This window comes from Enterobacter sp. Sphag1F (assembly GCF_014193275.1).
In the GTDB taxonomy this organism is placed as follows: Bacteria; Pseudomonadota; Gammaproteobacteria; order Enterobacterales; family Enterobacteriaceae; genus Pantoea; species Pantoea symbiotica.
Genome location: NZ_JACHZD010000001.1, coordinates 230,687 through 287,902, shown reverse-complemented (window position 1 = coordinate 287,902; position 57,216 = coordinate 230,687). Strand labels below are relative to the sequence as shown.

55 protein-coding genes and 1 pseudogene (2 of these 56 only partly in view) are annotated in these 57,216 nt (G+C 53.2%); 27 read left to right on the top strand and 29 right to left on the bottom strand.

Annotated elements, in window-relative coordinates; all coding sequences use genetic code 11:
- On the bottom strand, positions 1–655 hold the 5' portion of the coding sequence (locus FHW71_RS01315) for a PqiB family protein (RefSeq protein WP_179450626.1). It extends 1,985 nt beyond the left edge of the window; 655 of the gene's 2,640 nt are visible here — the first part of the coding sequence; it begins with the start codon at positions 653–655; its stop codon lies off the left edge, out of view.
- Positions 624–1,868, bottom strand: coding sequence for a membrane integrity lipid transport subunit YebS (gene yebS / locus FHW71_RS01310; RefSeq protein WP_061718717.1), 1,245 nt, complete (start codon positions 1,866–1,868; stop codon positions 624–626). The genes FHW71_RS01315 and yebS overlap by 32 nt, the downstream gene beginning before the upstream one ends.
- A gap of 217 nt (positions 1,869–2,085) precedes the next feature.
- Here yebS and FHW71_RS01305 point away from each other — a divergent pair, with 217 nt between their 5' ends.
- The 4 genes from FHW71_RS01305 to htpX all read left to right on the top strand — a co-directional run bounded on the left by FHW71_RS01305 (position 2,086) and on the right by htpX (position 6,524).
- Positions 2,086–2,586, top strand: coding sequence for a GAF domain-containing protein (locus tag FHW71_RS01305; RefSeq protein ID WP_008110428.1), 501 nt, complete (start codon positions 2,086–2,088; stop codon positions 2,584–2,586).
- Positions 2,587–2,682: 96 nt separating this feature from the next.
- A complete protein-coding gene (gene proQ, locus FHW71_RS01300) occupies positions 2,683–3,363 on the top strand; it encodes an RNA chaperone ProQ (RefSeq protein WP_008110425.1) in 681 nt (226 codons plus the stop codon).
- 19 nt (positions 3,364–3,382) lie between these two features.
- Complete coding sequence (gene prc / locus FHW71_RS01295; protein ID WP_179450628.1) at positions 3,383–5,422, top strand: carboxy terminal-processing peptidase; 2,040 nt, start codon at positions 3,383–3,385, stop codon at positions 5,420–5,422.
- Between the two features lie 220 nt (positions 5,423–5,642).
- Entirely contained in the window at positions 5,643–6,524 is an 882-nt protein-coding gene (gene htpX, locus FHW71_RS01290) for a protease HtpX (RefSeq protein WP_179450630.1), read from the top strand.
- Between the two features lie 50 nt (positions 6,525–6,574).
- Here the strand turns inward: htpX and FHW71_RS01285 are convergent, their stop codons facing one another.
- Positions 6,575–7,957, bottom strand: a complete 1,383-nt coding sequence (locus tag FHW71_RS01285) for an MFS transporter (protein ID WP_179450632.1) — start codon at positions 7,955–7,957, stop codon at positions 6,575–6,577.
- 193 nt (positions 7,958–8,150) lie between these two features.
- Between FHW71_RS01285 and kdgR the strand changes: the two genes are divergently transcribed.
- Positions 8,151–8,942, top strand: a complete 792-nt coding sequence (gene kdgR, locus FHW71_RS01280; RefSeq protein ID WP_008110417.1) for a DNA-binding transcriptional regulator KdgR — start codon at positions 8,151–8,153, stop codon at positions 8,940–8,942.
- A 36-nt stretch (positions 8,943–8,978) separates the two neighbouring features.
- On the opposite strand, the gene FHW71_RS01275 is transcribed toward kdgR, so the two are convergent.
- Positions 8,979–9,215 carry a YobH family protein gene (locus FHW71_RS01275; RefSeq protein ID WP_008110416.1) on the bottom strand — a complete coding sequence of 79 codons (237 nt, stop codon included), beginning with the start codon at positions 9,213–9,215 and terminating at the stop codon, positions 8,979–8,981.
- Between the two features lie 215 nt (positions 9,216–9,430).
- Between FHW71_RS01275 and FHW71_RS01270 the strand changes: the two genes are divergently transcribed.
- The 4 genes and pseudogenes from FHW71_RS01270 to rlmA all read left to right on the top strand — a co-directional run bounded on the left by FHW71_RS01270 (position 9,431) and on the right by rlmA (position 11,708).
- Positions 9,431–9,706 carry a YebO family protein gene (locus FHW71_RS01270; RefSeq protein ID WP_008110415.1) on the top strand — a complete coding sequence of 92 codons (276 nt, stop codon included), beginning with the start codon at positions 9,431–9,433 and terminating at the stop codon, positions 9,704–9,706.
- Between the two features lie 686 nt (positions 9,707–10,392).
- A pseudogene (locus FHW71_RS01265) lies at positions 10,393–10,464 on the top strand (DUF2627 domain-containing protein); the annotation flags it as partial.
- Positions 10,465–10,550: 86 nt separating this feature from the next.
- Positions 10,551–10,760 (top strand): transcription antiterminator/RNA stability regulator CspE, encoded by a 210-nt coding sequence (gene cspE / locus FHW71_RS01260; RefSeq protein ID WP_008110414.1) that lies wholly within the window; start codon positions 10,551–10,553, stop codon positions 10,758–10,760.
- 141 nt (positions 10,761–10,901) lie between these two features.
- A complete protein-coding gene (gene rlmA, locus FHW71_RS01255; RefSeq protein ID WP_179450634.1) occupies positions 10,902–11,708 on the top strand; it encodes a 23S rRNA (guanine(745)-N(1))-methyltransferase in 807 nt (268 codons plus the stop codon).
- Here rlmA and FHW71_RS01250 read toward each other — a convergent pair.
- From FHW71_RS01250 to manX, 4 genes are all read right to left on the bottom strand, one after another.
- A complete protein-coding gene (locus FHW71_RS01250; RefSeq protein WP_179450636.1) occupies positions 11,705–12,163 on the bottom strand; it encodes a DUF986 family protein in 459 nt (152 codons plus the stop codon). The genes rlmA and FHW71_RS01250 overlap by 4 nt on opposite strands.
- 92 nt (positions 12,164–12,255) lie before the next feature.
- Entirely contained in the window at positions 12,256–13,101 is an 846-nt protein-coding gene (locus tag FHW71_RS01245) for a PTS mannose transporter subunit IID (protein ID WP_008110411.1), read from the bottom strand.
- Positions 13,102–13,115: 14 nt separating this feature from the next.
- Positions 13,116–13,916, bottom strand: coding sequence for a PTS mannose/fructose/sorbose transporter subunit IIC (locus tag FHW71_RS01240; protein WP_008110410.1), 801 nt, complete (start codon positions 13,914–13,916; stop codon positions 13,116–13,118).
- A 58-nt stretch (positions 13,917–13,974) separates the two neighbouring features.
- A complete protein-coding gene (gene manX / locus FHW71_RS01235) occupies positions 13,975–14,946 on the bottom strand; it encodes a PTS mannose transporter subunit IIAB (RefSeq protein WP_061718724.1) in 972 nt (323 codons plus the stop codon).
- Between the two features lie 511 nt (positions 14,947–15,457).
- On the opposite strand from manX, the gene FHW71_RS01230 reads away from it, so the two are divergent.
- A complete protein-coding gene (locus FHW71_RS01230; protein WP_179450638.1) occupies positions 15,458–17,023 on the top strand; it encodes a TerC family protein in 1,566 nt (521 codons plus the stop codon).
- Between the two features lie 48 nt (positions 17,024–17,071).
- Here FHW71_RS01230 and FHW71_RS01225 read toward each other — a convergent pair whose 3' ends face one another.
- The 4 genes from FHW71_RS01225 to pabB all read right to left on the bottom strand — a co-directional run bounded on the left by FHW71_RS01225 (position 17,072) and on the right by pabB (position 22,488).
- Complete coding sequence (locus FHW71_RS01225) at positions 17,072–18,634, bottom strand: EAL domain-containing protein (RefSeq protein WP_154156365.1); 1,563 nt, start codon at positions 18,632–18,634, stop codon at positions 17,072–17,074.
- A gap of 219 nt (positions 18,635–18,853) precedes the next feature.
- Positions 18,854–20,218, bottom strand: coding sequence for an L-serine ammonia-lyase (locus FHW71_RS01220; protein WP_179450640.1), 1,365 nt, complete (start codon positions 20,216–20,218; stop codon positions 18,854–18,856).
- A gap of 340 nt (positions 20,219–20,558) precedes the next feature.
- Positions 20,559–21,128, bottom strand: a complete 570-nt coding sequence (locus FHW71_RS01215) for a CoA pyrophosphatase (RefSeq protein WP_179450642.1) — start codon at positions 21,126–21,128, stop codon at positions 20,559–20,561.
- Position 21,129: 1 nt separating this feature from the next.
- Positions 21,130–22,488, bottom strand: a complete 1,359-nt coding sequence (gene pabB, locus FHW71_RS01210) for an aminodeoxychorismate synthase component 1 (RefSeq protein ID WP_179450644.1) — start codon at positions 22,486–22,488, stop codon at positions 21,130–21,132.
- A 110-nt stretch (positions 22,489–22,598) separates the two neighbouring features.
- On the opposite strand from pabB, the gene FHW71_RS01205 reads away from it, so the two are divergent.
- Entirely contained in the window at positions 22,599–22,796 is a 198-nt protein-coding gene (locus FHW71_RS01205; RefSeq protein WP_008110398.1) for a YoaH family protein, read from the top strand.
- A gap of 14 nt (positions 22,797–22,810) precedes the next feature.
- Here the strand turns inward: FHW71_RS01205 and FHW71_RS01200 are convergent, their stop codons facing one another.
- Positions 22,811–23,155 (bottom strand): RidA family protein, encoded by a 345-nt coding sequence (locus FHW71_RS01200; RefSeq protein ID WP_061718729.1) that lies wholly within the window; start codon positions 23,153–23,155, stop codon positions 22,811–22,813.
- A gap of 124 nt (positions 23,156–23,279) precedes the next feature.
- Here FHW71_RS01200 and FHW71_RS01195 point away from each other — a divergent pair, with 124 nt between their 5' ends.
- From FHW71_RS01195 to rnd, 5 genes are all read left to right on the top strand, one after another.
- Positions 23,280–25,190 carry an ATP-dependent DNA helicase gene (locus tag FHW71_RS01195; protein ID WP_179450646.1) on the top strand — a complete coding sequence of 637 codons (1,911 nt, stop codon included), beginning with the start codon at positions 23,280–23,282 and terminating at the stop codon, positions 25,188–25,190.
- 52 nt (positions 25,191–25,242) lie between these two features.
- The gene (gene tsaB / locus FHW71_RS01190) at positions 25,243–25,941 is read left to right on the top strand and encodes a tRNA (adenosine(37)-N6)-threonylcarbamoyltransferase complex dimerization subunit type 1 TsaB (RefSeq protein WP_179450648.1); all 699 of its coding nucleotides are present in this window, start codon (positions 25,243–25,245) and stop codon (positions 25,939–25,941) included.
- A gap of 60 nt (positions 25,942–26,001) precedes the next feature.
- Positions 26,002–26,595 carry a Slp family lipoprotein gene (locus FHW71_RS01185; protein ID WP_008110390.1) on the top strand — a complete coding sequence of 198 codons (594 nt, stop codon included), beginning with the start codon at positions 26,002–26,004 and terminating at the stop codon, positions 26,593–26,595.
- Positions 26,596–26,804: 209 nt separating this feature from the next.
- Complete coding sequence (gene fadD, locus FHW71_RS01180) at positions 26,805–28,481, top strand: long-chain-fatty-acid--CoA ligase FadD (RefSeq protein WP_179450650.1); 1,677 nt, start codon at positions 26,805–26,807, stop codon at positions 28,479–28,481.
- 98 nt (positions 28,482–28,579) lie between these two features.
- Positions 28,580–29,701, top strand: a complete 1,122-nt coding sequence (rnd, locus tag FHW71_RS01175; protein ID WP_179450652.1) for a ribonuclease D — start codon at positions 28,580–28,582, stop codon at positions 29,699–29,701.
- A gap of 55 nt (positions 29,702–29,756) precedes the next feature.
- Here rnd and minE read toward each other — a convergent pair whose 3' ends face one another.
- Genes minE through minC form a run of 3 tightly spaced genes read right to left on the bottom strand, consistent with a single transcriptional unit; the run spans position 29,757 to position 31,586 of the window.
- Positions 29,757–30,026: a cell division topological specificity factor MinE gene (gene minE / locus FHW71_RS01170; protein WP_007889661.1), complete on the bottom strand. Its 270-nt coding sequence runs from the start codon at positions 30,024–30,026 to the stop codon at positions 29,757–29,759.
- Positions 30,027–30,029: 3 nt separating this feature from the next.
- Positions 30,030–30,842: a septum site-determining protein MinD gene (gene minD, locus FHW71_RS01165; protein WP_007889662.1), complete on the bottom strand. Its 813-nt coding sequence runs from the start codon at positions 30,840–30,842 to the stop codon at positions 30,030–30,032.
- A 33-nt stretch (positions 30,843–30,875) separates the two neighbouring features.
- Positions 30,876–31,586, bottom strand: coding sequence for a septum site-determining protein MinC (gene minC, locus FHW71_RS01160; RefSeq protein WP_008110384.1), 711 nt, complete (start codon positions 31,584–31,586; stop codon positions 30,876–30,878).
- Positions 31,587–31,739: 153 nt separating this feature from the next.
- On the opposite strand from minC, the gene FHW71_RS01155 reads away from it, so the two are divergent.
- The 3 genes from FHW71_RS01155 to FHW71_RS01145 all read left to right on the top strand — a co-directional run bounded on the left by FHW71_RS01155 (position 31,740) and on the right by FHW71_RS01145 (position 33,454).
- Positions 31,740–32,015, top strand: a complete 276-nt coding sequence (locus FHW71_RS01155) for a YcgL domain-containing protein (protein WP_007889664.1) — start codon at positions 31,740–31,742, stop codon at positions 32,013–32,015.
- Positions 32,016–32,283: 268 nt separating this feature from the next.
- Positions 32,284–32,943: a fumarylacetoacetate hydrolase family protein gene (locus FHW71_RS01150; protein WP_154181697.1), complete on the top strand. Its 660-nt coding sequence runs from the start codon at positions 32,284–32,286 to the stop codon at positions 32,941–32,943.
- 64 nt (positions 32,944–33,007) lie between these two features.
- A complete protein-coding gene (locus FHW71_RS01145; RefSeq protein WP_008110381.1) occupies positions 33,008–33,454 on the top strand; it encodes a YcgN family cysteine cluster protein in 447 nt (148 codons plus the stop codon).
- Positions 33,455–33,494: 40 nt separating this feature from the next.
- On the opposite strand, the gene dsbB is transcribed toward FHW71_RS01145, so the two are convergent.
- Positions 33,495–34,025, bottom strand: a complete 531-nt coding sequence (dsbB, locus tag FHW71_RS01140) for a disulfide bond formation protein DsbB (RefSeq protein ID WP_154156351.1) — start codon at positions 34,023–34,025, stop codon at positions 33,495–33,497.
- A 320-nt stretch (positions 34,026–34,345) separates the two neighbouring features.
- On the opposite strand from dsbB, the gene fadR reads away from it, so the two are divergent.
- Positions 34,346–35,065, top strand: a complete 720-nt coding sequence (gene fadR, locus FHW71_RS01135; protein ID WP_008110376.1) for a fatty acid metabolism transcriptional regulator FadR — start codon at positions 34,346–34,348, stop codon at positions 35,063–35,065.
- Positions 35,066–35,101: 36 nt separating this feature from the next.
- Here the strand turns inward: fadR and FHW71_RS01130 are convergent, their stop codons facing one another.
- A complete protein-coding gene (locus FHW71_RS01130) occupies positions 35,102–36,637 on the bottom strand; it encodes a SpoVR family protein (protein WP_061718741.1) in 1,536 nt (511 codons plus the stop codon).
- Positions 36,638–37,131: 494 nt separating this feature from the next.
- On the opposite strand from FHW71_RS01130, the gene FHW71_RS01125 reads away from it, so the two are divergent.
- Both FHW71_RS01125 and dadX read left to right on the top strand, forming a co-directional pair.
- The gene (locus tag FHW71_RS01125) at positions 37,132–38,433 is read left to right on the top strand and encodes a D-amino acid dehydrogenase (protein ID WP_179450654.1); all 1,302 of its coding nucleotides are present in this window, start codon (positions 37,132–37,134) and stop codon (positions 38,431–38,433) included.
- 21 nt (positions 38,434–38,454) lie between these two features.
- A complete protein-coding gene (gene dadX, locus FHW71_RS01120) occupies positions 38,455–39,525 on the top strand; it encodes a catabolic alanine racemase DadX (RefSeq protein WP_179450656.1) in 1,071 nt (356 codons plus the stop codon).
- Here dadX and FHW71_RS01115 read toward each other — a convergent pair.
- The 6 genes from FHW71_RS01115 to yeaG form a co-directional block, all read right to left on the bottom strand.
- Positions 39,518–40,711 (bottom strand): multidrug effflux MFS transporter, encoded by a 1,194-nt coding sequence (locus FHW71_RS01115; protein WP_179450659.1) that lies wholly within the window; start codon positions 40,709–40,711, stop codon positions 39,518–39,520. The genes dadX and FHW71_RS01115 overlap by 8 nt on opposite strands.
- A 113-nt stretch (positions 40,712–40,824) precedes the next feature.
- Positions 40,825–42,291: an undecaprenyl-phosphate galactose phosphotransferase WbaP gene (wbaP, locus tag FHW71_RS01110; protein WP_008110368.1), complete on the bottom strand. Its 1,467-nt coding sequence runs from the start codon at positions 42,289–42,291 to the stop codon at positions 40,825–40,827.
- Positions 42,292–42,668: 377 nt separating this feature from the next.
- Positions 42,669–42,902 (bottom strand): DUF1480 family protein, encoded by a 234-nt coding sequence (locus tag FHW71_RS01105; protein WP_008110367.1) that lies wholly within the window; start codon positions 42,900–42,902, stop codon positions 42,669–42,671.
- Between the two features lie 78 nt (positions 42,903–42,980).
- Positions 42,981–44,708 carry a potassium/proton antiporter gene (locus tag FHW71_RS01100; RefSeq protein ID WP_008110366.1) on the bottom strand — a complete coding sequence of 576 codons (1,728 nt, stop codon included), beginning with the start codon at positions 44,706–44,708 and terminating at the stop codon, positions 42,981–42,983.
- A 230-nt stretch (positions 44,709–44,938) separates the two neighbouring features.
- The gene (locus FHW71_RS01095) at positions 44,939–46,216 is read right to left on the bottom strand and encodes a YeaH/YhbH family protein (protein ID WP_179450661.1); all 1,278 of its coding nucleotides are present in this window, start codon (positions 46,214–46,216) and stop codon (positions 44,939–44,941) included.
- A 91-nt stretch (positions 46,217–46,307) separates the two neighbouring features.
- On the bottom strand, positions 46,308–48,242 hold the full coding sequence (gene yeaG, locus FHW71_RS01090; protein ID WP_008110364.1) for a protein kinase YeaG: 1,935 nt from the start codon (positions 48,240–48,242) through the stop codon (positions 46,308–46,310).
- Positions 48,243–48,650: 408 nt separating this feature from the next.
- On the opposite strand from yeaG, the gene FHW71_RS01085 reads away from it, so the two are divergent.
- Together FHW71_RS01085 and FHW71_RS01080 are read left to right on the top strand one after the other, a co-directional pair.
- Complete coding sequence (locus FHW71_RS01085; RefSeq protein WP_179450663.1) at positions 48,651–49,400, top strand: MipA/OmpV family protein; 750 nt, start codon at positions 48,651–48,653, stop codon at positions 49,398–49,400.
- An 83-nt stretch (positions 49,401–49,483) separates the two neighbouring features.
- A complete protein-coding gene (locus tag FHW71_RS01080; protein ID WP_179450664.1) occupies positions 49,484–50,332 on the top strand; it encodes an aldo/keto reductase in 849 nt (282 codons plus the stop codon).
- A gap of 23 nt (positions 50,333–50,355) precedes the next feature.
- Here FHW71_RS01080 and FHW71_RS01075 read toward each other — a convergent pair whose 3' ends face one another.
- Together FHW71_RS01075 and gapA are read right to left on the bottom strand one after the other, a co-directional pair.
- The gene (locus FHW71_RS01075; RefSeq protein ID WP_179450665.1) at positions 50,356–51,228 is read right to left on the bottom strand and encodes a D-hexose-6-phosphate mutarotase; all 873 of its coding nucleotides are present in this window, start codon (positions 51,226–51,228) and stop codon (positions 50,356–50,358) included.
- Positions 51,229–51,302: 74 nt separating this feature from the next.
- Positions 51,303–52,301, bottom strand: coding sequence for a glyceraldehyde-3-phosphate dehydrogenase (gapA, locus tag FHW71_RS01070; protein WP_007889697.1), 999 nt, complete (start codon positions 52,299–52,301; stop codon positions 51,303–51,305).
- Positions 52,302–52,639: 338 nt separating this feature from the next.
- On the opposite strand from gapA, the gene msrB reads away from it, so the two are divergent.
- On the top strand, positions 52,640–53,050 hold the full coding sequence (gene msrB / locus FHW71_RS01065; RefSeq protein ID WP_008110360.1) for a peptide-methionine (R)-S-oxide reductase MsrB: 411 nt from the start codon (positions 52,640–52,642) through the stop codon (positions 53,048–53,050).
- A 2-nt stretch (positions 53,051–53,052) separates the two neighbouring features.
- Complete coding sequence (locus FHW71_RS01060) at positions 53,053–53,334, top strand: DUF1315 family protein (RefSeq protein WP_008110357.1); 282 nt, start codon at positions 53,053–53,055, stop codon at positions 53,332–53,334.
- A gap of 36 nt (positions 53,335–53,370) precedes the next feature.
- On the opposite strand, the gene pncA is transcribed toward FHW71_RS01060, so the two are convergent.
- The 3 genes from pncA to sppA form a co-directional block, all read right to left on the bottom strand.
- Positions 53,371–53,979: a bifunctional nicotinamidase/pyrazinamidase gene (pncA, locus tag FHW71_RS01055; protein ID WP_154156339.1), complete on the bottom strand. Its 609-nt coding sequence runs from the start codon at positions 53,977–53,979 to the stop codon at positions 53,371–53,373.
- A 15-nt stretch (positions 53,980–53,994) separates the two neighbouring features.
- On the bottom strand, positions 53,995–55,008 hold the full coding sequence (ansA, locus tag FHW71_RS01050) for an asparaginase (protein WP_008110353.1): 1,014 nt from the start codon (positions 55,006–55,008) through the stop codon (positions 53,995–53,997).
- Between the two features lie 85 nt (positions 55,009–55,093).
- On the bottom strand, positions 55,094–56,953 hold the full coding sequence (gene sppA, locus FHW71_RS01045; protein WP_179450666.1) for a signal peptide peptidase SppA: 1,860 nt from the start codon (positions 56,951–56,953) through the stop codon (positions 55,094–55,096).
- Positions 56,954–57,122: 169 nt separating this feature from the next.
- Between sppA and FHW71_RS01040 the strand changes: the two genes are divergently transcribed.
- Positions 57,123–57,216, top strand: partial view of an NAD(P)H nitroreductase gene (locus FHW71_RS01040; protein ID WP_179450667.1) — the 5' portion only. It continues 458 nt past the right edge of the window; the window shows 94 of its 552 coding nt (coding positions 1–94); its start codon is at positions 57,123–57,125; the stop codon falls past the right edge of the window.

Genomic DNA, 57,216 nt, shown 5'->3' with positions numbered 1-57,216 from the left:
TCTGCTTTTTCACCAGATTGATAAAGCGGCGCTCAATCAGCACATCAATGGTGACGCCATCGGTGCTGTTGTTCAGGCTGTAGTCATAGACGCGACCCACCGGAATTTTGCGGTAGTAGACCAGCGAACCGGTGTTAAGCGAGCCGAGATCCGGCGCACGCAGGTGGATCAATAGCTCGCCGGTATTGACGCGATATTTAGGTTGGGTATCGAGCGCGGTGAAGTGATCGCTCTCTTTACCTTTGCCCGGCATCATGCCGATGTAGTTACCGCCGACCAGCGCATCAAGCCCGGAGACGCCCGCCAGCGACGCTTTCGGCGTCACCAGCCAGAATTGGGTGTCTTCACGCAGCGCATCGCGCATGTCGCTTTTGATGCTGGCCTTAATCTGGATGCTGCGATAGTCATCACTCAGCACAATGCCTTGCACCGTGCCCACTTCAACGCCCTGATAGCGAATGGGTGTGCGGCCTGGCACAATCCCGTCGGCGGTCTGGAAGTTAATGGTGATCGTCGTACCGCGCTCCTGATAATTGGTCCACAGCAGCCAGCCAGCAATCAGCAGGGCAATGATGGGCAATAACCAGAACGGCGAAATCTTGCGCTTGTTGCGTAGATTGGCGCTAGTCGGTGTAGTCGGCGTTTCCTGTTGCATGTGCATCCCAGATCAGGCGGCTATCAAGCCACTCTACAGCCATAATGGTCAGAACAACGGCGGCACCAAAATAGAAGGCGGCCGGTCCCATGGTAAAAGCCAGAAGCTGGTCACGATTGACCAGCGACATGGTTACAGCAATCACGAACAGATCCAGCATCGACCAGCGGCCCACCCAGGTGACGGCACGCAGCAGGCGAATGCGGGTTTTTAAACCCTGTTCGCATTTGAAATGAATGCTGATCAGCAAGGTCAGCATCACTAACACTTTGGTAAAGGGCACCAGAATACTGGCGATAAACACCACGGCGGCGACCGGTATATTGCCCGATGCCAATCCCAGAATGCCGGAGAATATGGTGTCTTCCCGGCGTGCGCCATTCACGTACACCACCGAAATCGGCAGCAAATTGGCGGGGATCAGCAGCACAATTGAGGCGATGAGCGCTGACCAGGATTTCTGCAAACTGTGGCGGCGGCGATAGTCGAGCGGCGTGTGGCAACGTGTGCAGCGCCCACGCTCATCGGGCACACCGGTTTGATGGCAGTTAAGGCACACTTGCCACTCTTCGGGCGGGGAAGTGGGCATCGCTTGCGGATAGTACTGTTCCCACAGCTGCTCAACGTTTAGATGAATCAGCGTCAGCAAGCTCAGCACCGTCAACGCGATATAAGCCACTAAACCGTAGCCCACCTCCAGCGAGGCGTAATCTTGCACCTTGATTGAGGCCACCGCCACGCCGACCAGATAGATATCCAGCATCACCCACTCTTTGAGCTTATCCATCATCAGCAGGACCGGGCGCAGGTTCATACCCAGCGCGTTGCCCAGCCAAAGATAGAGGATGCCTACGACCAGCGTGACCGGCGCGCCAATGGTGCAAAACGCCACCATCGACGCGGTTAATGTGTCGCCCTGCTGCGCCATCTGAATCACGCCCTCCACCAGGCTGGCGTTAATGCGCATGCCAAGCAGGCGAATATCGACCAGCGGCAAGCTAAAGGCGAACGGCATCAGCACGATCATCACCACCGCCATGGCGGTGAGTCGCGTCATCGACCAGTCACGGCCGCTCTGAATTTGTGCATGACAGCGGGGGCAATAGGCTGTCTGATGCGATTTCACATCCGGTAAGGAAAAAAGGGTATCGCATTGCGGACAACGCTGATAACGTGCGTGGGGCAACGTCTGGCTGATAGCGTGAATTTTCATAGGTGACGCAAGTGCCCATCGTTCGTTACGTTTACCGGCATGCTGAGTAGCGCAAATTTGCCTGCAATATTCGGTGGTACCAGAATACTCTTATCCACCGACTGCTAAGGGTATAGTAACTAACAGAATGATTCACCTTATGCGCCTGGATTATTAGTGCTTATTTTAACAACTGAGTGACAACAAGGTCACCACAGTGACGAGTTATGGTTGAACAATGAACAAAAAAGCTTTTTACGAGGATTTGAATCGCGATATCCGCGCTCTGTTGGCGGGCGAAACCTCGTTCCTGGCCGCGCTCGGTAATTGCAGCGCGCTGCTTTTTGAACGCCTGGAAGGCGTGAACTGGGCTGGATTCTATTTACTGACGGAACCGAACACGCTGGTGCTGGGCCCGTTCCAGGGAAAAATCGCTTGCGTACGTATTCCGGTTGGCAAAGGCGTGTGTGGTACAGCGGTAGCCGAGGACAAAGTGCAGTTGGTGGAAGACGTGCACGCGTTTCCAGGTCACATCGCCTGTGACGCGGCCAGCAACGCCGAAATCGTGATTCCTCTGAAAGTAAACGGCACCCTCGTGGGTGTTTTAGACATTGATAGTACGGTTTATTCTCGCTTCGATAGCGAGGATGAAGCGGGGCTGGTGGCCCTTACCGACGGGCTTTGTGAAGTGCTGGCGGGCAGCGACATCGTAAAATTTATTCAGCTGACGCACAGCTAATCGACTGGATCACATAGCATTTGGCGATGTTGTCATTATAATGTCGCCTGTTCATGCCTGCTCTGGTCGGCAAATCCGTTGTAATCAGGAAATTTCATGGAAAATCAACCTAAGTTGAATAGCAGTAAAGAAGTCATCGCCTTTTTGGCGGAACGTTTTCCGCAATGCTTTAGCGCCGAAGGCGAGGCGCGTCCGCTCAAAATCGGCATTTTTCAAGATCTGGTCGAGCGTGTTCAAGGCGAACTGAGCCTGAGCAAGACGCAACTGCGTTCTGCCTTACGTCTTTATACCTCTAGCTGGCGTTATCTTTATGGCATCAAAGCAGGTGCCATCCGTGTCGATCTCGATGGCAACGCCTGTGGTGTGCTGGATGAGCAACACGTAGAACATGCGCGCAAGCAACTGGAAGAAGCTAAAGCCCGCGTTCAGGCGCAGCGCGATCAGCAGAAAGCGAAGAAGCGTGAAGCCGGTGAAGAGACCGCTGAACGTCGTCCGCGCAAGCCTGCTCCGCGTAAAGCTGCCGAAGGTGATGCACCGCGTAAGCCACGTCCTCAGGCGCCGCGTGCGGCCGCTACTGAACGTGCCGCAGCGCCGCAGCCACCGCGTGCTAAACCTGTCACTGATACCTCAACCTTGCAGCCCGGCCAGAACATCAAAGTGACCGCAGGCAAAGGTGCAATGGACGCTACCATTCTGGAAATTACCAAAGATGGCGTTCGGGTTCAGCTCGCTTCCGGCATGGCTATGATTGTGCGCGCAGAACATTTGCAGTTCTGAAACGGAGGCTGACCCTGGCATGAACAATATTTTAAAGATCGGTATGATCGCGGGCCTGCTTTTAGCAGGCCCCACCTTTGGTGCAGATAATATTACCCGCGCCGACCAGATTCCCCAGCTACACGAAGATCCACAGCATCCCACCGTCAGCGAACGCGTTACATCGCGTTTTACCCGCTCTCACTATCGTCAGTTCGATTTGAATCAGGACTTTTCTGCGAAAATTTTTGATCGCTACCTGAATCTGCTCGACTACAGCCACAACGTGCTGCTGGCATCGGATGTCGCGCAATTCGCCGACAAGAAAACCACCGTCGGTGATGAGTTCCGCAGCGGTAAGCTGGATGTGTTTTACGATCTCTACAATCTGGCGCAGAAACGCCGCTTTGAGCGCTATCAATATGCGCTGAGCGTGCTGAATCGCCCAATGAATTTCACCGGCAATGACACCATTGACATTGACCGGGCAAAATCGCCATGGCCGAAGAGCGTTGATGAGCTCAACGCGCTGTGGGATGCCAAAGTTAAATATGACGAACTGAGCCTGAAACTGGCCGGTAAAGATGAGAAAGAGATCCGCGAAACGCTGACCAAGCGTTACAACTTTGCCATTCGCCGTCTGGCGCAAAGCAACAGTGAAGATGTGTTCCAGCTGGCGATGACTGCGTTCGCGCATGAAATCGATCCCCACACTAACTATCTTTCACCGCGCAACACCGAGCAGTTCAATACCGAAATGAGCCTGTCGCTGGAAGGTATCGGCGCAGTGCTGCAGATGGATGACGATTACACGGTGATCAACTCGATGGTCGCGGGTGGTCCGGCGGCGAAGAGTAAAGCGATCAGCGTCGGCGACCGCATTGTCGGTGTCGCTCAGCCGGGCAAGCCGATGGAAGATGTGATTGGCTGGCGTCTGGATGATGTAGTTTCAAAAATTAAAGGACCGAAAGGCAGCAAAGTACGCCTGGAAATCCTGCCAGCCGGTAAGGGCACGAAAACCCGCACCGTCACGCTGACGCGTGAAAAAATCCGTCTGGAAGATCGCGCCGTGAAAGGCACCGTGCATAACGTTGGCAAAGAGAAAGTCGGCGTGCTCGACATTCCTGGCTTCTACGTTGGCCTGACTGATGATGTGAAGGTGCAACTGCAGAAACTGCAGAAGCAGAACGTCGACAGCGTGGTGATCGACCTGCGTACCAACGGCGGTGGCGCTTTGACCGAAGCCGTTTCACTCTCTGGCCTGTTTATTCCAAGCGGTCCGGTGGTGCAGGTGCGTGATAACAATGGACGCGTGCGCGAAGACAGCGATAACGACGGCATTGTCTATTACAAAGGTCCGCTGGTGGTGCTGGTTGATCGCTTCAGTGCTTCAGCGTCAGAAATCTTCGCTGCGGCGATGCAGGATTACGGTCGTGCGCTGATTGTCGGTGAACCGACCTTCGGTAAAGGCACCGTGCAGCAGTATCGTTCGCTGAACCGCATCTACGATCAGATGCTGCGTCCTGAATGGCCAGCGTTGGGTTCCGTACAGTACACCATTCAGAAGTTCTACCGTATCAACGGCGGCAGTACTCAGCGTAAGGGCGTAACGCCGGATCTGCTGATGCCAACCGGCGTCGAAGCGGCAGAAACCGGTGAGAAGTTCGAGGACAACGCGTTGCCTTGGGACAGCGTGAATGCGGCAAGCTACACCAAAACCGGCGATATCGCGCCGCTGGTACCGCAGCTGACCAAAGAGCACGACGATCGCATCGCTAAAGATCGCGAGTTCCAGTACATCATGAAAGATATTGCGCGTTTCGATGCGATGAAAGACAAGCGTAATATCGTGTCGCTCAATCTTGCTCAGCGTGAGAAAGAGAACCGCGAAGATGATGCACTGCGCCTGGAGCGTATCAACGCACGCTATCAGGCGGAAGGCAAAGCGCCGCTGAAGAGCATCGAAGATCTGCCGAAGGACTATAAAGAGCCAGATCCGTACCTGGATGAAACGGTGAAAATCGCTAATGACATGGCGCAGCTGGAGAAATCTCAGCCCGCAGCCGAAAGCGCGAAATAACCGTTTGGCCTGTGAAACAGCACCGCTTCGGCGGTGCTTTTTTTTAGGCTAAAATCGTTATTAAGCGCTACTGATACACTGAATTGCGCACTTCACTGCCTAATGTAAAGTTATGTCTTTTTAGGCACTTAAAGATTAAGGTTGCTTGAAATGCGCGGCGATGACCATAGGATAGATATCCGCGCATATGCGCGTGCACAACTGAGGAAGATTAACGTTTATGATGCGTATTGCTCTTTTCCTGCTCACCAACCTGGCGGTGATGTTGGTATTCGGACTGATTTTGAGTCTGACAGGAATCCAGTCAAGCAGTGTTCAGGGTCTGATGATTATGGCAGGTCTGTTTGGCTTTGGCGGTGCGTTTGTTTCACTGCTGATGTCCAAATGGATGGCGTTACGATCCGTTGGCGGTGAGGTTATTGAACAACCGCGTAATGAGACGGAACGCTGGCTGATGGAAACCGTCGGCCGCCAGGCACAACAGGCTGGCATTGCGATGCCGCAGGTGGCGATTTATCACGCGCCCGACATTAACGCCTTTGCGACAGGTGCGCGACGTGACGCGTCGCTGGTCGCTGTTTCCACCGGCTTGTTGCAAAACATGAGCCGCGATGAAGCGGAAGCGGTACTGGCACACGAAATCGCCCACATCGCTAACGGCGACATGATCACCATGACGCTGATTCAGGGTGTGGTGAACACCTTTGTTATCTTCATCTCGCGTATTCTGGCGCAGATAGCTGCTGGCTTCCTGTCGGGCAACCGCGACGGTGAAGAGAGCAGTAACGGTAATCCGATGGTTTATTTCGCGGTCTCCATGGTGTTGGAACTGCTGTTCGGTTTCCTTGCCAGCATCATCACTATGTGGTTCTCACGTCATCGTGAATTCCATGCCGATGCGGGTTCCGCCAAACTGGTGGGTCGCGAGAAGATGATTGCCGCACTGCAACGTTTGAAAACCAGTTATGAGCCGCAAGAGCCAGGCAGCATGATGGCGTTCTGTATCAATGGTAAAAACAAATCGTTTAGCGAGCTGTTCATGTCGCATCCGCCGCTCGATAAACGTATCGAAGCGTTGCGCAGCGGTGAATACTTGAAGTAACCAGTGTTTGCATACCAAAACAAGGGCGCCAGATGGCGCCCTTGCTGTTTTCAGGATTCGGCAGTCTGCCGTGTCTGCGTCATACGCGCGAGGCTCACCACGGCGGCGACGCTGGCAAAGCCACCTGCCAGCAGCAGTGAGGCGTGTGTACCGTGGTCGTGGAACAGATTAAACATCAATGCCACCAGCGCCGCGCCGCTACTTTGTCCCACCAGACGCGCGGTGCCCAGCATTCCGCTGGCGCCACCGCTGCGATTACGCGGTGCTGCAGTGATGATGGTGTGATTGTTGGGTGACTGAAACAGCCCGAAACCGGCACCGCACAGCATCATGCGCCAGATGATATCCACATCAGTTGGCTGAGTCGGCAATAGCGCCAGCAGGAACAGGCCGGCAGCGAACATCGCTAATCCCAATCCGCCCAATAATCCGGCATGGAACTTCTCGATCAATCGACCCGCAATGGGTGCCATCACTATAGTTGCCAGCGGCCACGGCGTGAGCAGCAAACCGGTTGCTACTTCATCACGACCGAGCACGTTTTGCAGGAAAAACGGCAGCGCCACCATCGCCAGCATCTGCGCGCAGAACGAGCAAATTGAAGTGCCAATCGACAGCGAAAAGATCGGAATACGCAGCAAATCCACCGGCAACAATGGCACCGGCATCGCCAGTTGGCGACGGACAAATACGATGCCCACCAGCACCAATGCTACCAACTCGGCCACAATCAGCCAGCCGTTTTGCCCCTGCGAAAAGCCGCTCAGTGCTGTAATCAGCAGGCCAAAGAACAGGGCATTCATTACCGCGCTGGGCACGTCGAATTTTTGTTGTTTGGCTTTCTGCGGGTTATCCGGCAGGAAACGCAACGCCAGCCACAGCGCGACAATACCGAGTGGAATGTTGATCAGGAACAGCCATTTCCAGCTGGCGACGGAAAGAATCGCTGCCGCCACGGTTGGCCCGGCTGCACTCGACACCGCGACAATTAGCGAGTTAATCGCCATACCGCGCCCGAGAAAGCGCTGCGGATAGATGATGCGGATCAGCGCAGTGTTGACGCTCATCAGTGCTGCGCCACCAAAGCCTTGCAGCACGCGTGCCACGGTCAGCGTATTCAGCGATGAAGAGAGGGCGCAAAACAGCGAGGTGGCGATAAATAGCGCGAGTCCAACTTGATACACGCGGCGGTAACCAAGCATATCGCCAAGAAACGACAGCGACAGCAGCGAGATAACGATAGCAATTTGGTAGGCGTTAACAATCCAGATCGATTCGGCTGGGCTGGCATTCAGTTCACGCGCAATGGTCGGCAAGGCTACGTTGGCGATAGCCCCATCCAGCACCGCCATCATGATACCGAGTGCAATGGTGATGATCGCGCCATAGCGCTGTGGAACGGGCAATCCATCCTGAGCAACAGTAGAGGACATAAGTTAGGTAAGTAAAGGAAGTGAATATCATCATGCTAATCAATTCGCTGCCGAAAAGCACCGCATTCATTGACATAAAATTACGTGTGGATGTGTCACTTAGCGTCAGTCGTTGCCGCCATCAGGTTGAAACGCATATACTGGCGCTTCTGTTCCGTTTTTTTTGAAACACTGTAAAAAAAGGATACGCGCCATGGCGAGCAGCGATAACGATAAACAGCCGGACTCGGTTTCATCGGTGATGAAAGTGTTTGGCATTCTGCAGGCGTTGGGCGAAGAGCGCGATCACGGTATCACCGAATTGTCCCAACGCGTGATGATGTCGAAAAGCACCGTCTATCGCTTTCTCCAAACCATGAAATCGCTCGGTTATGTGGCGCAGGAAGGGGAAAGTGAGAAATACTCGTTGACGCTCAAGCTGTTTGAGCTCGGTGCCAAAGCGTTGCAGAACGTCGATTTGATTCGCAGTGCCGATATTGAGATGCGTGAGCTGTCGCGTCTAACCAAAGAAACCATTCACCTCGGTGCGCTGGAAGAAGACAGCATCGTCTATATCCATAAAATCGATTCACTGTATAACCTGCGCATGTATTCGCGCATCGGCCGCCGCAATCCACTGCACACCACCGCAATTGGTAAAGTGTTGCTGGCATGGCGCGATCGCACTGAAGTACAGGAGATCCTCAGCGAAGTGGAGTTCCGCCGCAGTACCGCCAAAACCATTGTCACTGCAGAAGCGCTGTTGGCGGTGTTGGATCAGGTGAAAGTGCAGGGATTTGGCGAAGATAATGAAGAGCAGGAAGAGGGCTTACGCTGTATCGCGGTGCCGGTGTTTGACCGCTTTGGCGTGGTGATTGCGGGATTGAGCATTTCGTTCCCCACCATTCGTTTTTCAGAAGAAGCCAAAAATGAGTATGTTGCGATGCTGCACCGTGCGGCGCGCAATCTGTCTGAACAAATGGGCTACCACGACTATCCGTTCTGAAATGAAAAACGGGCTGTTGCCAGCCCGTTTCAACGTTTAATTGTCGACCACTTCGCCACTTTTCTTCAGCAGTGGACAATCCGTTACGCCGACGATACCGCTGTCTGTGTGCAGATACTGTGCTGTAATCATGCCGCGTGCGGTCAGATAGCTGCATTGCAGTCCCAATCCCGCCGCATTCTTATTGCTGCCGGTGAGTACGCCATAGCCGGTTAGCAGCATCGCCAACCAAATTAATGCCACCAGCATAATCGTCCGAATAAGTAGTTTCATCTTTTCTCCTTGTGATACACAACGCAGCGCGTCCAACATGGCTGCGAATCTACTGTAGCAGCATGCCTCGCTTTCGCCATCGAATCGATCAGAGATAACTGAAAGAGGGTTTTGCGGGATAATCTGCTTTCCGTCGCTACCCATTATCTTTTGCCCCGGCAACGAGTAGAATCAGCGGCGGAGTAGATGTTTGATTTTTGACTACAGAGGCAGTTATGAACGAATTAGCCGCAAACACCAGCCCGCTGTTTAACTATGGCGTTCTGGCCATCATCATTCTTGTGGCCTTTATTGTCTGGTTCTTTGTTAACCGGGCTAGCGTGCGCGCCAGTGAGCAGATCCGTTTGCTGGAAGCCGTTATCGAAGAGCAAAAGAAACAGAATGCGCTACTGCGTCGTTTGGTTGACGCACAGCCATCCACAGCAAAACCACCAGCGGATGAAGACGCGGATGAAAAACGCGATTTTATTCGGATGATCCCGGAACGTTAAGGCGTTGGAAGGGGGGGAATAATCGCCGATTGGGCAACCGGCTGCGCACTGAAATGGTGCGTGGCGGGATAATGCTTTTTAGCGAATTCGCTTCCTAAATCAAGTATGAAAAGCGATGATCTCTGCCATAAAGAATATCAACTAAGATTAATCCTAAGGAGTTTTTGTTAAATCAAGCTCATCAATGTTTTTTTTAACATTTAATTGTTGGGTAGATAGTTAAAATTGAGATAAATGCCACCTAATGTTAATGCGTTTATATGGGGCGCATATTATTGGTTTCTCCTGATTTTGGTGCAAAGCAATTAATAACTTATACCTGAGAAAACTATTTGTACAAGATTTGAACGGCGCGCAGTTGTTGTGTGGCTGGCGAACTTTTTAGTGGAATATTTTATTGATGCCATATTAGTGCAATATTTTTGTCGTACTGTTAACCCCTTTAAAATGTACCTGTTTAGACATTACCGCTGCGCTTGACTAAGTGAGGATTAAGCGCTAACTATACTGACTGATAACCCTTTTTTGCGCACCTTACGGGTTGGGTGTCAATATGTTGATTGATGAAGTGCAGCGCCAATTAACTAATTATGTGCGTCACGTCGATCACCGTTTAAAAATGGCTTGCCATTAATTTACGAATATGTGATAACAAATCGTGGGTCAAACGAGGTACAGTTCTGTTTATGTATGGCATCTTCAGTAAAGAAGTTACGAGTAAAGACGTTGACGTTGAATACCGCTTCCTTGCCGAACCTTAAATTAGTGCCTCATTCAGTAATGTCTCTGGTTTATCTGTAAGTCTGCCTGCGGGCAATATAATCATTGAAAGGAAATTTGCGAAATGGCAAAGATTAAAGGTCAGGTTAAGTGGTTCAACGAGTCTAAAGGTTTTGGTTTTATTACTCCTGCTGATGGTAGCAAAGATGTGTTCGTACACTTCTCTGCAATCCAGGGCAATGGTTTTAAAACTCTGGCCGAAGGCCAAAGCGTTGAGTTCGAAATCCAGGACGGCCAGAAAGGTCCTGCTGCGGTCAACGTTACCCCAATCTGATTTCGCCCTCAGGCTCGGTGCCATGCACCACTGAAACGAATCTTAAAGCCCCGTTCACTGAACGGGGCTTTTTCTTTTATCCTTTCTGTAGCCAGATGATCAGGGTAAACTGCGCCGCGAATTGCTAACCCGGAGTTATCTATGTCTTTGATTTGCCCACTTTGTCATCAGCCTTTATTGCAGCAGGCGAATAGCTTCCGCTGTGATGCTGGGCATCAATTTGATCAGGCCAAAGAAGGGTACGTCAATTTGCTGCCGGTGCAGCACAAAGGTTCGCGCGAACCGGGCGATAGCGCCGAGATGCTGCAGGCACGGCGCGCCTTCCTCGATGCTGGCCATTATCAGCCGTTGCGCGCGGGTGTTGCCGAAATCCTCGCGCAGCGCCTGAGTGAGCAAAATTCGCAGCTGTTAGATATCGGATGCGGAGAAGGCTATTACACCGCAGCGATGGCCGACGCGTTACCGCAGGCGCAACTCTTTGGTCTGGATGTCGCAAAAGCAGCGATTCGCATGGCCGCTAAACGCTATCGCACGGTGAGATTCTGTGTGGCCTCCAGCCAGCGTTTGCCTTTTGCCGATGCTTCTCTGGATGGCGTGGTGCGCATTTATGCGCCCTGTAATGAAGAGGAGCTCAGCCGCGTGATTAAAGCGGGTGGCTACCTGCTAACGGTGACGCCGGGACCACATCATTTGCAGCAGTTCAAGGCGCTGATTTACCGCGAAGTGCAGCTGCATGCGGCAGAAGAGAAGATGTATGCTAGTTTTAAGCAGATCGATCAGCAAAACCTGAATTACAGCATGACGTTGAGCGGAAGTGAGGCGGTGAGCTTATTGCAAATGACGCCATTTGCCTGGCGTGCGCGCGAAGAGGTGTGGCAGAAGCTTGCGGCATCCAGCGAGTTTACCTGTGATGCCGACTTCATGCTGACGTTGTGGCAGCGCGACTAACGCGCTTCCACCAGCGTATTGTAGATGCGTTCCAAATCATCCAGCTGTTTGACGGCAATTAGCAGGCGACGCTGCTCCAGTTGCATCACCAGAATGCCGTCTTCCGACAGGTTCATACTCTGAATGCGGGCGTAATCGATCCACACGCTGCCAAAAAACAGTCCATTCTCCTTCATCAGCAGCTTCGGGCTACGCACCCAGAACAGCCAAATCGCCATAAAGCACAGCATCATCAGCAAATTGGTGGTGAGTTGCGTGCCATGCTTATCAATGTTGTTCCACAGTAGAATCAGCAGCAGCACCACGAAAATGGCGCTATCAATCTTGTGACGACGGCGCAGAGCAACGCGCAGTTTGGTCGGGCCGTTGCGGCGCGGCAGGATCGCTTCATCATAGATAGCGAACAGAATGAAGCCTGTAATCAGCAGGGCGATCAGCGCGTCAGTCAGTGACATAAAATACTCTTCCTCAATCGAAATTACCTCAACGTGGGCGCTCAGGTAATGCCGCTCAAAAATAGCCGGGAGCAGGGCTCCCGGCTGGCTGATTACAGACCGAGCAGGCCGATCCAGTAACCAAAGATACCGAGGGCGAAGAAGCCGACGATAATCCACAACGCATTCACTTTACGGCGCAGCAGCCACATACAGCCAAAGGTCAGCAGCAGTGGAATCAGGCCAGGCATCAGCTGATCGAGGATCGATTGTACCGTAGTAACCGTGGTTTTACCGGTCTGGTCGGTGATGCGCGACACCACCAGCGGCACATTCACATGCGTCCACTTGTTGACCAAGGCCCCCATAACAAAGAGGCCGAGAATCGACGCGCCCTCCGTCAGTTTCTGCAGGAAACCGCCGCCCATATCACTGACGATATCCACACCTTTACGATAACCGTACGCCACACCGTAGTAACGCGTTAGCAGACGAACCGCGTTAAACAGGATGAAGAACAGCAATGGCCCCAGCAAGCTACCGCTCATGGCGATACCAGCACCGAGCGCAGCAAACACCGGACGCACGGTACCCCAGAAGATCGGGTCACCTACGCCTGCCAGCGGCCCCATCAGACCCACTTTGATACCGTTAATCGCCGCATCATCAATCGGCGCACCGTTGGCACGCTGTTCTTCCATCGCCATGGTTACGCCAAGTACCGGTGCCGCCACGTAAGGATGGGTGTTGAAGAACTCAAGGTGACGTTTAATCGCCTGTTTACGTTCATCGTTGTTTTCTGGATAGAGGCGACGAATCACCGGCACCATTGAGTAGCAAAAACCCAGCGCCTGCATACGTTCAAAGTTCCACGAACCCTGAAACAGGTTAGAGCGCAGGAACACACCACGGACATCGCCGGGGGTGAGTTTCTTTGGAGTGTTAGTTGTATCAACCATGATTTCACCTGTTCCTAGTCGAGTTCGTTATCGAGGTCATTGTTTGCAGGACCGGCATTTGCAGCACCTGCAACGCGGTTATATTTCGGTGCCAGCTGGATATACAGCACCGCCATCACCACGCCAATCACGCCAAGCGCAACCAGGTTGAAGTTGGTGAAGGCTGCAGTAACGAAGCCAAGGTAGAAGAACGGCATCAGGTAGCCCGCACGCATCATGTTGATGACCATCGCGTAACCGACTACCACGATCATGCCGCCGGCGATGTTCAGGCCGTTGGTGACCACTTCTGGAATCGAGTTCAGCAGTTCCTGAACCACGTGAGTACCCACAGAAATCGCCACGATCAAGGCTGGGATCGCGATACGCATCGCCTGCAATACCAGCGCGGACACGTGGATCCAACTGATGGCATTAAGATTACCTTTCTCGGCTGCCTTATCGGCGGCGTGCTGGAAGGCGACAGTGATGGTACGCACGATGATGGTCAGAACCTGACCGGCTGCGGCCAGTGGAATTGCCAGCGCGATACCGGCACCGACGCTTTGGCCACCGGCGATAACCAAAATGGTTGAGATAATAGAAGCCAGCGCCGCATCTGGTGCAACGGCCGCACCGATGTTCATCCAGCCCAGTGCAATCATCTCCAGCGTACCGCCGATGATGATACCGGTTTTCATATCACCGAGGACCGCACCAATTAAGGTACAAGCCACCAGCGGACGGTGGAACTGGAACTCATCAAGAATCGATCCCATCCCGGCAATACAGGCCACAATAAATATCAAAATGATTTGTAGCGTGGTTATCTCCATTGCATTTCTCCTCTGCAAGGTCTCTAAAATTCGCCCACATATGCAGGCAAAGGGCGAACTACGGATTGACCTTGGCGATCAGGTCCATCATTTTCAGTCGCTGATCGCTGGACACTTTACGTACTTCCAGTTCGATACCGCGTTCATTAAGTTTGCGGAACGCCGTGATATCTTTTTCATCCACCGATACCGCATTATTCACCTGCGTTTTGCCCTGACGGAACGCCATGCCACCAATATTGACCGACTTAATGTCCACGCCTTGCTCAACAATCCTCACTACATCCGTGGGATTGGTGAACAGCAGCATCACTTTATCCTGGCCATATTTCGGGTTGTTCCACACACGAACCATCTTGTCGACATCCACCACATGCGCGGTGACGCCCGGCGGGGCAACCTGCGTCAGCAGGGTTTTGCGCACATGATCGTTAGCCACTTCATCAGACACTACGATGATGCGACTAACGTTGGTCTCTTTGGTCCAGCGCGTGGCCACTTGCCCGTGAATCAAGCGGTCATCAATACGCGCCAGGCCGATTTTCATGTGATCGCCCGGTGCCATCGGTTTCTGCGGCTGAGCAGGCGCTTTCGCTGCAACCGGAGCCGGTGCAGCTGCGGCTTGCGCAGGCGTTTCAGTCTTGAGGGCTTTGACGCCTTCACGACCGGCTTCTACCGCGATGTGAATCAGTTCTTCCAGCGAGGGATCGTCATCACGTCCCATCAGGGTTTCCACCAGCATCGGAATGTTGACGCCGGCGATGACATCATAGCCATCCTTATCTACCACAATGCGGCTGGCCGCATTAAATGGACTGCCACCCCAGGTATCGACCAGGAACAACACGCCCTTTGACGTGTCGAGATCTGCCAGCCGTGCCTGATACTTTTCGATTAGCGTTTCTGCATTTTCGCCGGGAACGAAATCAATCCATCCGACATTTTCCTGCTCACCCAACAGCATTTCTGCTGTTTTAAGCAACTGTTCTGCCGCCCAGCCATGTGTACCAATTACAATAGCAATGGTCACTTGCTACCTCCGTTCGCGTGAGAGATTCTCTGGCATTGCCGGGAATCATTGAAAATTACCGTTAGTGTTTCAGGTGGATCGTTAGTGATGTGATAGAGAAAGAGCATCAATAAATAAAACGAAACAATCCGCTGCACAGCGATAAGGTCGCGATTTATTTTAGTGATCGAAAAAATAAATTATGTGATGTTTGTCAGCTATTTCGAGCGTAACGGCGCTAATGTGCACTTTTGTTCGTTATTCATGCGTTCACGTAGATATTTGTAAATGTAATAAATTTTTTTGACGTCGTTGATGTAACTGATACATTAGCGTTCTGTTTTTTATTCAGGAGTACCGGGCTTCAGCTCACCTTTATGGACCGTCACCGACGTCGCTCAACATGTTCTCAGCGTTTTTCCGCGCCTGCTTCCACGCTCTTCAGCGTTATCACCACCTGTAACGATCTCTCGTCTCGCCCTCTGGTGCAGATGCAATTTCGTGCGCCTTCACGTTCGGTAAGGAGTCATTGATGGAATTTCTCTTCGACCCCTCAATCTGGGCGGGTTTGCTTACGCTGATCGTGCTGGAAATCGTTCTTGGTATTGATAACCTGGTGTTTATCGCCATCCTCGCGGATAAATTGCCGCCGAAGCAGCGCGATAAAGCCCGACTGATTGGTTTGTCGCTCGCCCTGATTATGCGTCTTGGTTTGCTGTCGCTGATCTCCTGGATCGTGACGCTGACGCGACCCCTATTCAGCGTAGGCGATTTCAGCTTTTCCGGACGAGATTTAATTCTGTTGTTCGGTGGTTTGTTCCTGTTATTCAAGGGAACCATGGAACTGCATGAGCGGCTCGAGAACCGCGGACTCGAACATCAGGGCAATAAGAGCTACGCCAGTTTCTGGGCGGTGGTGATTCAGATCGTCGTGCTGGATGCGGTGTTCTCACTTGATGCGGTGATTACTGCGGTCGGTATGGTGAACCATCTGCCGGTGATGATGACTGCGGTGGTAATCGCCATGGGCGTGATGCTGCTGGCCTCGAAACCGCTGACGAATTTTGTTAACGCACACCCAACGGTGGTGGTGCTGTGTCTGAGCTTCCTGCTGATGATTGGTCTGTCGCTGGTGGCTGAGGGCTTTGGTTTCCACATTCCTAAAGGTTACCTGTACGCGGCGATTGGCTTCTCGATCATCATCGAGCTGTTCAACCAGATTGCGCGCCGTAACTTTATTAAGCATCAGGAACATCGCCCGATGCGTGAACGCACCGCCGAAGCGATTCTCCGTCTGATGGGCGGACGCCAGCGTAAGCAAGCGACGACCACCGAAGAAACCTCGTTGACCGAAGCGATGCCACAGGAAGCGTTTAAAGACGAAGAGCGCTACATGATTAACGGCGTATTGACGTTATCGCAGCGCTCAATTCGCAGCATCATGACGCCGCGCGGCAACATTTCGTGGGTAGATGTTTCGCGTCCACTGGATGAAATCCGTATTCAGCTGCTGGATACGCCACACAGTTTATTCCCGGTGTGTCGCGGTGAGCTGGATGAAATCATCGGCGTAGTGCGTGCCAAAGAGCTGCTGGTGGCGCTGGAACACGGTATGGATGTGGCGATCTTTGCCGCTAATACCCCGGCGATTGTGGTACCGGAAACGCTGGACCCAATCAATCTGCTGGGCGTGTTGCGCCGTGCTAAAGGTAGCTTCGTAATTGTTACCAACGAATTTGGTGTGGTACAGGGCTTAATCACGCCGCTGGACGTGCTGGAAGCGATTGCCGGTGAGTTCCCGGATGAAGATGAAACGCCAGACATCATTGCCGATGGCGACGGTTGGTTAGTGAAGGGCGGTACCGATCTACACTCGCTGCAACAGCTGCTGGATCATCACGAGTTAGTGAAGGCTGATGAAGATCACGCCTCGTTAGCTGGTTTGTTGATTGCGCAGAAAGGTCAGTTGCCGCTGCCGGGCGAAGTGATTGATTTACCGCCGCTGCACTTCCAGGTGATTGAGGCGACCGATTACCGTATTGACCTGGTGCGCGTGACCAAAGATAAGCCATTCGATCACGAAGAACACGCCGAGTAAGTAATCTGATTGATGCGAATAAAAACGGCCACATAAGTGGCCGTTTTTTTATGCGCTTAACTGCGCCTGATGCTGCTCCAGCCACTGCGGGAAATCTTCAATCGGCATGGGACGCGCGTAGAAATAGCCTTGCAGATGGTCGACGCCGCGCTCACGCAGATAGTGCGCCTGCTCGGCGGTTTCCACACCTTCCGCCACCAGCGAAATATTCAGGCGCTGCGCCAGCGAGATCACCATATCAGTCACGGTCGCGTTAATCGCGTCGGTGCCAATGGCGGCAGTGAAAATCTTGTCGATTTTAAGCACGTCCGGCTTGAGGTCTTTCAGATAAGCCAGCGAACTGTGGCCGGTACCGAAATCATCAATTGCCAGACGCACACCAATCTCATGCAGCTGCGACACCACCGATTGATCGATGATCGGCAAGGCATCACGCTCCGTCAGCTCGACCACCAGTTTTGGAATCGGATTGGCGGGCCACCAGATATTCTGCAGGTCTTCCACAATGGCGCGATCGCGGAAATGGCTGGCGGCAACGTTGATGGCAATATGGAACGACGGACATTGCGGCAGGTTGGGCAGCTCATCCACCACTTTCGCCAGCACGAAGCGGGTTAACGGCGCGATCAGGTTCTGGCGCTCGGCGAGCGGAATGAACACGTCCGGCGCAATCCAGCCCTGACGTTGGTTATGCCAACGCAGCAGCAGCTCCATGCCGTCACACTCGCCGCTTTTGGCGTTAATCAGCGGCTGGCAATACACCATAAATTCGTTAGCGGTGATGCCATAACTGATCTGCCAACTGAGGCTCATGCGGTTAGCGGTCGCCAGCCAGACGATATAACCCATCAGCAGGCTCAGCATCAGCGCCAGTGGCAGCTGTGAAGGTAGAGTGTTGAGCGCCAGCCGGGCGGGAGAAGGGCCATACAAGGTGATGCTGAACGGATAACGCAGCGACGCCTGATCGTAAGCCACTTCATCTTCAGAAGGCTCGGTTTGCTCAATCAGCGGATTGCCGTATTCAAGACTTTGACCACCGACGTTGAAGATCGCACGCTCCACCCACGGCAACTGCGGTTCCAGCAGATAATTTGTCATCAACTCAATATTAATGACTTGCAGCAGCCCTTCGCGGTTATCCAGCGATTTTGGTGTCCACAGCAGCAGCACCGGCGATCCTTTCAACAGATCATTATCCGTGGCTAACATCATGCGCTGATTATTGATAGCTAATTCAGGATAGGTTTGGCTGAAAGAGAGGTTTTGCGGGCCGAAAATGCTGGAGCAGTAGAGCGTGTCGTCCTGCACCAGCAAAACTGTGCGCACGGTTTGCAGTGCGGCAATTTTCTCAATCAGCGGATAACGCACCTGCGAGCAAGGTACGCCAACCAGGCCGAGCGTGTTGTTGGCGGAAACATCCAGCGGCGAGAACATACGATCAAAGCGTTCAATCGCGCGGGTGGCGAAATTCAGCGACTGCTGCTCAATGCGCGATTTCTCTTCGATATAGCGAAAAGTCAGCGTCAGGACCAGAACCAGCGAGGCGATCACTAACGCGATAAGCAGTCGCTTACGGCGAAATTGACCCACAAATTGCTGGGGAATGAGCATCAGTAACCACCTTGCAAAACAAAGATTGAAGCCAAATTAACGTGTAGGTTATCGGCATTGAGGCGGCCAGGTTTAGCGCGGCTGAATAAAAAAAACGGCACCAAAAAAAGCGCGGCCATAAAGGGCCGCGCTCAAAATCAATGTATCTGGTTTACTCAGGTTGAGGTAGCAACAGATGCAGAAAAATAGTTAACTGTTGCTTTAATCATCAGCGAAGCGTTAGTCGCACTGGACCTTTATTGCTAATCCGCCGCGCGAGGTTTCCCGGTATTTGGAATTCATGTCCTTACCGGTTTCGTACATGGTCTCAATCACTTTATCCAGCGACACGCGCGGTTCACTGGTGCGACGCAGTGCCATGCGCGCGGAGTTGATGGCTTTCACGGAAGCGATAGCATTGCGCTCAATGCACGGCACCTGAACCTGGCCGGCGACTGGATCGCAGGTTAATCCCAGATTGTGCTCCATACCGATTTCCGCCGCGACGCACACCTGTTCCGGGCTACCGCCGAGCAGTTCCGCCAGACCGGCGGCCGCCATGGAACAGGCCACGCCAACTTCGCCCTGACAACCCACTTCAGCACCCGAAATCGAGGCGTTCATTTTATACAGCACGCCAATGGCGCCAGAGGCGAGGAAGTAGCGGATAAAGATATCGGGCGTAACGGGTTCGATAAAATGATCGTAATAGGCCAGCACCGCCGGCACGATGCCGCAGGCGCCGTTGGTGGGTGCTGTCACCACACGACCACCGGCCGCATTCTCTTCATTGACCGCCAGCGCGAACATATTCACCCAGTCGATGACATCCATCGGATCTTTCGAATGCTTAGAAGATGAAACCAGCAGGCGGCGTAAGGAAGCTGCGCGACGTGGTACGCGCAGTGGGCCCGGCAGCACGCCTTCGGTATTGAGACCGCGATCGATACAGGCCTGCATGGTTTGCCACACATGACCAAAATAGGCGTGAATCTCGTCGCGAGTATGCAGCGCCAGTTCGTTTTTCATCACCAAACCGGACAGCGACAGGCCGCTTTCGCGACAATGGCTGAGCAGCTCTTTAGCAGAGTGGAATGGCCACGGCACAGAAACTTCGTCCAGCACCGGCTGGCCGAAATGCTCTTCATCAATGATGAAACCGCCGCCGATGGAATAGTAGGTTTTACTCAAGATCATCACATCGCCAGCGAAAGCGAACACCGTCATGCCATTCTCATGCAGCGACAGGTTTTCGCTGCGGAACACCATGCCGCCTTCACGGGGGAAATCCACTTCGCGTGCGCCCTTGGCTAACAGCAGACGTTCGCGTTGCTCCACGTCTTTGATGAACGCGGGAATGCCATCGATATCCACGGTGGCCGGTTCGAAACCCGCCAGGCCCATGATAATCGCGATATCGGTGTGGTGACCTTTACCAGTGAGCGACAGTGAACCGTAGACGTCGACCGCTACGCGCGTCACGTCCTGCAATTTGCCTTGTTCGGCCAGCAGATCAACAAACTGCTTGCCCGCTTTCATCGGACCGACGGTATGTGAACTGGATGGGCCGATGCCCACTTTAAACATGTCAAAAACACTAATCACCGGTGACACTCCTCACAAATCTTATTCTGTACGGCAGAAGCCGTTTATGCGGCTAATAGTAATCGCCCATGTCGGATAACGAGCAGCTTTTCGCATGAAATAAACTAATTATAAACCACAGAAATAGTTATCCGTTTCTACAGTTGTGAAGCGGATCGGTTTTCCCGGCGAAAGGCTAACGAAGTGGCGGATTTAGGGCAAATTGCTGGTTAGTTAAGCATTAATATGCATCTGTATGCAGGTGCGCATGAATGCGCACCCTACGAAAAACGCGTCAATCCATTGTAGGGTCGCCATTTATGGTGACCGAAAGGTGCTTAACTGAGGAGCATTAGAGGATTTAAGGTAGGGCGATTTGTTGACCAAGCGCACGAATAATTCCGGCGGTCATGCCCCAGATAAAGTAATCCTCATACCATGACAACCAAACCTGATGTTGGCGATGACCGCGGCGTAAGGTGAGATCGCTGTAACGGCTCAAACGTAGTGCTTCCGCCAGCGGCATGGCAAAGGCGCTTTCCACTTCGTCCGGATTGAGCTGCAAAGCCAAATCAGCTGGAATAATGCCCACTACCGGCGTCACGGCGAAACCAGTGCTGCTGGTTACCGGCGGCAGAACGCCGATGATCTGCACCTGTTCCGGCTGAATTCCCACTTCCTCCTGCGCTTCACGCAGCGCGGTGTGGATCAGCGACGTATCAGTGGCATCCTGCATGCCGCCGGGAAAAGCAACTTGTCCCGCGTGTTTACGCAGGTGCGATGAGCGGCGCGTGAGCAGTAAGCCTGGTTCCGCGCCGTCAATAACCGGCACCAGCACCGCCGCACGGCGTCCGCTGATAGCGCTTTTTGGCACATGCAGCGGCGGTTGCAGAACAAAGCGGCTGAGGAACTGCTCAAGGGTTAAACTCATTTCAGATCTCATCGCGCAGGCTGGGCAAAATACGGTTCACCTTGTGGAAGGTTTCCTGATATTCGGCGTTCAGGTCGCTATCCGCCACTAATCCGCCACCGGCAGAGCAATAAAGCTGGTGGTTCTCCGCAATCAGCGTGCGAATGGTAATGCTGGTATCCATGCGGCCACACAGGCTGATGTAGCCGATGCTGCCACACCACGCGTTGCGGCGATGCGGCTCTAACTCTTCGATAATCTCCATTGCGCGGATCTTCGGTGCGCCGGTAATCGAACCGCCGGGGAAACAGGCGCGCAGCAGATCGGTAGCACTTAGCGTTTCAGGCAAACGTGCACGCACGGTGCTAACCAGATGATGTACCGCCGGGAAAGGCTCGACCACGAACAGTTCCGGCACGCTAACGCTGCCGGGCACGGCCACGCGGCCAATATCATTGCGCAGCAGATCGACAATCATCAGATTCTCAGCGCGATCTTTCTCTGAGTTAGCGAGTTTCTCTGCCTGCAAACGATCGGCTTCGGCAACAGAAAGACGCGGCAAGGTGCCTTTAATCGGACGCGTTTCGATCTCCTGCTGCTGTAAAGAGAGAAAACGCTCAGGCGATAAACTCAGCAGCGCGCTTTTTGGCAAACGCAGGAAGGCGCTGAATGGCGCGCGATTCGCCTGCGTGAGACGCAAAAATGCCTGCCACTCATCGCCGCGATAGCCTGCCTGAAAACGCTGCGCCAGATTCACCTGATAGCAATCACCTGCCTGAATATAGGCCTGCACCGCGTGGAACCGCTGCGCATAGGCGTCAAAACTGAGATTGGATTGCCATTCGCTGGTCAAGGAGAAGGGCTCAGCTTCCGGCGCGGTTTGTGCTTGCAGCCATTGCCAGCGCTGTTCGGCATCGGTGAGTGAAATCAGCGTCAGTTTTTGCAGATGGTGATCGGCGATCAGCGCCCAGTCATAAATGCCCACCGCCATATCCGGCGTGGTGAGATCCTGCTGCGCACGCTGCGGCAGAGTTTCAAAGCGCCGTCCCAAATCGTAACCGAACAGACCCAATGCGCCGCCCTGAAAGGGTAAATCGGCATCAAAAGCGGGCTTAACACCCAGCGCGTCACATTGCTGTTGCACCAGCAGCAGTGGATCGGCGGCGGAGTGAATCACCTCATCACCGCAGGCAATTTCGGTGCTGGCACCGCGTGTGGTTAGCGTGGCGCGCGGATCGGCGGTGAGGATATCAAAGCGGTTATCCGCGTGATCGGCCTGGCCGGAGGTCAGCAACATCGCCCAGCATTGGTGGGCCAGCGGAGCAAAAAGGTGTAACAGCGTTTCGGGCGTATACTTCAGAACGAGGCTTTTTACCATCATGGGACAAATCACTTCAGCAAGCAGGTGGCTAGCCTGACATATTTTTTTGTTGCTGGCACCCGTTTGTTCCACGTGGTAATAATGCGTCCCCCATGCACCAGGAGTGAATTATGTTTACAGGTCTTCCAGCGTTATCCCACGAACAGCAGCAGCAAGCGGTTGAACGCATCCAGGAATTAATGGCGGGCGGTATGTCGAGCGGACAGGCGATTGCTCAAGTGGCGCAGGAAATTCGTCAAACCTATAAAGGTGAAGCAATTCGGGCGATGTTCGAAGACGACGAGGATGAAGAAGACGACAACGAATAACGCCCAAACGGATTTTACAGCGCGGCGATGATTTTAATTTCGACTTTATACTTCGGGTTCATCAATCCGGCCTGCACGGTGCAACGCACCGGCGCATTGCCCGGTGAAACCCACGCATCCCAGGCGCGATTCATCGCCGGGAAATCGCTTTTCTCCACCAGAAAAATGGTGGCGTCGAGGATCTTGCTCTTATCCGATCCCACACGTGTCAGAATGGCGTCAATCACTGCCAACGCATTGGCAGTTTGCGCTTCCGCATCTTCATCCAGATTTTCCGGTACGCTGGTGTAATAGACGGTTTGGTTATGCACCACGGCTTCCGACATGCGGTGCTCCGGATCAATACGCGTAATGGTCATGCTGTTCTCCTTTAATTTTGCTGCGCTAGCCTGCCATATCCCAGGGGCGTATGTCATCTGTTGTGGTTGCCTGCCGGGAATCCTGACATAATTACAGTGGTTTTTATTTTTGATGTGAGGAAGTGTGGCAGACGATTTTGCAGCTGACGGCGCCCTGGCGCAGGCAATTCCGGGCTTTAAACCGCGTGAAGCACAGCGCCAAATGGCCAAAGCGGTCACCGAGGCGGTCAAAAAAGGCGGCGAGCTGGTGGTTGAAGCGGGCACCGGAACCGGTAAAACCTATGCCTATCTGGCGCCGGCATTGCGGGCGAAGAAAAAAGTCATCGTCTCCACCGGCTCCAAAGCATTGCAGGATCAGCTCTATAACCGCGATCTGCCTACCATCGCGCGCGCCCTGAAGTTCAGCGGCAAAACCGCGCTGCTGAAAGGGCGCTCCAACTATTTATGCCTCGAACGTCTTGAGCAGCAGAATCAAACCGGCGGTGATCTCAGCGTACAGGCGCTGGGCGATTTGATCAGCGTGCGCGGTTGGTCGTCAGAAACCACCGATGGCGACGTCAGCAACTGCAACGGCGTGGCCGAAGACAGTCCGATCTGGCCGTTTGTCACCAGCACCAACGATAACTGCCTCGGCAGCGATTGCCCGCTGTATAAAGATTGCTTCGTGGTCAAAGCGCGTAAAAAAGCCATGGATGCCGATGTGGTGGTGGTGAACCATCATCTGTTTCTCGCCGACTTGGTGGTGAAAGAGGGCGGCTTTGGCGAACTGATCCCGGAGGCCGATGTGATGATCTTCGATGAAGCGCATCAGCTCCCCGATATCGCCAGCCAGTATTTCGGTCAGCAGCTGTCGAGCCGCCAACTGCAAGACCTCGCCAAAGACATCATCATCGCCTATCGCACCGAAGTGCGGGATGTGCAGCAGCTTCAGAAATCTGCTGATCGCCTGGCGCAATGCGCACAGGATTTCCGACTGACGCTTGGCGAACCGGGCTTTCGCGGCAATCTGCGCGATTTGCTGAGCGACAACAACATCATGCGTATGTTCACCTTGCTGGATGATGCGCTCGAACTCTGTTACGACGTGATCAAACTTTCGCTGGGCCGTTCCGCGCTGCTGGACGCCGCCTTTGAGCGCGCGGCGCTGTATCGCACGCGTCTGAAACGTCTGCGCGCCATTGATGAGCCGGGCTTCAGCTATTGGTATGAATGTAACAGCCGCCATTTCACGCTGGCGCTGACGCCGTTGTCGGTGGCGGAACGCTTCCGGGAAGTGATGGATAACCGCAAAGCAGCGTGGATTTTCACGTCTGCCACGCTGGCGGTGAATGAGCAGATGAGCCATTTCTCCAGTCGCCTTGGCGTGGATAACGCCACCACCATGATTCTCGACAGCCCGTTCGATTACACCCAGCAAGCGCTGCTGTGCGTGCCGCGTAATATGCCGGAACCCAATCATCCCGGCGGCGCTCGCCAGCTGGCGCGCATGATGAAGCCGCTGATTGATGCCAACAAAGGGCGCTGCTTCTTCCTCTGTACCTCGCACAAGATGATGCGCGAGTTAGCCATCGAGTTTCGTGCGTCGATGACGTTGCCGGTGCTGCTGCAGGGCGAAACCAGTAAAGGACAGTTGCTGAAGCAGTTCCTCGAAGCCGGTAACGCGCTGTTGGTCGCTACCAGCAGCTTCTGGGAAGGTGTCGACGTGCGCGGCGATGCGCTGTCGCTGGTGATCATCGACAAGCTGCCGTTTACCTCGCCGGAAGATCCGCTGCTCAAAGCACGCATGGAAGATTGTCGCCTGCGCGGCGGCGATCCCTTTAATGATGTGCAACTGCCCGATGCGGTGATCACCCTGAAACAGGGCGTGGGGCGTTTGATTCGTGATACGGAAGATCGCGGTGTGCTGGTGATTTGCGATCAGCGCCTGGTTTCACGCCCTTATGGCGGCCTGTTCCTTAACAGTTTGCCGCCCACGCCGCGCACCCGCGATATTGCGCGCGCCATCGAATTTGTCCGTCAGCCAGTGGATCACTAATTTGTGCCAGGCTGTGATAAGATGCGCGCCATTTTGACTCTCTGAGGTTGTTATGTCCGCCCGAATTTTAGCCCTGGACACGGCGACAGAAGCCTGTTCTGCCGCGCTGCAAAATTTGCAGCAGATTGATGCCCGCTTTGAAATAGCCCCGCGCGATCACACCCAACGTATTTTGCCGCTGGTGCAGGAGCTGTTGCAGGCGCAGCAGCTGGATCTGACAGCGCTTGACGTGCTGGCGTTTGGCCGGGGTCCGGGCAGTTTTACCGGTGTGCGTATCGGCATTGGTATTGCTCAGGGGCTGGCACTTGGCGCGAATCTGCCGATGATCGGTGTCTCCTCATTAGCGACCATGGCGCAGGGCGCGTGGCGTTTAACCGGCGCAACCCGCGTGCTGGCGGCGATTGACGCGCGTATGGGCGAACTCTATTGGGCTGAATATCAGCGCGACGAAAACGGCGAATGGCTGGGTGCGGAAACCGAAGCGGTGATCAAACCCGAAGTAGCACAGGAACGTATTGCGGCATTAAGCGGCGAATGGACTGCGGTTGGCACCGGCTGGCAAGCCTATCCGCATCTGTTGACCTCGCCAGGCGCACAGCTTATTGCCTCAGAGGTGTTGTTACCCGCAGCCGAAGATATGCTGCCGCTGGCGCTTAGCGCCTGGCAACGTGATGAAGCCGTTGCGGTGGAGAATGCCGAGCCGGTTTATCTGCGCAATGAAGTGGCATGGAAAAAGTTACCGGGGCGCTAAGTCGCGCGCAACTTATCTTCGCAAGCTCAGTCTAATCAGAGAAATAACAGGAGAAGTGCTATGCCAATAAGTCGTAAAGGGATGTCTGGCGCTCTGTTAGCCTGCGCAATGCTGCTCAGCGGCTGTGTTTCGGTGCCAGATTCAATTAAAGGAAGTTCTGAGCTTCCACAGCAAGATTTACTGCGCGTGATGAACGCGCCGCAACTGTTTGTCGGCCAGGAAGCCCGTTTCGGCGGTAAAGTGGTGAAGGTCACCAATCTTAACGGCTTAACCCGCGTGGAGATTGCGACCCAACCGCTGGATGAGAGCGCGCGTCCGCGTTTGGGTGCAGCCTCGGTTGGCCGCATCTTTGCCGACATCCGTGGCTTTGTCGATCCGGTCGATTTGAATAACCAATACATCACGGTGCTGGGCAACATAAAAGGCATTGAGAAAGGCGATATTGGTAAGGCCAGCTACAACTTTGTAGTAATCGATGTGCGCGGGTACCAGCGCTGGCATCTGACGCAACAGGTGATGACGCCGCCGCAGCCGATTGATCCGTATATCTGGTATGGCCCAACGCGCCATCGTGCGGGTTATTGGGGACCGAATCCCTATTGGGGCATGAACCTCGGCCAACCGGCGCAGGTGCAAACAATCCTTACCGAGTAAGTTTTTTATTATGTTATTTACGGCCCGGTCGCGGTGCTTGCGAACGGGCCTTTTTATTGGGCGCGCAACCGATGCGCGAAATTTAGTGATGCGCTTCGCAACCTGAAAATGCCGAAACAGGCAAACTGGTACAATCAGTTAAAATATTGTTAACAACATTGATTGTCGAGGCGGCGATGGCTACGCAACAAGATTATCGGGGTGATTCTTTGAATAAGGTTTGGCTCAAACGCTATCCGGCAGATGTCCCTGCGGAAATTAATGCGGATCGTTACGCTTCATTGGTCGATCTTTTCGAGCACGCAGCAGAGCAATACGCCGATCAGGTGGCTTTCATTAATATGGGCCAGCCGATGACCTATCGGCAGCTGGAAAAGCAGAGCCGCGCCTTTGCCGCCTGGCTGCAGCAAGGTTTAGGTTTGAAGCAGGGCGATCGCGTGGCGCTGATGATGCCAAACCTGCTGCAATATCCCGTCGCGCTGTTTGGCGTATTGCGCGCTGGCATGGTGGTGGTGAACGTCAATCCGCTCTACACGCCGCGTGAACTCAAGCATCAGCTAGTTGATAGCGGTGCCAGTGCCATTGTCATCGTCTCGAACTTTGCCCACACGCTGGAAAAAGTGGTGGCCGAAACGCCGATCAAGCATGTGATGTTAACGCGTATGGGCGATCAGCTGGCGCCGGTGAAAGCCACGCTGGTAAACTTCGTCGTGAAATACGTGAAAAAGCTGGTGCCGAAATACCACCTGCCGGGCGCGGTGCCGTTCCGCAGCGCCTTGTCGCAGGGCGAACAGATGACCTATCAACGCCCGACCGTGACCAATGACGATCTCGCCTTCCTGCAATACACCGGCGGTACCACCGGCGTGGCCAAAGGCGCGATGCTGACGCACCGCAATATGCAGGCTAATCTGGAACAGACCAAAGCCACTTACGGCAAGCTGCTGCGTCCGGGCAAAGAGCAAGTGGTGACCGCGCTGCCGCTCTACCATATTTTTGCGCTGACGGTGAACGGGCTGCTGTTCCTCGATCTTGGCGGCACCAACCTGCTGATTACCAATCCGCGCGATATACCCGGCTTTGTCAAAGAGCTCAGCAAGTTCCCGTTTACCGCCATCACCGGCGTGAACACCTTGTTCAATGCACTGCTGAATGATGCCAATTTCAATAAGCTCGATTTCTCCACGCTGCGCCTGTCAGCGGGCGGCGGCATGGCGGTGCAAAAAGCGGTCGCCGAGCGCTGGGAAAAACTCACCGGACACTATCTACTGGAAGGTTACGGCCTGACCGAATGTTCGCCGCTGGTGTCAGTGAATCCGTATGACATTACCTGTCACACCGGCAGCATTGGTTTGCCGGTGCCGTCCACCGATGTGCGCATCGTGGATGATGAAGACAAGGATGTAGCGCCAGGCGAGCCGGGCGAGCTGTGTATTCGCGGTCCGCAGGTGATGACTGGCTACTGGCAGCGCGCTGATGCGACCGATGAAGTGCTGAAAAATGGCTGGCTGCATACCGGTGATATTGTTACCGTTGATAGTGAAGGCTTTATTCGCATCGTCGATCGTAAGAAAGACATGATTCTGGTGTCAGGCTTTAACGTGTATCCTAACGAGATCGAAGATGTGCTAATGCAGCACGAGAAAGTGCGTGAAGCTGCAGCGATTGGTGTTCCCAGCGATCTGTCGGGCGAAGCGGTTAAAGTGTGCATCGTGAAGAAAGATCCCTCACTGACCAAAGAAGAGGTGCTGGATCACTGCCGTCGCCAGCTCACCGGCTACAAAGTGCCGAAGATTATCGAGTTTCGTGACGAGTTGCCAAAGACCAATGTAGGCAAAATTCTGCGTCGCGAATTGCGTGATGAGGCGAAGCGAGAAGGGCAGTAATGCGCCATTCTCCTCAGGTTAACGCCGGCACAGTCCGGCGTTTTTATTGCTTTTAACATGGAGCGCTGCGCGTAGTTTGCCGCAGCGAGAAAGACAACGTGAATTACACCCTGATCGACCAAAATGACCAACTGGCCGCCGTGTGCGAGAAGGCACGCCAGCACGCCGCCGTGGCGCTGGATACCGAATTCGTGCGCACCCGCACTTACTATCCGCAGCTCGGCCTGATTCAGCTGTTTGATGGCGACCAATTGATCCTGATCGATCCGCTTAATATCAGTGACTGGACGCCGTTTGTGGCGTTGCTGCAGGATAAGCAGGTCACCAAATTCCTGCACGCCGGTGGCGAAGATCTGGAAGTATTTCTGCATCGTTTTAAATGCCTGCCCGATCCGATGATTGATACGCAAATTCTGGCGGCATTTAGCGGCCAGGCGCTGTCGTGGGGCTTTGCCTCGATGGTGATGCATTTCAACCAGATCGAGCTGGATAAAAGTGAATCGCGTACCGATTGGCTGGCGCGTCCGCTGACCGAGCGTCAGTGCGAATATGCCGCCGCCGATGTCGCCTATCTGCTGCCGATTGCCCATCAGCTGGTGGCGCAAACCGAGGAAGCCGGCAATATGGCGGCGGCGTTAAGCGAATGCAATTTGCTGTGCCAGCGTCGCCTCGATGTGCTGCAGCCGGAAGAAGCCTGGCGCGATATCACCAATGCGTGGCAACTGCGTCCGCGTCAGCTGGCGGCGTTGCAGCGTCTGGCCGCGTGGCGTTTGAACATCGCGCGTCAGAAAGATATGGCGGTGAACTTCGTGGTGCGCGAAGAGAATCTGTGGAAAGTAGCGCGCTTTATGCCAGGCAGCCTTGGTGAGCTGGATCATTTAGGGCTGAACGGCCATGAAATTCGCTTCCACGGTAAAGCGATGGTGGCGCTGGTGGCTGAAGCACAGGCGCAGGATGAATCAACCTTGCCGCCGCCGCTGCCTAATCTGATCGATCATCCGCATTACAAGCAGGCGTTTAAAGCCATTAAAGCGCTGGTGCAACAGGTAAGTGAAGAGAGTGGTTTCAGTCAGGAACTGCTGGCATCACGTCGCCAGATCAATCAGGTGCTGAGTGTGCATTGGGGATTGAAAACCGCGTCGCGCACACCTGAATTACAGACAGGCTGGCGGGGCGATTTGCTGAAAGCGGGTATCGACGAGATTCTGCAGGCACTGTAACGGTAGCATTTTCCCCTGCGCAACACCGCAGGGGAAAATCAGGAAACCGCTTTAATCATTTAGGAACGTCTTCCGGCTCCGGCAGCGTTACGTTGAGCTCGAGGATGGAGATATCATCCCCTTTCTGATCCAGCTGAACGGTCACCATATCCGGGTCAATTTTTACGTATTTACAGATCACTTCCAAAATATCGCGCTTCAGCTGCGGCAGATAGTGGGGCTCACTGTCGCCCCTTCTGCGCTCGGCTACGATAATCTGCAGCCTTTCCTTGGCTATATTGGCTGTGTTCTTCTTACGGGATAAAAAGAAATCAAGTAATGCCATTGGTTATCCCCCGAACAGGCGTTTAAGGAAACCCTTCTTCTCTTCTTCAATAAAGCGGAAGGGGCGTTCTTCGCCAAGCAGGCGATCTACGGTATCAGCATAGGCTTTACCGGCGTCAGCGTTTGCGTCGAGGATCACCGGCTCACCCTGGTTAGAGGCGCGCAGGACAGATTGATCTTCCGGGATGACGCCAACCAGTGGAATGCGCAGAATTTCCAGCACGTCTTCCATACTCAGCATATCGCCACGGGTAACGCGGCCAGGATTGTAACGGGTCAGCAGCAGATGCTCTTTCACCGGATCCTGGCTGTTCTCTGCACGACGTGATTTCGAAGAGATGATGCCCAGAATACGGTCGGAGTCACGTACTGAAGAGACTTCCGGGTTGGTGGTGATGATAGCTTCATCAGCGAAGTACAACGCCATCAGCGCGCCGGTTTCGATACCTGCTGGTGAGTCGCAGACGATAAAGTCGAACTCCATCGCCGCCAGATCGTTCAGCACTTTCTCAACGCCTTCACGCGTCAGCGCATCTTTATCGCGCGTCTGTGAAGCCGGCAAAATATAAAGCTGCTCTGTACGCTTGTCGCGAATCAGTGCCTGGTTCAGCGTCGCGTCACCCTGAATGACGTTAACAAAGTCATACACTACGCGGCGTTCACAGCCCATGATCAAATCGAGGTTACGCAGGCCGATATCGAAATCGATTACGACGGTTTTTTTGCCTTTCTGCGCTAAGCCGGTGGCGATGGCCGCGCTTGACGTGGTCTTGCCAACGCCCCCTTTACCCGATGTAACTACAATAATGCGTGCCATAAATGTTGATTTCCTTAACGAAAGAAAAGGGGCTTAATTAAGTGTCTGAATGGTCAGCGCGCCATCTTGGAGACTCAGACGCGCCGCTTTACCAAAGAATTCCGCCGGAATGTGATCCATCATCCAATATTCCCCGGCAATAGAGACCAACTCTGCGGCGAGGTTGGTGCAAAAAATCTGGCTGTCGCGTTGTCCACCGACGCCGGCCAACGCGCGACCGCGCATCATGCCGTAAATATGGATGTTGCCGTCGGCGACCAGTTCGGCACCGGCGCTGACGCTGCTGGTGACGATGAGGTCGGCATTGCGCGCATAAATCTGTTGGCCCGAACGCACCGGCGTATTAATGATGCGGGTTTTACTGGCGGCTTCAGCGATAACCGCTGGGACAACCGGCGCGGCTTCAACCACGGGAGCCGCAGCCTGTTTGCGGCTCTCTTTACCTTCCGAAAGCACCGGTAAACCCGCGCGGGCAATCATTTTTTTCAGGGCTTCATCTTTGCAACCGCTGACACCGACGATACGCAGACCTGTCGCCATCACCGCTTGTTGCATCTGTTTCCAGTTAATGTCGCCGGTTAGCGCTGACACATTCAGCACCACCGGCGCATTCAGCAAAAAGGCAGGTGCCTGATCGATTTTGTCCTGTAGCGCCTGACGAATCACCTCGGGTTGCGAATGATGCAGATGAACGACTGACAGGGTAAAACTGCTTCCCTTGAATTCGATTGGCGTTTGCGACATCTGTGCTGACTCAGTCCTGTTTTACGACCCTTAAATGTACGCCGATAAAATCGGCAATAACATCAAACGGTCAATATTCGAAGTTCTGCAAGCATGTTATAGTTACTGCTATATTCAGGCAAGTGACGCCATCGGTTAATTCGAGTAAAAAATATGTTTTGTGTGATCTACAGAAGCCCGCAACGTGAACAGACTTATCTGTATGTTGAAAAAAAAGACGATTTTTCACGGGTACCAGAAGAACTGCTGCGTGGCTTCGGCAAACCCCAGCTGGCAATGGTGTTATCGCTGGATAAGCGTGACAAGCTGGCTAACGCGGATATCAATAAAGTTAAGCAAGGTTTAAGCGAACACGGCTATTATTTGCAAATTCCACCACCGGTTGAAAGTCTGCTCAACATTCATCTCGATCAGGGTAAAAAAGATTAATTCAGATTCATCTGTAAATATATCCTGTAGAAATAATCAGTGCTATTTGCGTTAATTAACTGCCCGCTTTAACCCTTTATTGCGGGCAATTATCCAAGCGTTTAGCTGATTTTTTTGTATACGATTAACGACTTTTGACAATTTCCGCCACGCCTGCCGCCATAAACCCGCTAATATATTCCACCTCAGCCTGCCGCGTTCCGGCACTGAGCCAGACTTCATCGCCAGATGCACTGGCGGCAAACACAACCAAAGCAGGGGGAATAGCATGTATCAGCATCGTAACTGGCAGGGCGCTCTGTTGGATTATCCGGTCAGCAAAGTGGTTTGCGTCGGCAGCAACTATGCGAAGCACATAAAGGAGATGGGAAGTGCCACGCCAACCGAACCGGTGGTGTTTATCAAACCGGAAACTGCGGTGTGCGATCTGCGCCAGCCGCTGTCGATTCCGGCAAATTTTGGTGAAGTGCATCATGAAGTGGAGCTGGCGGTGCTGATTGGTTCAACGCTGAAACAGGCGAGCGAAGAGCACGTGGCGAAGGCGATTGCTGGCTATGGCGTTGCGCTGGATTTGACCTTGCGTGACGTGCAAGCGGGTTTGAAGAAAGCGGGCCAACCGTGGGAAAAATCCAAAGGTTTCGATAACTCGTGCCCGCTGTCGGGTTTTATTCCCGTTTCTGAGTTTAGCGGCGATCCACAGAACACCGAACTGAAGCTGATTGTTAACGGCGAAGTGCGCCAGCACGGCACGACCGCCGATATGATCCACAAAATTTTGCCGCTGATTGCCTATATGAGCCAGTATTTCACCCTGCGCGCGGGCGATGTGGTGCTGACCGGTACGCCTGAAGGCGTTGGCCCGATGCGTTCTGGCGATAAGCTGGAAATCACGCTGGCCGGTCACGGTATTTCGACACGCGTTCTGTAAAACTTGCATCACCGCACCTGAACCTTTATAAGGTGCGGTCTCTTTGCTAACCCGGACCGCCATCATGACTGAACAACCTTTCTGGCAGACTAAACGCCTTGACCAAATGAACGACGCAGAGTGGGAATCCCTGTGCGACGGCTGCGGACAATGTTGCCTGAATAAGTTGCAGGATGCGGACACCGACGAAATCTACTTCACCAACGTGGCCTGCAATCAGCTGAATATCAAAACCTGCCAGTGTCGTAACTACGAGCACCGTTTTGAGTTGGAAGAGAATTGCATCAAGCTGACGCGTGAAAATCTCACCAGTTTTGAATGGCTGCCGCGTACCTGCGCCTATCGCGTGTTAGGGGAAGGCAAAACCTTGCCGGCATGGCATCCGCTGATCGCCGGTTCTAAAAAGGCGATGCATGCCCAGCGCATTTCCGTGCGTTTTATTGCGGTGCGGGAGAGTGAAGTGCGGGATTGGGAAGAGCATATAATCGATAGACCGGATCGCAACGGTTAAACATAAAACAGGCAGCCAAGGCTGCCTGTTTTGTTTGTGCTTAGCGTCCGAACAGATCGCGGCGTTTCGGTTTGAAGGGTTGTGCAATCAATACCAGCAGAGCCACCAGCAGATAAGCGGCAAAAATCACGATCATCCACTGCGGCATGCTCCAGGTCAGGAAGGTCCAGCCGCGCTCAGCGCAATCACCGCTCGCTACGAATACAGAAGGCAACCATTTATCCAGCGGCAACCAGGTTGGGAAACGCGCGGCAAAGTCGCAGGTGACAAACGGGTTGGGATGCAGTTGAATCATGGTGTGATCGTAAGAGAGGCGCGTGCCTTCAATCGCGCTGTAAATCCAGATGAGAATGGCCGCCCAGCGTAGCGGTGTTTTCGGCGCAATAGCGCCCACAATGCCCGCGCCCATCACGCCAAACAGCGCGCAACGCTCATAAATACACATTACGCAGGGTTGCAGCCCCATCACGTGTTGAAAATACAACGCCGTCAATTCAAACGCCAACGCCGTCAGGGCCAGCAGAAGCCAGGCACCGCGTCCACGCGAGCATTGATTCAAATATCGCAACATATTGCTTTTCCTGTAACCGTTAATGTTTCGCAGTGTAAACCAAAAGCGCAACCGTGCCAGCCAGGTAACGGGAAAAAATCATGTACAAAAATGACTTAAGTCGCGTTGAGGCCAAAAAAGTGTCTGTTGAGCGCATGACCCGAAGAGCGCAAGCTGCAGACGCAGCGCAAACGTGTGCCTGGCCGGGGAATTTACTCTGAATTCACGGCTGAATTTTGCGCCAGCGCGCGCTTTTAATCGGTTGGCAGGCTATTTACGCTATAGCCGCTCTGGTATGATGAGTCGCATTACGATAAAGAAAGCAACGAGAAATAAATGCTATGGTGATTAAGGCGCAGAGCCCCGCGGGATTTGCTGAAGAGTATATTATTGAAAGCATCTGGAACAGTCGTTTTCCGCCGGGATCCATTCTACCTGCCGAACGTGAGCTTTCTGAACTGATTGGCGTAACACGCACCACGTTGCGTGAAGTGTTGCAGCGTCTGGCGCGTGACGGCTGGTTGACCATTCAACATGGCAAACCAACGCGCGTTAACGATTTCTGGGAAACCTCCGGTTTAAACATCCTCGAAACCCTGGCCCGACTCGATCACGATAGCGTTCCACAGTTGATTGATAATTTGCTGTCGGTGCGCACCAACATCTCGTCGATTTTTATCAGCCGTGCGCTGCGTCATCATCCAGAAAAAGCGCGTGAAGTGCTGGAGAATGCGCTGATCGAGGAAGATAAAGCCGAAGCCTATACCGAGCTGGATTATCGCGTGTTCCGCGGCCTGGCGTTTGCCTCGGGCAACCCGATTTATGGTCTGATTTTGAACGGCCTGAAAGGATTGTATACCCGCGTTGGTCGTCACTATTTCTCCAGCCTGGAAGCGCGTGAACTGGCGCGAAACTTCTATCGTCAATTGGCTGACCTGTGCGTGGCCAACCCATCGCAGGAGCAGATTGTCGATAGCGTGCGTGAATACGGACGCCGCAGCGGTGAGATTTGGCATAAGATGCAGAAAAGCATGCCGGACGATTTAGCCAGCAAGCGTTAAAAGAAAAACCGGACCTCAACAGTCCGGTTTTTTGCTTTATAGCGTTGGGCCGCGCGCGGGTGAACGATCCAGCAACTCGACGCTGCCGTCTTCATTCTGTTGCTCCAGAATCACATCAAAGCCCCACAAACGATGCACATGCTTCAACACTTCTTTGCGGCTCTTATCGAGCGGCGCACGCTGTTGCGGTACATAACGCAGCGTCAGTGAGCGATCGCCACGTAAATCCACGTTGTAGACCTGAATGTTCGGTTCCAGATTGCTCAGATTGTACTGCGCCGACAGCTGCTGACGAATGGCGCGATAACCCGCTTCATCATGGATCGCCGCAATTTCGAGGAAGTTGTTGCGGTCATCATCCATTACCGTGAACAGACGGAAATCACGCATCACTTTTGGTGACAGGAACTGACTGATAAAGCTCTCGTCCTTAAACTCGCGCATGGCGAAATGCATGGTTTTCAGCCAGTCGGAACCGGCAATGTCCGGGAACCAGTAGCGATCTTCTTCGGTTGGCGTCTGACAGATACGCTTGATGTCCTGGAACATCGCAAAGCCCAGCGCATACGGGTTAATGCCGTTATACCACTGACTGTTATACGGCGGCTGATACACCACATTGGTGTGGCTGTGCAGGAACTCCATCATAAATCGTTCCGACACTTTGCCTTCGTCATACAGATGATTAAGGATGGTGTAGTGCCAGAAAGTGGCCCAGCCTTCATTCATCACCTGCGTCTGTTTCTGCGGGTAAAAATACTGGCTAACTTTACGCACAATGCGCAGCACTTCACGTTGCCAGGATTCCAGCAGGGGGGCATTTTTTTCCATGAAATAGAGCAGGTTTTCCTGCGGTTCAGAAGGGTAGCGCGATGCCTCAACGTGCACCGACTCCTTCTCTTTACGCGGCAGCGTACGCCACAGCGTGTTTACCTGACTCTGCAAATACTCTTCACGGCTCTGCTGGCGAGCTTTCTCTTCCTGTAGCGAAATTTTCTGCGGGCGTTTGTAGCGATCTACGCCGTAGTTCATCAGCGCATGGCAGGAATCGAGCAGCCGCTCAACTTCCTCCACGCCATAGCGCTCTTCGCAGTCGGTAATGTAGTTTCGCGCAAACAGCAGGTAATCCACGATAGAACTGGCATCGGTCCAGCTGCGGAACAGATAGTTATTTTTGAAGAAAGAGTTATGACCGTAACAGGCGTGTGCCATCACCAGCGCCTGCATGGTCATGGTGTTCTCTTCCATCAAATAGGCGATACACGGATTGGAGTTGATGACGATTTCATACGCTAAGCCTTGCTGACCGTGCTTGTAGCGCTGTTCCGTTTCAATGAATTTCTTGCCGAACGACCAGTGTGCATAGTTGATCGGCATACCCACGCTGGAGTAGGCATCCATCATCTGTTCGGAGGTGATCACTTCTATTTGGTGCGGATAGGTTTCCAGTCCGTAACTTTTGGCTACGCGGTCAATTTCCGCCAGATAATCATCCAGCAGTTCGAAAGTCCAGTCGGGACCATCACTGAGTCGTTTACTGTTGCGGGTTGGCTCGTCAAAGATTGTCGTCATAGCGCACCTCTGTTTTGCAAGCGGCAGGAATTACCTGTCACGATCGTTTAAGGCCTCATCCTGAGTAAAGATGGCCCAATAAAACTGAGCGAACACTTCAATGATAGTCCACTGTCGCCTATCCGAAACTGAATCTCAATCGAATTCTTTTGGCAGAAAATCATTCAAAAAGCGTTAGTTAAGTCGATACTGATGACAAGTGTTGGTTTTGTTTTATTTGGCAGAATAATGCTCTGTTTATAAGTGGATTGTATGACTGCGGCGCTTTCTCCTGAAAAAAGTCAAAACCGCTGCCATCCGCATAATAAATTGCTGATTAAGGGATTTAAGGCATAAAAAATCCTGATTTTGCCGCTGTTGCATGATTTCAGTGTGCAGTGAGGTAAAAAACATGTGAAATAAGTCGTTCGAATGTAAGATTTAAGTGGCGGTCGGGTTATGCTGTATTGGGCTTGGTTAATAGTTAATTATTCTTTTGCTGCGACGAGGGGCTTATGCGCGTAGTGATTCTGGGTAGTGGTGTCGTTGGGGTAGCGAGCGCATGGTATCTGGCGCAGGCCGGACATGAGGTCACGGTCATCGATCGTCAACCTGCCGCCGCGCTGGAAACCAGCGCCGGTAATGCAGGGCAGATCTCTCCGGGCTATGCCGCGCCTTGGGCGGCACCGGGCGTTCCGCTGAAAGCGGTCAAATGGATGTTCCAGCGTCACGCGCCGCTGGCGGTTCGTCTCGATGGCAGTAAGTTCCAGCTGGAATGGATGTGGAATATGCTGCGTAACTGCGACATGCAGCACTATCAAGAGAATAAAAGCCGCATGGTGCGTATCGCGGAGTACAGCCGCGACTGCCTGAAAACACTGCGCGCCAGCACCGGCATCGCCTATGAAGGTCGTCAGGGCGGCACGCTGCAGCTGTTCCGTACGCAGCAACAGTTCGAAAGCGCCAGCAAAGATATCGCCGTGCTGCGTGATGCGGGCGTTCCCTATGAATTACTGGAAACGCATCAGCTCAAAAATGTCGAACCCGCGCTGGCGGCGACGGCGCATAAACTCACCGGCGGTTTGCGTCTCCCTAACGATGAAACCGGCGACTGCCAGCTGTTTACCCAACGCCTGGCCGAAATGGCTGCGGCGGCGGGCGTGACCTTCCGCTACAACACGTCGGTTGATCAGTTGCTGCGTGAGGGCAATCGCATATATGGCGTGAAGTGTGGCGATGAGGTGATTAAAGCCGATGCTTACGTGGTGGCATTCGGTTCCTATTCCACCGCGCTGCTGAAAGACATTCTCGCCATCCCGGTTTATCCGCTGAAGGGTTATTCGCTGACCATCCCGATCAAGAACGCTGACGCTGCACCGGTTTCCACCATCCTCGACGAAACCTACAAAGTGGCGGTCACGCGCTTTGACGATCGCATTCGCGTGGGCGGCATGGCAGAAATTGTTGGTTTTAACACCAAACTGTTGCCGGCACGACGCGAAACGCTGGAGATGGTGGTCCGCGATCTCTATCCTGAAGGCGGATTTATCGAACAGGCCACGTTCTGGACCGGATTGCGTCCAATGACGCCAGACGGTACGCCGATTGTCGGGCGCACGCCGCTCTCCAATCTCTATCTCAATACCGGGCACGGTACGCTGGGATGGACGATGGCTTGTGGTTCCGGTCAGCTTTTGGCTGATTTAATTTCCGGTCAGAAACCGGCGATTGCCGCAGATGATTTGTCAGTGCTGCGCTACCTGCCTGGTTTTGAGCCACATTCTTCGCCGCTGCGTAACGCCAGCGCGGCGCGCTGAGACCTCAGGGAGAGTAGAAGCATGTCACGTCCAACCGGTGCCACCATCAATCAACAGGCACTGCGTCATAATCTGGCTGTCGTACGCCAGGCGGCACCGCAATCACGCGTCTGGTCGGTGGTGAAAGCCAATGCGTATGGTCACGGTGTGGCCCGCGTGTGGCAAAGTCTGGCCGAAACCGACGGCTTTGCGCTGCTGAATATGGAAGAGGCGATCTTGCTGCGGGAGCAGGGCTGGAAAAAGCCGATCCTGCTGCTGGAAGGCTTCTTCCATGCCGATGATTTAGCGCTGATCGACCGCTATCGCCTCACCACCAGCGTACACAGCAACTGGCAAATTCAGGCGCTAGCCAAAGCGCAGCTGTCTGCACCGGTCGATGTTTACCTCAAAATCAACAGCGGCATGAATCGACTTGGTTTCCGTCCTGAGCAGGCTCATGCGGCGTGGCAGAAACTGCGTGCTTTGCCGAACGTCGGTGAACTGACGTTAATGGCGCACTTTGCCGATGCAGAGAATCCGCAAGGATTAGTTGAGCCGATGAAGTGCGTTGAACGGGCGGCGGAAGGGCTCGGATGCCCGCGTTCCTTGTCTAACTCAGCGGCTACGCTATGGCATCCTGAAGCGCATTTTGACTGGGTGCGTCCCGGCATTATTCTCTATGGCGCATCACCGAGCGGTGACTGGCAGGATATCGCCAGCACCGGATTGCAGCCGGTGATGACGCTCAACAGCGAAATCATTGGCGTGCAGCAGCTGAATGCCGGTGAAGGCGTGGGTTACGGTTATCGCTATCACGCCAGCGGCGCGCAGCGCATTGGTATTGTCGCCTGCGGTTACGCTGACGGTTATCCGCGTCATGCGCCAACCGGCACGCCAGTCAGCGTAGATGGCATCCGCACGCAAACGCTGGGCGCCATTTCCATGGACATGATGATGATCGATTTGGAACCTTGCCCGCAGGCTGGCATCGGTTCGAAGGTTGAGCTGTGGGGTAATCAGGTGAAGATCGATGAGGTGGCAAAAGCCGCCGGAACGGTGGGCTACGAGCTGATGTGCGCGCTCGCGCCACGCGTTCCGGTTGAGGTTATTTAAGCGCGGTCACGCGACCGTGCATTTTCTTGCTGCAGCGCCAGGCGGTCATGGCCAGCGCTGCACCCAGCAGCATCATCAATGCCAGTGACGATTTTTCCGCAACGGGCAATGCCACGATTGCCATGCTGCCGCCCGCACCACACGCCATCTGAATAAATCCCTGCAGTGCTGAGGCCACGCCCGCTTGCTGCTGATACGGCTCCAGCGCGTAGCTGGTGGCAGGACCAACCGTGAACGCCAGACCAGCCACGGAAACCGCCACCGGAATCATGTACAGCGACCAATGGTTTTGCCATGCTGCCGGTAACAGCGTGGTGCCCATCATTAACAGAATCGCGCCGATCAACATGGTGGCGAAACCCATCGCCAGACAGAATGGACGTCCCGCTTTACGAATGGTTTTGTTCACAAAGGCGCTAACCAGCATGATCCAAAAACCGTTGGCGCCAAAGGTAAAGGAGAATTGTAGCGGCGTCAGGCCGCCTTCGGTCATCAGCACGTGTGGTGCCAGCGACACATAGGTCAGCACCATGCCTAGCGCGCCGGCATTGGCAAAAGCAAAGGCAAGGAAGCGCGGTTCACGAGCGATGGCAGCGTACTGCGCCAGCGGTAAACCTTTTACGCGCAACGTGTCTGCGGGACGCGTTTCCGGCAGCCACAGCATCACGATCAAGCCGATCACCACCGCATAGCCGCACAGGAACCAGAACGGCATACGCCAGCCGTAGGCTTCAGCCAGAATCCCGCCAAGCAGCGGTGCCAGCGCAGGTACGATATTCAGCGCACCATTGAGAAAGCCGTAAGCGCGTGCGGCATCTTCGCCGCTAAGACGATCGCGCACGCCACTGAATGCCACCACCGCAGTGCAGCACACGGCGCAGCCCTGGATGATGCGCGCAAGGAAGAACACCGGCCACAACGTGCTGGTGGCGGCAATTGCGCTGCCAAGGATGTAAAGCGCCAGACCAATCAAGGCGATCGGCTTGCGACCAAAATTATCCACCAGCGGACCGGTAATCAGTTGGCCGATGCCCATCACCAGTAAAAACAGGGGAATAGTGATTTGGATAAGACTCACCGGGCTGTCTAGACCTTCGGCGATTTGCGGCAAGGTAGGGAGGTAAAGATCAATGCCCAGCGGCGCTAGCAGCACCAGGCTAAGAAGTATTAAGGTGAATTTTTGCATTACGAACCGGACGACCTGTTAAACAATCCGGAAGGGTAATGACTCTTTGGGGAAAAAGAAAGGGATAAAAAAAGCGATGCCTGCCGAAGTGCACAGGCATCGCCTCGAGGGTATTAGTAAGCGCCGTCGCGACGGACCACTACGCCAGCGGTTTTGAACAGAATCGCAATGTCAGTCCACAATGCCCAGTTTTTCACGTACCAGGAATCGAAGTAGACGCGCGTGTCGTAGTCGATGTCGTTACGGCCGCTGACCTGCCACAAGCCGGTCATGCCCGGTTTCGCCATCAGGTAGTAATCCACATCACCGGCATAACGCTCCAGTTCAGCTTCAATCACCGGACGCGGACCGACCAGACTCATTTCGCCGCGAATCACGTTCCACAACTGTGGCAGCTCATCAAGGCTGGTTTTGCGCAGGAAGTTACCAATTTTAGTCACGCGCGGATCGTTTTTCAGTTTGAAATCACGATCCCATTCAGCACGTGCTTCCTCGCTGGTCGCCAGCAGATTTTGCAGCACTTCCTGCGAGTTGGTCACCATCGAGCGGAACTTGAGGCACTTAAACTTCACACCATCCTGCCCAACGCGTTCATGACCATAAATCGCATTGCCGCCGTCACGTTTCACCATCGCACACAGCAGACCGAATACCGGCCCCAGGAACAGCAGCAGCATGGATGCCACCACAATATCGAAGGTGCGTTTCAGGAAGCGTGAAGAGCGTTTTGCCAGGTTGTTGCTGACGCGCAGGATCATCACTTCATGGCTGAAGATGAATGACATGTCGGTGCCATACAGCGGTACGCCGCGCAGCGTTGGTATCACGGAAATCGAACGGCACTTCATTTTAGACAGGAACTTCAGCCATTTATCGCGCACCACTTGCTGCTCAAATTCGGTGGCTACGATAAATTGGGTGTTGTCACGGTCCATGGTTTGCCAGTTGATATCTTTCCAGGTGATAACCGGAACGCCATTCACTTTTTCGTGCTGTTGGTCATCATCCAGTGAGATGAATGCCTGCACGTTGTAACCCAGGATCTCTTCGCTCTGCAACGCCGCATAGGCTTCCATGGCGTTTTTACCCGAACCAATAATGATGGTCTCCTTCTGCCACTGACCTGCACGATTGATCGCGCGTTTTACCACGGCACGCATCAGCGGCAGCAGCAACAGGGCATAAGTCCAGCTGAACACCCAAACCATGCGCGAGAAGTCCCATTTTGAAAAGGCAATCAATGCCAGATCAAGCAGCGAAAAGACGAACAGGGTTTTAATCACTTCTTTCAATTCAAACCAAAACGGTTTGCGATAGGTGTAGTGACGCATACGCACCCAGAACCAGGCGGTGCAAAGAATAGAAAGGCTAAATTGGGCAATAAATCGGTATTCAATCTGCTGAGGCGGAATAAACGTATCCAGTTCGCCCCAAATACCTTGAACGGTGGCGGCAGATAAAAACAATGCCAGATTTAACGCAATTAAATCCGAGAAACTAAGTGCGACTTTTGCGATGAGGTTTTTGCGCAATCCGCTCCACGAGCGGGTTGCATCATTCATTATCAAAGTACTTGCCATAAAACCTGCTCTCTTTTCTTAAGTAAAAGATGGCCTGACCAGAATCAAGTACGCGCTCAGGAGTGATCCGCTGAAAAGCAGAAAGAATAATTCTTTCAGCGATTTATAAGTCTGTGCTGCCATAAGCGCTGCAAGGAAAGGACCGTTTGAGACGTGATGCACGTCACGAAAAGCTGCAGCAACGTTTAAGAGTATGCAGGAGTTATTTGACAGAGTTAATATGGAAATAGTCTGAAAAGGAAAAAAATGACTAAAGAAATAATTGGCTATCTACTTGAAAACTATCGTTAAAAGTTAATATATCGCGGATATAACGCTTCATTTTAAGACAACTTTTCGGAATGACCGCCATTTCCATCAATGGCGGCGCCAGCCAGTCAGGCAGGTTTTTTCAGTACCCAAAGATCCTGCTGCTTGTCATAGTGTCCGATTTGCAGATCGACAGCCTCTTCATCAATCCATGCCGGTACACTGGTATCCACATCCCAGCCGTCGAGTTGGTCACTCAGGCCGGGATTGGTATGGCAGGGAATACTCACAGTATCGCCATTGTCAGTATTGAACTCTGCATCAACAATTTCATAACGACCAATCTTCACCACGTGTCCCATTATATTCTCCCGTATTAACTGGGTTGATTAGTGAGCATAGTCGTTCACACGCAGTTTACGAATGATAATGGCCTCGGATTATTCCTTGTCTTCCATTACACGTACGCCGATTTTCACGATTTGATTGTCTTCTTTTTCTGCCACCGTCCAGGTTAACTGGTTCCATTCCACCTGATCGCCAACCACCGGCGTACTGCCCAGCAAACTCATCACCAGCTGTCCTAGCGACTGCTGATCGTTGGTTTGTTCATCCAACTCCAGCCCGTAAATTTGCGCCACATCTTTCAAACGTGCCTCGGCATCGAGGATAAAGTCGCCGAAGAAGCGTTGATCCAGCGAGACGGGCGGCGATTGGCTGAACATTTTACCCAATGCGGGGAGATCGCGTTCCCGGCCAATCACACACAGCACATCGCCTTCCTTCAGACGCGTGTTGCCGTTGGGATGCATCAACACGTTGTCACGGAATAGAGCGGCGATGCGGGTTTCACGTGGCATCTGCAAATCACGCAGTGCCGCGCCGACGCACCACTTGTCTGCGCCCAGTTGGTAGATGAATTGCTCCCACGGATTTTCTGGATGGATATCCAGTCCAACCCGGCTAATCGGCGAGGCGGTTGGCGGCACCACTACTTTGGCGCGTTTGGCGGCATAGCCCAGCGACGTACCTTGCAGCATCAGCGATACCAGCACTACAAAGAAGGCGATGTTGAAGTAGAGCTTGGCGTTTTCCAGTCCGGCCATCATCGGGAAGACGGCGAGGATGATTGGCACCGCGCCTCGCAAGCCCACCCAACTGATGAAGATACGTTCGCGTCCGGTGAAGCCCTTGAAAGGCAACAGGCCAACCAGAATCGATAGTGGGCGTGCGACCAGAATCAACCACAGTGACAGAATCATTGCCGGCACCGCGATGTGCCATAAATCGGACGGCGTCACCAGCAAACCCAGCACAATAAACATGCCGATTTGGCTCAGCCATGCCATGCCATCAAAGGTTTGCAAAATACCGTGGCGGTTGCGAATCGGGCTGTTGCCCAGCAGGAAGCCGCACAGATACACCGCCAGAATGCCGCTGCCTTCCATAACCGTGGTCAGCGCAAACACGATGATGCCGCCGCTCACCGCCAGCAGCGGATATAAACCCTGCGCGAGATTGATGCGGTTTATCAACTGCTGCAGCGCCCAGCCGCCGCCAAGGCCTAATACGATGCCGAGACCAAACTGCTGCACCAGATGCACTACGAACATCCAGCTCAGGCCGGACTGGCCTTGCTGGATCATGTCGATCAGCGTGATGGTGAGAAACACCGCCATCGGGTCGTTGCTGCCAGATTCAATCTCCAGCGTGGAGCTGACACGTTCGTTGAGGCCTTTATCACCCAACAGCGAGAATACTGCGGCGGCATCGGTGGAACCGATAATCGCGCCAATCAGGAAGCCCTGCATCAGGTCGAGTTTAAACAACCAGGCAGCGGCTACGCCGGTTAAACCTGCGGTGATCATCACGCCGACGGTCGCCAGCGATAGCGCCGGGCCGAGCGCCACTTTTAGCGAGGTCGCTTTGGTGCGCATACCGCCATCGAGCAAGATGATGGCTAAAGCCAGGTTTGAGACCAGATAGGCAACCGGATAGTTATCAAACGCGATGCCACCAATGCCATCAATGCCGGCCAACATGCCGAGCGCGAGGAAGATCACCAGAATCGGAATGCCAAGGCGCGAGGAAAAGGAACTGAGTAAAATACTTGCTGCTACCAGCACGGACCCAATAATAAACACACTGTAAATCATGCTGGTATTCAACGGCGTTCTCCTGCGGCGGGGCAAAAAAGACAAACTGCGGGGGATTCACACAGACAAGGTGAAAAGATAATGCCTTATCAATAGCTTGTCAGCGCTTAATTGCACATTTTTTCATTCTGTGGGGGCATATCCCATATACAGCTAAATTTGTATGAAAAAACAACAAGAAATGGCGGGAAGTGAGCGGGGCTGCTGCAAAGAAAAAGCCGGTCAGTGACCGGCTTATAGACTTAGGCTTCTGCAGCCTGCTTGTGGAAAAGTTCTCTAAATACTGGATAGATGTCTTCTGGCTCGCGAATATGTTGGATTGCGAAGTTATCAAACATCGCCTGCAGATGCTCATACTCGCGCCACAAGGTCTGATGCGCGCGGCGCGTGATTTCGATGTAGCTGTAATAACGCACAACCGGCAGAATATGCTTGGCTAAAATCTCGTGGCAGAGCGGTGAATCATCGGCCCAGTTATCACCATCCGACGCTTGCGCCGCATAGATGTTCCACTGCGACGGGTCATAACGCTCTTTAACCACTTCATCCATCAACTTCAATGCACTGGAGACAATGGTGCCGCCGGTTTCCTGCGAGTAGAAGAACTCCTGTTCGTCGACCTCTTTCGCCTGAGTGTGATGACGAATGTAAACCACGTCGACGTTCTTATAAGTACGGCTCAGAAACAGATACAGCAGAATATAGAAACGCTTCGCCATATCTTTGGTGGCCTGATCCATCGAACCTGATACGTCCATCAGGCAGAACATTACGGCCTGGCTGGAGGGTTCTGGCCGCTTCTCGAAGTTTTTATAGCGCAGATCAAAGGTATCGATAAACGGCACGCGATCGATGCGCGCGCGCAGCTCGGCGATCTCTTTCCGTAAACGCTCCTCTTCCAGTAACTGCGCCGGTTCGCTGTTTTCCACTTCGGTTAGCGTGGCTTCCAGCTCGTTTAACATGCGGCGTTTACCCGCCGTCATCGCTGTGCGACGCGCCAATGAGTTTTGTAGCGAACGCACCACGCTGATGTTTGCTGGCGTACCGTTTGCGGTGTAGCCTGCGCGGTGGGTTTTGTACTCGTTTAACTGACGATGCTGATTCTTACGCAGGTTCGGCAACGCCAAATCTTCGAACAGCAAATCAAGATATTCATCTTTAGAGATTTGGAAGACGAACTCATCCTGGCCTTCACCGTCCTGACTGGCATTGCCCTGGCCGCTACCACCGCCGCCGCCACCACCTTGCGGGCGTTCAATGCGATCGTTTTGCACGAAATGGTCGTTCCCAGGATGAACGCGATGGCGACTGCCGCCACGGCCCTGATGGAAACTCGGCTCATTGATATCGTCAATTGGAATCGAGACCGATTCGCCGCTCTCGACATCGGTCACCGAACGCTTATTGATGGCCTCGGAGATCGATTGCTTGATTTGCGCCTTATAACGGCGCAGAAAGCGCTGCCGATTGACGGCGCTTTTATTCTTACCGTTGAGACGCCGATCGATAAAATAGGCCATAAAAATCCCCCAAACTGCATTGCAAGCTTAGGCCGGGAAAACCCGGCCTCCTGTTACAGCACCGAAGCACTGCGACGCTTACAGATAACGATTATGAAGATTTACGCACGCGCAGATACCACTCGCACAGCAGGCGAACTTGCTTGCGGGTATAGCCTTTTTCCATCATGCGATCGACAAAATCATCGTGTTTTTTCTGCTCGTCCGTTGAGGTTTTGGTATTGAACGAAATCACCGGCAGCAACTCTTCGGTGTTCGAGAACATTTTCTTCTCGATAACCGTGCGCAGTTTTTCGTAGCTGGTCCAGTTCGGATTGCGTCCACTATTCTGCGCGCGGGCACGCAGCACAAAGTTGACAATCTCGTTACGGAAATCTTTCGGGTTACTGATCCCGGCAGGTTTCTCGATCTTTTCCAGCTCGGCGTTCAGCGATTCGCGGTCAAACAGCTGTCCGGTGTCAGGATCGCGGTACTCTTGATCCTGGATCCAGAAATCAGCGTAGGTGACGTAGCGATCAAAGATGTTCTGACCGTATTCAGAGTAGGACTCCAGATACGCGGTCTGAATCTCTTTACCAATGAACTCGGCGTATTTCGGAATCAGGTAGCCTTTCAGGTGCTCCAGATACTTCTCAGCTTGATCCTGTGGGAATTGCTCGCGCTCAATTTGCTGCTCCAGTACGTAGAACAGGTGCACCGGGTTGGCCGCCACTTCGGCATGGTCGAAGTTGAACACGCGCGACAGGATTTTAAACGCGAAGCGGGTTGAAAGGCCATTCATGCCCTCATCTACGCCCGCGTAATCGTGATACTCCTGCCAGGATTTGGCTTTTGGATCGGTATCTTTCAGGCTCTCGCCATCATAAACGCGCATTTTTGAGTAGATGCTGGAGTTTTCCGGCTCTTTCAAACGCGACAAAATGGAGAAGCGGGCCAGCGTTTCCAGCGTACCCGGCGCACATGGCGCAGTGGTCAACTCACTGTGATCTAACAGTTTGTTGTAGATCTTGATCTCTTCGGAAACGCGTAAGCAGTAAGGCACTTTGACGATGTAAACACGGTCAAGGAACGCCTCATTGTTTTTGTTATTACGGAAGGTGACCCATTCTGATTCGTTGGAGTGCGCCAGAATGATGCCGTTGAACGGCAGGGCAGAAATCCCTTCAGTACCGTTGTAGTTACCTTCCTGGGTAGCGGTCAACAGCGGATGCAGCACTTTAATCGGTGCTTTGAACATCTCGACGAATTCCATCACGCCCTGGTTCGCACGGCACAAAGCACCTGAATAGCCGTAAGCATCAGGATCGTTTTGTGCGTGATTTTCCAGTTTGCGGATATCGACTTTACCAACCAACGCAGAGATGTCCTGGTTGTTCTCATCACCCGGTTCTGTTTTGGCAATCGCCACCTGTTCCAGAATCGACGGCCACACTTTCACCACTTTGAAACGGGTAATATCGCCGCCAAACTCGTGCAGACGTTTTGCCGCCCAAGGCGACATGATGGTGCCAAGGTAGCGCCGCGGCACGCCATACTCTTTTTCCAGAATATTGGCGTCTTCCTGCGGGTTAAACAGGCAGAGTGGATGATCGTTTACCGGGCTGCGTTCGCCGTCGGCACTCAGCACATAAATCGGCACACGCTGCATTAGCGCTTTCAGGCGCTCCGCCAGCGAGGATTTACCGCCGCCCACCGGGCCCAGTAAGTAAAGGATCTGTTTCTTCTCTTCCAAACCCTGCGCGGCGTGTTTCAGATAGGAGACGATTTGCTCAATCGCTTCCTCCATACCGTAAAACTCTTCGAAGGCAGGGTAGCGTCCCATGACGCGGTTGGAGAAGATGCGGGAAAGGCGTGGCTCTTGCGCAGTGTCAACCATCACCGGCTCACCGATGGCCATTAATAGTCGCTCTGCAGCGTTGGCGTATGCACTGCGATCCTGTTTACAGATGGCGAGGAATTCCTGCAATGAGAACTCTTCATCCTTGGCAGCTTCATAACGCTGACGATAGTGATCGAATATATTCATAGCGATGCCCGTCCTTTCGTTTTTAGCACAGGTAAAGGAGCGTAATAAAAGTTTGTAGCAGCTCCCGGAAGATATTCTTTATTGAGTACAGCAACCCTTATGCCAACCTGACGTTTTTTAATCGGGGTACACAATTCTTATGGTTACTCTGCTCGTACAAAAAAGTCTCGTCTTACATTTAACTGTAGAAGGCATTCAGAAAACCTGCAGCCACTTTTCTCCTTATTCAGCGATATATCAATAACAAAGTCTCATAAGCACCGAGGCAATCAACCTAAGCAGCGAGAGCGTTGCAGCCACTGAGATTATTTCCCTGTGCTGGTTAGAGAGCATCATTAAACGTTAACCGATAGCAAAAATTTGGTTAGACTCTGCGTGTGATTGTTATATTAATGGACTGATTAAATTGTGAACCAATTCAAACTTAAAGCGCTTGCTCTGGCTGTTCCTTGTTATTTTGCGGCGTTCGGCACTCATGCAGAACCCTTATCTCTCGGCGCTTCGGTCATTTACGCGCAGTCACCTTATCGGGGCGGGCAAGACCGCTATCTGCCGATTCCGGTGATTAATTATGAAGGTGAAAACTTCTGGTTCCGCAGCCTGCAAGGCGGCTATTACCTGTGGAAAGACCCACAGAATCAGCTGTCGCTGACCGTGCTGGGATCGCCGCAGGAGTACGACCCGAAAGACAACGATTTGGGTGATATGAAAGCGCTGGATAAGCGCCGTATGACGCTGATGGCCGGCGCCAACTATCGTCATGTGGCGGATTGGGGCATCGTGCGCACCACATTGCTGGGTGATGTGCTCAATAACAGCAACGGCATGATGTGGGACCTCACCTATTTATATCGCTTTAATTTCGGTGCTTTCAGCCTGACGCCGGGCATTGGTGCGCTATGGAACAGCGCCAATCAGAACCGTTATTACTACGGTGTTTCCTCGCATGAAAGTGCGCGTACTGGCATCGCTGAGTACCATCCTGACGACAGCTGGTCACCGTATGTTGAGATGAACGCCAGTTACCAAATCACAGAAAACTGGAACGCCAGCTTGTCAGGTCGCTATACGCGCTTCGACAGCGAAATCAAAGATAGCCCGATGGTCAATAAGAGTGGGCAGTACACACTCTGGACCGGCATCAGTTACAGCTTCTGATGATGAAATAAGCGCCTCGTAATGAGGCGTTTTTCTTACATTGCACCAATCTCGAGCCCCAATTTAGAGCAACAGGAGGAGTAATGAAGACCATTCAATTTCACGGTGAATTAGCTTTACCCGCCATCGGCCAGGGAACCTGGTATATGGGCGAGAATTCAGCGCTACGCAGCCAGGAAGTGGCGGCACTGCAGGCGGGCTTAGATCTCGGCCTCAAGGTTATCGACACCGCTGAGATGTATGCAGAAGGCGGCGCTGAAGAGGTGGTTGGGGAAGCGTTACGCGGACGTCGCGATCAAGCCTGGCTGGTATCGAAGGTCTATCCATGGAATGCCGGAGAAGTTGACGCTATTGAAGCTTGCGAACGCAGTCTGCGCCGTCTACAAACCGATTACCTCGATCTTTATCTGTTGCACTGGCGGGGCAATGTGCCCTTAGAAGAAACCATCCGCGCGATGGAATCTTTGCAGCAGCAGGGCAAAATTCGCCATTGGGGCGTCTCTAACTTTGACCACGACGATATGCTGGAACTGTGGCATGAGTCTGGCGGCAAGGCGTGTTTAACTAATCAGGTGCTGTACCACTTAGCGTCGCGTGGGATCGAGTTCGATTTACTGCCGCAATGTCAGCAGCGCGAGATGCCCATTATGGCCTATTGTCCTTTGGCTCAGGCTGGGCGACTGCGACAGGCGCTGTTTGACGATTCGCATCTTCAACAGATTGCACAACAGAAGGGCATTAGCGTGGCGCAAGTGATGCTGGCCTGGGTGATACGTCAGCAGGGCATTTTAGCCATTCCAAAAGCCAGCAGCGTTGCACATGTGCAGCAAAACGCTGCGGCGCTTAGCATCAATCTAACGGATGAAGAGCTGAGCATCATCGATCGGGCATTTCCTGCGCCACTGAATAAAACTGCATTGGATGTGGTTTAGCGGCGCAACAGCGCCGCATCTTATTACTTTTTAACAATACGAATCGTGGTGCCCAAACGCGCAGGGGATTCGCCCGCGCTTTTTAACGGCTTGCTAATGCGTGCCGTTTCGACGCACACCATGGTTTTATAGCCTTCATTTGGCATATCACCCATGCTGCATGACAATTCAGGACCTGGGTTCCACGTGACAACGTCACTTTGGTAGTGGTGATAGACTTCGATCTGTCGTTTGCCGGCTTTATCGTGAATCACGCTGCAGTCATCTGCTGCGGTGTGAATGCGATCCACGCGATTAAGATAGGTCTGTTTGCCGTCTGATGCGCCAACCGTATTATCGTTAACCTTATCGATAAAGCTATTACCCAATCCGCTCACTTCGATCTGCGCGATATCTGCAATCTGGAAGTAGCTGTGCAACGCCGCCGTGGCTTCATAATCGCCGTAGGCTTCCAGCTCAATTTCACAATGTTCAGCAATACGGAAACGAGCGAGCAGGGTGAAGTCGTGTGGCCACAGCTTTTTAGTTTGTGCATTGCTTTCCAGCGTAAAAGTCAGCAATACCGCATCTTCATTTTCGTCATGGGCGGTCAATGTCCACGGCATGTTACGTGCAAAACCGTGTGCAGGTTCACCTGCCGGACCAAACCACGGCCAGCAGATAGGCACGCCGCCGCGAATTGCTTTGCCCGTGGTAAACGGCGTCTTTTCACTGAGCCAAATCACCGGCTGCTGGCCGCTAGGCTGCCATGAGAGCAGATGTGCGCCTTGCAGGGCAATCGCCGCACGTACTTTGGGATGGCTGATCACCACAATCGGCAAATCACCCAGCTGACGCTGTGACAGATAAGGGGTGATTTGATTCACTACCGGAAGGGTATAAAGCGTATCTTGCATGGTCAGACCTTCTCTTTATCCAGTCGAAAAAAAGGGGCGACCGAAGTCACCCCTTGTCTATTTAGCCGGTTAGCTTATTTAGAAGCAACCAGAGCAATCAGATCCAGAACTTTGTGTGAGTAACCAGTTTCGTTATCGTACCAGGAAACAAGTTTCACGAAGTTGTCGTTCAGAGCGATACCTGCTTTAGCATCGAACACTGAAGTCAGGGTTTCGCCGTTGAAGTCGGTAGAAACCACGTCGTCTTCGATGTAGCCCAGAACGCCTTTCATTTTGCCTTCTGACTCAGCTTTAATCACTGCACAAATTTCTTTGTAGGTCGCTGGTTTTTCCAGACGAACAGTCAGGTCAACAACAGACACGTTTGGAGTAGGAACACGGAACGCCATACCGGTCAGTTTACCGTTCAGCTCTGGCAGAACAACGCCAACTGCTTTAGCTGCACCGGTGGAAGATGGGATGATGTTCTGCGCTGCGCCACGACCGCCGCGCCAGTCTTTGTGAGACGGGCCATCAACGGTTTTCTGGGTTGCGGTAGTTGCGTGCACGGTGGTCATCAGACCTTCAACGATACCGAAGTTGTCGTTGATAACTTTAGCCAGTGGAGCCAGGCAGTTAGTGGTGCAAGACGCGTTAGAAACGATGTCCTGGCCAGCATATTTGTCAAAGTTAGCGCCACGTACGAACATTGGGGTGCTGTCTTTAGAAGGACCAGTCAGAACCACTTTCTTCGCGCCAGCGGTGATGTGTTTACGTGCAGTTTCGTCGGTCAGGAAGATACCGGTCGCTTCAGCAACAACGTCAACACCCACTTCGTCCCACTTCAGGTTAGCCGGGTCTTTCTCAGCGGTAACACGGATTTTCTTACCGTTAACAATCAGTGCACCATCTTTCACTTCTACAGTGCCGTCAAAACGACCGTGAGTAGAGTCATACTTCAGCATGTATGCCATGTAATCGGCGTCGAGCAGATCGTTGATCGCGACGATTTCGATGTCAGAACGCTGCTGCGCAGCACGGAAAACGATGCGACCGATACGGCCAAAACCGTTAATACCTACTTTGATAGTCATATATTCCACCAGCTATTTGTTAGTGAATAAAAGGTTGGCTGTAAAATTACAAAAACCTTACCAGGCGTCAAGCGGAATCGTGTCAATTGTTGCGACAGGTCAATTCCAACACCAGGAATAATTCGTTGCGCAATCGCTTACGCAGTACCCTTATTGCGCGCCTATGTTACGCCGAATGCGGGCTGAAAAGGGATGACTTTTGCAAAGGGTGACCGCCATCACAAAATCGTGCTGTGGAAGAGATGTCGGATGCGTTAGCACGAAAAAAGACCCGATAGATGTTGTACGTTTGTTAGAATACTAGTCGATTTTTTCAGAATGACACTCCGGAACTCAAAATGGCTAAAGACACCGCACCCGACGCAAAAATTGCGCAGCTTTCCGAAATGCAGCGCTATGTCACTCAGCATCGTGGAACGGAGCCCCCTTTCTCGGGCGCCTTGCTGCACAATAAGCAGGAAGGGATTTACCACTGCTTAGTTTGTAACTCGCCGCTGTTTCTCTCCGAAACCAAATATGATTCAGGCTGTGGCTGGCCAAGTTTCTATCAGCCTTTCAGTGACGAAGCTATCCGCTATCTGGAAGATGATTCACACGGCATGCATCGGGTTGAGATTCGTTGTGGCAACTGTGACGCGCATTTGGGGCATGTGTTCCCGGATGGCCCACAGCCAAGCGGCGAGCGCTATTGCGTGAACTCCGCTTCGCTAAACTTCACTGATGAGCAGGGCAATCAGCAAGAGGGCTAAGCATGAAACAGGAACTGGAAGCGATGCTGGAGGCGATGACGCCGGAAGTCTACGAGCGACTCTCCACGGCGGTTGAAATCGGTAAATGGCCGGATGGCGTTGCGCTGACGCCAGAGCAGAAAGAGAATTGCCTGCAGCTGGTGATGTTGTGGCAGGCTCGCCACAATGACGAACCGCAACATATGACCATCAGCAAAGGTGGCGATATGGTGATGAAATCGAAGAAACAGCTGAAAGAAGAGTTCGGCATTGAGCCCGATGTCACGCGCATCAACCTGCACTAAAAAGCCAAAGGGCTGGTTCTCATCAGCCCTTTATTTTCAGATTAATACCGCACCTTGTGCTGCCATCTGCTCGAAAGCAATTTCACTGTCATCCGGATTCAGGTTTACGCCACGGCAGCCTTCTTTAACCACCTCCACGTTGTAACCCAACTCCAGCGCATCCAGCACGCTGTATTTGACGCAGTAATCGGTGGCAATACCCAACATCACTAAATCGCTAATGCCGCGCTCGCGCAGCCAGCTGTCGAGTTCTGTCTTGCGGCGATGGCCGTTATCGAAGAAGGCGCTGTAGCTATCCACCTCAACATCGCCGCCTTTATGGAACACGGCATCAATCAGAGAGCGATCGAGATCGGGGTGGAAATCCGCCCCGACAGAGTTCTCAATACCGTGATCCGGCCACCAGATTTGCGCTAAACCGTTTAATTCGCCCAGCGTGTAAACCGGCTCGCCGGAGATTGAGGCGAAGCTGCCGTGATTGGCTGGATGCCAGTCTTGCAATGCCACCACACATTCGCCCCGATCGTGAAACTCACGCGCAAATCGATTGGCGACGGCAACCGTTTGGTCACCATCACGCACCGCCATTGGGCCGCCGGGGCAAAAATCGTTCTGAATATCGATAATTATCAATGCCCGCTTCATTGGTTTCGCTCCGTATCAATCTTCGGTCAGTTCGCCGCGTAAATTCTGCTGCATTTTGGCACGAATTTCCGCGCTGGTAAGGTTCTGACTCAATAAAAAATGCAGTTTGGTTAATGTCGCTTCAACGGTGAGATCAAAACCGCTGATTACGCCCGCATGCTCCAGCGCATTGCCGGTGGCATAGCCGCCCATATTCACTTTGCCGGACATACACTGCGTCAGATTCACCACCACAATGCCGCGATCGCTGGCCTGCTGCAGTTCCGATAGGAACTCGGCGTTTTGCGGCGCGTTGCCGACGCCGTAAGAGCGCAGGATCAACGCTTTCACCGGTTGGCGCAGGAAGTTACCCACCACGTCGGCAGAGATACCCGGATAAATCGTCACCACGCCAATCGGCTGCGGTGTGATCGGATGCACAATCAGCTCGCCATGACCTTGCGGTGCGGGCGGCGTATTCAGCCGGCGGATATGAATGCCTGCTTCCAGCAATGGCGCCAGGTTTGGCGACGCGAAAGCATTAAAGCCGTCAGCATGTGCTTTAGTGGTACGGTTGCCGCGGAATAGCGTGTTGTTGAAAAACAGAGCGACTTCATTGATTGGATAATTGGCTGCCACGTACAGCGAGTTCAGCAAGTTTTGCTGACCATCAGAGCGCAATTCTGCCAGGGGAATTTGCGAGCCGGTGACAATCACTGGCTTGGCGAGGTTCTCCAGCATAAAGGAGAGCGCCGAAGCGGTGAAGGCCATGGTGTCGGTACCATGCAAAATCACAAAGCCATCGTAGCGATCGTAGTTTTGCTTAATATCGTTCGCAATCGATTGCCAATCCTGCGGCGTCATGTCCGAGGAATCCATCAGCGGCTGATATTCATGGATAGTAAAAGCTGGCATTTCAGGCCGATGGAATTCGGGCATGTTTGCCAGCTGCTGCTGCAGATGACCCGAGACCGGAATGTAGCCCTGCGCAGAGCGCTGCATCCCGATGGTGCCGCCGGTGTAGGCTACGTAGATATTTTTCTTTTGCATGAAGGAACTCAGACTTGCCGTAAAACGCGCAGTATAAGGGGATTGCGAACGAAAAGCAGCCCGACCAGCGGCCGGGCTGTAAAGATTAGCGTACGTTGCCGCAGTTCAGGCAGAAAGCGTAGCGATTTTGCGGATCGTTAAGGTTATTCAGTAAGCCAGGTTGTTGCTTCATTGCGCTCATCACGTCCAGCATTGGCGCAGGCAGCCAGACTTTCAGCGCTGCCGGCAACACCGCCTGAACCGATGCGTTCATCTGATTCAGCAGCAGATCGATCATGCCCGGATCATCCTGATACCAGCTCAACTCCGGCTTGGCGACTTTCGCCAGCTCAGCGGCTTTTGCTACGGCATCGTCAAAGTCACCCAACGCATCGACCAGACCATTGGCTTTCGCATCGCTACCGGTCCAGACGTGACCCTGCGCAATCGCATTGATTTCGTCAGGCGTTTTGTGACGCGAGGTCGCCACCAGGCCCACGAAGTTACGATAGCCGTTCTCAATGGTCAGCTGCATCAGCTGCTGCACTTCAGTTGGCAGCGCTTTGGTGGTGGCGACGTCCGCCAGCGGCGATGTAGCCACACCGTCGGTATGCACACCTACCGAACTCAGACTGTTTTCAACGGTGTTAATCACGCCAAAGATACCGATTGAACCGGTCAGCGTGCTGGGTGCCGCCACGATGTAATCAGCAGGCGTTGAAATCCAGTAGCCACCGGATGCTGCCATGCCGCCCATCGAAACCACCACCGGTTTACCCGCATCGTGAGCTGCAGCCAGTTCTTCACGGATCGCTTCCGACGCAGTGACGCTGCCGCCTGGGCTGTTGACACGTAACACAATGGCTTTGATTTTCGGATCCAGACGCGCATCGCGAATTTGCGACGCCGTGGTATCACCGCCGACGTTTCCGGCGCTCTCTTCACCGTCCATAATCGCACCGCTGGCGAGGATTACCGCAATATTGCCATCCTGACTCTGCGGCGGCTGTTTAACGGTGTAATCGTAGATACTGACGCTGCGGTAATCGTTATTTGCCTTGTCCCAGCCGAAAGTTTTCACCAGTTGCTGATCGGCGGCCGCACGCGTATCCAGCACATCCACCAATTTATTGTTCAGTGCATATTTCGCCGTATCGCCTTGCACCGCTTGCAGGCCACTAATGATGCCGGCTGCGCCAGGGAACAGCTGTTCTGGGGTGATCTGACGATTAGCCGCCACGGTATTCAGGTAGTTTTGCCACAGTTGGCCAATCCAGCGTCCGTCGGCGTCGCGCGCTTCCGGTGACATATCGTCACGCAGGAATGGCTCAACCGCAGATTTGTAAGTGCCTACGCGGAACACATGCGAGTTCACTTTCAACTTATCCAGTAAAGACTTGTAGTACAGACCATTGGTGGCGAAGCCGTGCAGGTCAACCGTGCCCTGCGGTGAGAGATACACTTTGTTGGCATAGCTGGCGATGTAGTATTGCGCCTGGCTGTAGCTGTCGCCGACCGCGTAAATAGGTTTGCCGGCGTCACGGAATTCGCGCAACGCTTTACCCACATATTGCAGCGAAGGTTGATCGCCACCAGCAAAGTCACGCAGTTCCAGCACGATGCCAGTGATGTTTTTATCGGTTTTGGCCTGGCGTATCGCGTCAACGACGTCAAACAGGGAATTCTCCTGCAGGCGATCGCTGTTGGCGCCTAACAGTTGACGGCTGATACGACTCAAACGATTGCTGACGGAAGGTTTATCGACCAGCACACCGCTCAGATCGATTTTCAGCGCCCCCTGCTGCACAGGTTCACTGCTATTGGAACTGGAAACCTGCAGCCAAATCCCGACGCCCGCCAGGATCAACACAATAAGAAATAAATTAAGGATAAATTCCCGAATAAAATTCAGTACCAGCCAGGTCCAGCGGAACAGGCCGGAAATAATTCGCCACAAAGTGCGCATAAACTCTCCATATTCACGTAGCACGGCAGCCAGCACGTGGTCTGCCCCGATGTCGGGTTCATCCTAAAGAGCGGCGTGCGAAAAGTCAGCATGAAATCGAGCCAGACTGTTACAAAAGATCGCGCTGTGCCAGGATTAGCCCACGCTTTTTATTCACGGGAGAAGAATAATGGATGCATTGGATTTATTAGTTAATCGCCGCTCGGCGTCACGTCTGGCAGAACCGGCTCCGGCGGGGGAAGCGTTGCAAAATATTCTACACG

What these genes read in the sequence shown, in the direction of transcription:
- FHW71_RS01270 (WP_008110415.1), top strand. Translation starts at nt 9,431, where the DNA reads ATGAACGAATTAGCCGCAAACACCAGCCCGCTGTTTAACTATGGCGTT.
- FHW71_RS01275 (WP_008110416.1), bottom strand. Translation starts at nt 9,215, where the DNA reads ATGAAACTACTTATTCGGACGATTATGCTGGTGGCATTAATTTGGTTG.
- FHW71_RS01130 (WP_061718741.1), bottom strand. Translation starts at nt 36,637, where the DNA reads ATGACGACAATCTTTGACGAGCCAACCCGCAACAGTAAACGACTCAGT.
- FHW71_RS01250 (WP_179450636.1), bottom strand. Translation starts at nt 12,163, where the DNA reads ATGTCACTGACTGACGCGCTGATCGCCCTGCTGATTACAGGCTTCATT.
- FHW71_RS01215 (WP_179450642.1), bottom strand. Translation starts at nt 21,128, where the DNA reads ATGAGTTTAACCCTTGAGCAGTTCCTCAGCCGCTTTGTTCTGCAACCG.
- FHW71_RS01105 (WP_008110367.1), bottom strand. Translation starts at nt 42,902, where the DNA reads ATGGGACACGTGGTGAAGATTGGTCGTTATGAAATTGTTGATGCAGAG.
- minD (WP_007889662.1), bottom strand. Translation starts at nt 30,842, where the DNA reads ATGGCACGCATTATTGTAGTTACATCGGGTAAAGGGGGCGTTGGCAAG.
- FHW71_RS01305 (WP_008110428.1), top strand. Translation starts at nt 2,086, where the DNA reads ATGAACAAAAAAGCTTTTTACGAGGATTTGAATCGCGATATCCGCGCT.
- FHW71_RS01115 (WP_179450659.1), bottom strand. Translation starts at nt 40,711, where the DNA reads ATGCAAAAATTCACCTTAATACTTCTTAGCCTGGTGCTGCTAGCGCCG.
- FHW71_RS01075 (WP_179450665.1), bottom strand. Translation starts at nt 51,228, where the DNA reads ATGCAAGATACGCTTTATACCCTTCCGGTAGTGAATCAAATCACCCCT.
- htpX (WP_179450630.1), top strand. Translation starts at nt 5,643, where the DNA reads ATGATGCGTATTGCTCTTTTCCTGCTCACCAACCTGGCGGTGATGTTG.
- FHW71_RS01145 (WP_008110381.1), top strand. Translation starts at nt 33,008, where the DNA reads ATGACTGAACAACCTTTCTGGCAGACTAAACGCCTTGACCAAATGAAC.
- minE (WP_007889661.1), bottom strand. Translation starts at nt 30,026, where the DNA reads ATGGCATTACTTGATTTCTTTTTATCCCGTAAGAAGAACACAGCCAAT.
- kdgR (WP_008110417.1), top strand. Translation starts at nt 8,151, where the DNA reads ATGGCGAGCAGCGATAACGATAAACAGCCGGACTCGGTTTCATCGGTG.
- FHW71_RS01245 (WP_008110411.1), bottom strand. Translation starts at nt 13,101, where the DNA reads ATGGTTGATACAACTAACACTCCAAAGAAACTCACCCCCGGCGATGTC.
- prc (WP_179450628.1), top strand. Translation starts at nt 3,383, where the DNA reads ATGAACAATATTTTAAAGATCGGTATGATCGCGGGCCTGCTTTTAGCA.
- dadX (WP_179450656.1), top strand. Translation starts at nt 38,455, where the DNA reads ATGTCACGTCCAACCGGTGCCACCATCAATCAACAGGCACTGCGTCAT.
- proQ (WP_008110425.1), top strand. Translation starts at nt 2,683, where the DNA reads ATGGAAAATCAACCTAAGTTGAATAGCAGTAAAGAAGTCATCGCCTTT.
- sppA (WP_179450666.1), bottom strand. Translation starts at nt 56,953, where the DNA reads ATGCGCACTTTGTGGCGAATTATTTCCGGCCTGTTCCGCTGGACCTGG.
- msrB (WP_008110360.1), top strand. Translation starts at nt 52,640, where the DNA reads ATGGCTAAAGACACCGCACCCGACGCAAAAATTGCGCAGCTTTCCGAA.
- yeaG (WP_008110364.1), bottom strand. Translation starts at nt 48,242, where the DNA reads ATGAATATATTCGATCACTATCGTCAGCGTTATGAAGCTGCCAAGGAT.
- FHW71_RS01240 (WP_008110410.1), bottom strand. Translation starts at nt 13,916, where the DNA reads ATGGAGATAACCACGCTACAAATCATTTTGATATTTATTGTGGCCTGT.
- pncA (WP_154156339.1), bottom strand. Translation starts at nt 53,979, where the DNA reads ATGAAGCGGGCATTGATAATTATCGATATTCAGAACGATTTTTGCCCC.
- wbaP (WP_008110368.1), bottom strand. Translation starts at nt 42,291, where the DNA reads ATGGCAAGTACTTTGATAATGAATGATGCAACCCGCTCGTGGAGCGGA.
- yebS (WP_061718717.1), bottom strand. Translation starts at nt 1,868, where the DNA reads ATGAAAATTCACGCTATCAGCCAGACGTTGCCCCACGCACGTTATCAG.
- FHW71_RS01285 (WP_179450632.1), bottom strand. Translation starts at nt 7,957, where the DNA reads ATGTCCTCTACTGTTGCTCAGGATGGATTGCCCGTTCCACAGCGCTAT.
- pabB (WP_179450644.1), bottom strand. Translation starts at nt 22,488, where the DNA reads ATGATGGTAAAAAGCCTCGTTCTGAAGTATACGCCCGAAACGCTGTTA.
- FHW71_RS01205 (WP_008110398.1), top strand. Translation starts at nt 22,599, where the DNA reads ATGTTTACAGGTCTTCCAGCGTTATCCCACGAACAGCAGCAGCAAGCG.
- FHW71_RS01150 (WP_154181697.1), top strand. Translation starts at nt 32,284, where the DNA reads ATGTATCAGCATCGTAACTGGCAGGGCGCTCTGTTGGATTATCCGGTC.
- FHW71_RS01185 (WP_008110390.1), top strand. Translation starts at nt 26,002, where the DNA reads ATGCCAATAAGTCGTAAAGGGATGTCTGGCGCTCTGTTAGCCTGCGCA.
- FHW71_RS01155 (WP_007889664.1), top strand. Translation starts at nt 31,740, where the DNA reads ATGTTTTGTGTGATCTACAGAAGCCCGCAACGTGAACAGACTTATCTG.
- FHW71_RS01230 (WP_179450638.1), top strand. Translation starts at nt 15,458, where the DNA reads ATGGAATTTCTCTTCGACCCCTCAATCTGGGCGGGTTTGCTTACGCTG.
- rlmA (WP_179450634.1), top strand. Translation starts at nt 10,902, where the DNA reads ATGTCTTTGATTTGCCCACTTTGTCATCAGCCTTTATTGCAGCAGGCG.
- FHW71_RS01095 (WP_179450661.1), bottom strand. Translation starts at nt 46,216, where the DNA reads ATGGCCTATTTTATCGATCGGCGTCTCAACGGTAAGAATAAAAGCGCC.
- fadR (WP_008110376.1), top strand. Translation starts at nt 34,346, where the DNA reads ATGGTGATTAAGGCGCAGAGCCCCGCGGGATTTGCTGAAGAGTATATT.
- FHW71_RS01060 (WP_008110357.1), top strand. Translation starts at nt 53,053, where the DNA reads ATGAAACAGGAACTGGAAGCGATGCTGGAGGCGATGACGCCGGAAGTC.
- gapA (WP_007889697.1), bottom strand. Translation starts at nt 52,301, where the DNA reads ATGACTATCAAAGTAGGTATTAACGGTTTTGGCCGTATCGGTCGCATC.
- cspE (WP_008110414.1), top strand. Translation starts at nt 10,551, where the DNA reads ATGGCAAAGATTAAAGGTCAGGTTAAGTGGTTCAACGAGTCTAAAGGT.
- minC (WP_008110384.1), bottom strand. Translation starts at nt 31,586, where the DNA reads ATGTCGCAAACGCCAATCGAATTCAAGGGAAGCAGTTTTACCCTGTCA.
- FHW71_RS01125 (WP_179450654.1), top strand. Translation starts at nt 37,132, where the DNA reads ATGCGCGTAGTGATTCTGGGTAGTGGTGTCGTTGGGGTAGCGAGCGCA.
- ansA (WP_008110353.1), bottom strand. Translation starts at nt 55,008, where the DNA reads ATGCAAAAGAAAAATATCTACGTAGCCTACACCGGCGGCACCATCGGG.
- FHW71_RS01200 (WP_061718729.1), bottom strand. Translation starts at nt 23,155, where the DNA reads ATGACCATTACGCGTATTGATCCGGAGCACCGCATGTCGGAAGCCGTG.
- FHW71_RS01225 (WP_154156365.1), bottom strand. Translation starts at nt 18,634, where the DNA reads ATGCTCATTCCCCAGCAATTTGTGGGTCAATTTCGCCGTAAGCGACTG.
- FHW71_RS01080 (WP_179450664.1), top strand. Translation starts at nt 49,484, where the DNA reads ATGAAGACCATTCAATTTCACGGTGAATTAGCTTTACCCGCCATCGGC.
- tsaB (WP_179450648.1), top strand. Translation starts at nt 25,243, where the DNA reads ATGTCCGCCCGAATTTTAGCCCTGGACACGGCGACAGAAGCCTGTTCT.
- dsbB (WP_154156351.1), bottom strand. Translation starts at nt 34,025, where the DNA reads ATGTTGCGATATTTGAATCAATGCTCGCGTGGACGCGGTGCCTGGCTT.